The sequence below is a fragment of the Phytohabitans maris genome, assembly GCF_031085175.1.
GTDB lineage: Bacteria > Actinomycetota > Actinomycetes > Mycobacteriales > Micromonosporaceae > Phytohabitans > Phytohabitans maris.
This window is the reverse complement of record NZ_JAVHUY010000034.1, coordinates 56283-107874: the sequence shown is the minus strand read 5'-3', so window position 1 is coordinate 107874 and position 51592 is coordinate 56283. Positions and strand designations below refer to the sequence as shown.

Sequence of the window (51592 nt, the reverse complement as noted above, 5' to 3'; positions counted from 1 at the left end):
GGATCATGAGCGGCGGCGGAGTGCGGCCTTCAGCTCGGCGACCACGCCGTCGAGGTCGTCGCGGAGGCGTTTGGACGTGACGTGCAGGACGATCCAGTCGGCGCCGAGCAGCCGGTTGAGGCGTTGGCGGTCGTGGTGGATCTGGTCCTGGCCCGCGTGCCACAGCCCGTCGTACTCCACCGCGACCTTCTGCGCCGGCCAGGCCAGATCCACCCGGGCCAGGAACCGGCCATCGCGCTCGATCACGTACTGGGTGACCGGCACCGGCACATCGGCCAGCACCAGCCGCACCCGCAACCGGCTCTCCTGCGGCGACTCGGCACCCGGGTCGGCGAGCGTGGCCGCCCGCAGCAGCCGCCGCCAATCACGGGCGCCCCGGCGCCGGGCGGCGTACGCCCGCAGGTCGGCGACGGTCAACAGCCGGCCTCGCAGCAGCAGGTCGATGACGACCACGGCCTCGACGAGGTCGAGCCACTGGGCGAGGTCCCAGCAGGTACGCACCGGCGTGGTCACCCGAACTCCGTCGAGATCACGCACATCCCCGCCGAGGAGTACCGCCGTGTGCACGTCGAGCCCGCCGAACGGGCCGAAGCGGGCTTCGCGGGGGACCACGACCTCCACGGGTTCGTCGGCCTTCGCGGTGCCGGCGCCGTACAGGGCGGCCGCCGAGCGCCCGGCGACCGCGCCGTCGACCGGCAGGAGGTACCGCGACACCGCCAGGCACCGGTGCCGGTGGGTGATCGCCAGCGAGGCGTCCGCGTAGACCCCGCGAAACAGCGGCCGCCACGCCGCGCTGCGCAGGTCGCTCGGCGTCAACAGCTTCCGCGCCAGCGCGGTGCGGGCCAGGAAGATCTTGCCGGCGAGTACGTCCGGGCGCCGGGGAGGTCGGGGCATCCACTCAGGCTGGCCCGCCGGGCGGCTCCGCGCTGACCCGTGGCGGGTGCGGTCGGTGAGGTGGCTGTGACGTTGCGGAGTGGGGCGCGACACACTTCGCGCTGGTCAGGCGTGTCGTCGCTCACCTTTACACGTCCCCGGAATGCGGGCGAAACACGGATGCCTTTTCCTATACGTGGTCGCTCGACCACGAAAATCACGCACTGCCGCCACAGGCGCCGGCTGGCGTGCCTTCATGCCGCTTTTCGCCCCTTTGATGTAGCTAGGAGATGAGTGTGACCCTGCGGGTCGACCCCACCGACGGCGCCTACCGTCCCTCCCCGACAGTTCCCACCCTTCAGCAGGACCGGAACCATACCTTCCCGCAGACCCCGACCCACCGCGGTGGTGGCGCGCCCGACGGCCGCCGCCGCATCCTGATGCTCTCCTGGGAGTACCCGCCCGTCCTGGTGGGTGGCCTCGGGCGGCACGTGCACCACCTCTCGACCTCGCTGGCCGCCGCCGGGCACGAGGTCACCGTCGTCACCCGGCACGCGCCCGGCGCTCCCCTGGAGGAGTACGCCGAGGGCGTGCGGATCGTCCGCGCCCCCGAGGACCCGCCGGTCTTCCCGCTGGCCACGCCCTCGCTGCTGGCCTGGACGATGGCGTTCAACCACACGCTGACCCGGGCCGCCCTGCGCGCCGCCGAGTCCGGCGAGTACGACGTGATCCACGCCCACGACTGGCTGGTCACGCACACCGCGATCACCCTCAAGGAGCACCTGGACCTGCCGCTCGTGGCGACCATCCACGCCACCGAGGCCGGCCGCCACCAGGGCTGGCTCCCCGACGAGATGAACAAGGCCATCCACTCCGTCGAATGGTGGCTGGGCCAGGAGGCGGCCCGCGTCGTGGTCTGCTCGGAGTACATGAAGTGGGAGGTCAACCGCCTCTTCGACCTGCCGACCGAGCGCCTCGACGTGGTCGCGAACGGGGTGGAGACCGACCGCTGGCAGGTGCCGGCCGAGGCGGTCGCCAACGCCCGCCGGCGGTTCGCCGGTGACGGCCCGCTGCTCACGTTCGCCGGCCGCCTGGTGTACGAGAAGGGCGTGCAGGACCTGATCGCCAGCCTGCCGAAGCTGCGCGACCGGCACCCGGGCCTGCGCCTGGTGATCGCCGGCGACGGCCCGTACAAGTCGGAGCTCGAGGCGGACATCCACCGCCACGGGCTGGGCCAGACGGTGACGTTCCCGGGGTTCCTGGGCGGCACCGACCTGCCGGCCCTGATCGCCGCCTCGGACTGCTTCGCGGTGCCGAGCATCTACGAGCCGTTCGGCATGGTCGCGCTGGAAGGCGCGGCGGCCGGGGCGCCGCTCGCGGTCGCCTCGACCGGCGGGCTCGCGGAGTTCGTGCAGCCCGGGTTCAACGGCATGACGTTTCCGGCCAAGGACCCGGACGCGCTCGCCGACGCGGTCGGCGCGCTGCTGGCCGACGCCGAGCAGGCCCGCACGATGGCCGGCCGGGCCCGCGCGATGGTGCACGAGCGGTACGGCTGGGCCTCGATCGCGGCCCGTACGGCGGCCGTCTACTCCGCGGCGATCGCGCAGGCGCCGGCGTTCAACGCCGCGCAGGCCGAGGCCCGCATGGCCCAGGGTCGCCCGGCGATCAACATCCGCGAGGGCAACCTCCTGGCGGTGGCGTGAGCGTGCTGAGTACCCTCTCCCGGATCAGTGACTTCGATCTTTTCCTCATCGCCCAGGGCCGGCACGAGCGGCTCTGGGAGGTCCTCGGCGCGCACGTCGAGGGGACCGGCACGCGGTTCGCGGTCTGGGCCCCCAACGCCCGCGAGGTTCAGGTGGCCGGCGACTTCACCGGCTGGTCGGGAGTGCCGCTGGAGCGGCTCGGCTCGAGCGGGGTGTGGTCCGGGCACGTCGACGGCGCCGCGCCCGGCCACCGGTACAAGTACCGGATCCACGGCGCCGACGGCCGCTGGGTGGACAAGGCCGACCCGCTCGCCCGGGCGACCGAGGCGCCGCCCCGCACCGCGTCGGTGATCGACCGCTCGGAGTACCAGTGGGGCGACGGTGACTGGGTCGCCGCCCGCCGCACCGACCACCACGCCCGGCCGATGTCCGTGTACGAGGTGCACCTCGGCTCCTGGCGCCCCGGACTGTCCTACGTGGAGCTCGCCGACCAGCTCGTGGCGTACGTGAGCGACCTCGGCTTCACGCACGTCGAGCTGCTCCCGGTCGCCGAGCACCCGTACGGCGGCTCGTGGGGCTACCAGGTGACCGGCTACTACGCGCCGACGGCCCGGTTCGGGACGCCGGACGAGTTCCGCTACCTGGTCGACCGGCTGCACCAGGCCGGCGTCGGCGTACTGCTGGACTGGGTGCCGGCGCACTTCCCGAAGGACGAGTGGGCGCTGGCCCGGTTCGACGGCACCTGCCTCTACGAGCACCCGGACCCGCGGCGGGGCGAGCACCCCGACTGGGGCTCGCTGGTGTTCAACTACGGCCGGTGGGAGGTGCGCAACTTCCTGATCGCCAACGCGCTGTACTGGCTGGAGGAGTTCCACGTCGACGGCCTGCGGGTCGACGCGGTCGCCTCGATGCTCTACCTCGACTACTCGCGCGGCCACGGCCAGTGGGAGCCGAACGCGTACGGCGGGCGGGAGCACCTGGAGGCGATCGACCTGCTCCGCGAGCTGAACGCCACGGTGTACCGCAACCACCCGGGCGTGGTGATGATCGCCGAGGAGTCGACCGCGTGGCCCGGCGTCTCCCGGCCGGTCGACTGGGGCGGGCTCGGCTTCGGTCTCAAGTGGAACATGGGCTGGATGCACGACACCCTCGGCTACGTCGGCCGCGACCCGGTGCACCGCACGTTCCACCACGACGAGCTGACCTGGCCGACCGTGTACGCCTTCGACGAGCAGTTCCTGCTGCCGATCAGCCACGACGAGGTGGTGCACGGCAAGGGCTCGTTGATCGGCAAGATGCCCGGCGACCGGTGGCAGAAGCTGGCCGGGCTGCGCGGGTTCCTGGCGTACATGTGGGCGTTCCCCGGCAAGCAGCTGCTCTTCATGGGCTGCGAGCTGGCCGACGAGCGGGAGTGGAGCGAGGCCCGGGGGCTGGACTGGTCGCTGACCGGCGAGGGCACGCCCGGCCTGCTGCGCGACCTCAACCGGGTCTACCGGGAGTCGCCGTCCCTCTGGGCGAACGACACCAGCGGCGACGGCTTCGGCTGGATCCGCCACGACGACCGCGCCTCCAACGTCGTCACGTTCCTGCGCCGAGCCGGAGCGGCGGCGGCGCGCGCCGGAACGACTGCGGCGCACGCCGGAGCGGCAGCGGCGCACGACGGAGCGGCAGCGGCGCACGACGGGGGCGAGACCCTCGTCTGCGTGGTCAACTTCTCCGGGGTGCCGCGGATCGGGTACCGGGTCGGGCTGCCCGAGGGCGGGCGCTGGGACGAGGTCGTCAACACCGACGCCCACGCGTACGGCGGCTCCGGCGTCGGCAACTTCGGCGCGGTCGACGCGGAGGCCGTGCCGGCGGACGGCCACCAGCACTCGGCCGAGGTGCACGTCGGTCCCTACGCCGCGGTCTGGCTGCGTAAATCGGGATAAAAGACGCCCCCAACGGGCAGGATAGGGACCATGGCCGAGTTCGCCGTGTGGGCGCCGGAGCGGTCCCGGGTACGTGTGCGCCTGGACGGCGGGCGGGACCTCGACCTGACCCGGGGTGAAGACGGTTGGTGGCGGTCAACGGCGCCCGCCACCGACTACGCGTTCCTGCTGGACGACGGGGACGAGCCGCTGCCCGACCCGCGCTCACCCTGGCAGCCGTACGGGGTGCACGGCCCCAGCCGGGTCTACGACCACGCGGCGTTCCCCTGGACCGACGCCGGCTGGACCGGCCGCGCCCTGCCCGGCGGCGTGCTGTACGAGCTGCACGTCGGGACGTTCACCCCGGAGGGCACGTTCGACGCCGCGGCCGCCCGCCTCGACCACCTGGTCGACCTCGGCGTGACCGCGGTCGAGCTGCTCCCGGTGAACGCGTTCAACGGCATCCACAACTGGGGTTACGACGGGGTCTGCTGGTACGCGCCGCACGAGGGGTACGGCGGGCCGGACGGGCTCAAGCGACTGGTCGACGCCGCGCACGCCCGGGGCTTGGCGGTGATCGTCGACGCGGTCTACAACCACTTCGGCCCCTCCGGCGCGTACGCCCCGCGCTTCGCCCCCTACCTCGCGGAGAGCGCCAACACCTGGGGCCGCTCGCTCAACCTCGACGGCCCCCTCTCCGACGGCGTGCGCCGGTACGTGATCGACAGCGCGCTGATGTGGCTGCGCGACTACCACGCGGACGGGCTCCGGCTGGACGCGGTGCACGCGCTGGTCGACCACCGGGCGGTACACCTGCTGGAAGAGCTGGCCACCGAGGTGGACGCGCTCGCCGCGCACCTCGGCCGCCCCCTCACGCTGATCGCCGAGTCGGACCTGAACGACCCCCGCCTGGTCACGCCCCGCGAAGCCGGCGGCTACGGCCTGCACGCGCAGTGGGACGACGACGTGCACCACGCGCTGCACGCGCTGCTGACCGGGGAGCGGCAGGGCTACTACGCCGACTTCGGCTCGGTCGAAAGCGTCACGAAAGTCCTCACCCACGCCTTCTTCCACGACGGCACCTGGTCCAGCTTCCGCCGGCGCGCGCATGGCCGGCCGGTCGACCGGGCCCGGATCCCGGGGCACCGCTTCGTCGCCTATCTGCAAAACCACGACCAGGTCGGAAACCGGGCCACTGGTGACCGGATCAGCGACACGCTCAGCCCCGCCCTGCTGAAGGTCGGCGCGGTGCTGCTGTTCACGAGCCCGTTCACGCCGATGCTCTTCATGGGCGAGGAGTGGGGCGCGCGTACCCCGTGGCAGTTTTTCACCAGCCACCCCGAGCCGGAGCTGGCCGCGGCGGTGGCCGGCGGGCGGCGGGCCGAGTTCGCCGCGCACGGCTGGCTGAGCGACAGCCTTTCCGGCGCTGATGCCCGCTTCGCGGGCCCGCGAAGCGGGCATCAGCGCCCAGTGGATCGAGTACCCGACCCGCAGGACCCGATGACGTTCGCCCGCTCCCACCTCGACTGGGCCGAGCTGGACAAGCCCGCCCACCGCGAGCTCTACGACTTCCACCGCTCCCTGATCGCCCTGCGCCGCGACCGCGCCGACCTCACCGACCCCAACCTGGACCGGGTGACGGCCTGGCCCGGGGAGCGGTCGCTGGTGGTCCGCCGCGGCGCCACCGCCGTCGCCGCCAACCTCGCGCCGCACCCCCAGCGGCTCTCGCTCCCGGCCGCCGCCCACGCCACGCTGCTGGTCACCGACCCCGGCGTGGCGGTCGACGGCGAAGCGGTCGACCTGCCCGCAGAGTCCGCGGCGATCATGGCTGTCTAGATAGAAGACCGCGGCGTTTACAGAGGGGAGCGAGTCATCCGTCCGGCCCTCGGCACCGTTATTCTCCACGAGGCCTCGCGACCGCGAGGGGCGCCTCCCGGGGCAGCCACACGGAAGAAGGCGATGACCACACAGCAGACCGCGCTGCCGTCCGCGCCGGCCCCGCCGGAGCCGGACGGGGAGGGGCCGCCGCCCCGGCGCCGCTGGTGGCGACCTGACCTGCTCACCACGGTCGGGGTGCTGGCTTTCGTCCTCTTCGCGCTCGGCACGGTCGGTTCGCCGCTGTGGGGCGGTTCGGTGCTCGCCGCCACCGACGAGCTCCAGGTGCGCAGCCCGTACCAGGATGTCGGGTTGGTCGGCATCCCGGTGCAGAACAGCTACATGGACGACACGTTCAACGCCGTCATGCCCGACACGCTGCTCTTCGCCGGGCAGGTCAAGGTCGGGCACGTCGCGGCGTGGAACCCGTACGTCGTCGGCGGGGTCCCGCTCGGCGCGATCCCCACGCTCGGCCTGGCCAACCCGCTCACCCTGCCGTACTACCTGCTGCCCGACTCGCTCGCCCCCGGCTACGTGAAACTCCTGGAAACCGTCTTCTGCGGGGCGATGACCTTCCTGTTCCTGCGGCGGCTGCGGCTGGGACGGCCGGCGGCGGTGCTCGGCGGGCTCGTCTTCGCCAGCAGCGCGTTCATGGTCGTCTGGACCAACTGGCCGCACACCCGCACCGCGGCGTTCATCCCGGCGGTGTTCTGGGCGGTCGAGCGCTTCGTCCAGCGGCGGCGGGTGCGCGACGCGGCCCTGATCAGCCTCGCGGTCGGCGGCATGCTGGCCGGCGGCTTCCCGGCGGTCACCGCGTTCACCCTCTTCACCGCCGCGCCCTACCTCGTGGTCCGCGCCGTCGCCGCGTACCCGGGTCAGCTCCGCCGGGTCCTCGGCGTGCTCGCCGGCGCCGCCGCCGGGCTGGCCGGCGCGGCCGCGCTGCTCGCGTTCCAGCTGCTGCCGTTCGTCCGGGCGATGTCCGATTCGCTCATCGCCGGGCGGGAGCAGCAGCCTGGCGAGCACCTCGCCGCGGCCAGCCTGATCACCACGATCGCGCCGTGGGCGCTCGGCACGGTCACCCCCTCCGACCCACCCCAGTGGTACCTGCCGGTCAACCTCATCGAGTCGATGTCCTACGTCGGCGCGGCCGGGCTCGTGCTGGTCGTGGTCGCCCTGGCCGTGCCGTGGGCGGCCCGCGCCTTCCTGCCCCGCGGCACCTGGGCCTTCCTCGTCGCGGCGCTGGGGCTCTGGGTGGTCGTCATCTACACCGGGCCGGGGGCCGGCCTCGCCCACCACCTTCCGGTCTTCTCCACCAACTTCGTGGGGCGCGCGCGCAGCGTCGTGTGGCTGCTGATCGCCGCGCTCGCGGCCGTGGGCCTGGAGGTCGTCCTCCGCCGGCGAAAGGCCACCTCCGCCGGGGGCGAGCGCCGCTGGCACGCCTGGTACGCCGCCGGGGTGACCGTCGCGTCGGCGCTTTTCGGCGCGGTGGTCTTCTGGCAGGCGCGCCAGGCGACCCGGGCCGCGCCGGCCGACGCGCTGCAGCGGACCGAGCGGACCGGGCAGCTCGACGAGCAGGTGCTGATCGGTGCCATGTTCCTGGCGCTCACCGTCGCCGCGGTCGCCCTGGCCTGGTGGTCGGGTGGCCGGCGGGAGCCGCTGTGGGCCCGGGTGCGGCTGGGCGCGGCCGCCACGCTGCCGGTGCTCGCGGCGGTGCAGGCGCTCACCCTCACCGTGCCGTACCTGCCCCGGGTCGACAAGGACACCTTCTACCCGGTCACCGACACCCACCGGTACCTCATGGAGCACCTCGGCCACGACCGGTTCGCCGGCACCTGGACCGCGATGTACGCCGGCGCCGACTCCCAGCTCCAGCTCCGCGGCCTCAGCGGGCACCAGTTCGTCGACCAGCGCTTCGCCGAGCTGGTGCAGGGGCTGCCGACCCGGCAGTTCGACTCGCCGACCTGGCTCGACCTGCCGTCCCGGGCCGACGTGGCGACCAGCCCCGTCCTCGACCGGCTGGGCGTGCGCTACTTCGTCGCCAGCCCGTCCGACCGGGTCTTCGGCCGCCGCACGCCGGTGCCGACCGGTGGCTCGCCGATCACCGCCATACCGGGTACGCCCGGCGTGCCGCGGCTCACCGTCGAGGAGCCGCTGCGCGCGGTCGTCGTCACGCCGGTCGGGCCGCTGCCGCCGCGTACCGCCGACGCGGCGGTCGAGGCGGTGCTCAAGGACCCCGCCGGGCGGGAGGTGGCCCGGTCCCGGCGGCTGGCCAGCGGGCTGGCCGAGGGGAAGCCGTTCGACTTCCCGGTGGCCGCCGAGGACGTGCCGGCCGGCACCGAGCTGACCGTCGAGTTCACCGCCACCGGCCTCGGCGGGCCGCTGAGCGTGGCCGGCACCCTGGGGCGGGTCGCGCTCGGCACGGTCACCGGCGCCGGCGACGGGCTGCGGCTGGTCCGCTCCACGCCCGCGGTCGTCTACGAGCGGCTGGACGCGGCGCCCCGGATCCGCTGGGCCAGCGAGGCGTTCGTCGAGCCCGACGGGGCGGCCCGGGTCGACCGCGAGGCGAGCGGCACGCTCCGCCCCGACCAGGTCGTGCTCGACACCGCCGGGCCGCCCGCGGAGGGCGCGCCGGCCGACCTGCGCATCGACGAGGACGGCACGGATCGCATCGAAGTGTCGGTGTCCGCGCAGGGCGCCGGGTACCTGGTGATCGCCGACGCGATCCAGGGCCAGTTCAAAGCCACCGTGGACGGGAAGGCGGTCGACCTGGTGCCGGCCGACCACGGCCTCGCGGCCGTCGCCGTCCCCGCCGGGCAGCACGTGGTGCGCGTCCAATACGCCGCGCCATACGCTAATCTCGGCGGCTGGGTCTCTATGCTCATGGTCATCGCCCTCCTCACGGTGGTGGTGACCGGACGCGTCCGGGACCGCCGCCGTTCCGCTTCCGAGGGCATCGGCGCCGATCGCCGGGGCCAGATTGTGACGAGTCGATGATTATCGAGCAGACGGTACGGACCGCCGAGGGGCGCCCCACCATGGCACCAACGCCACCAGAGCCGACCACGCTCGACGTGACCATCGTCCTGCCCTGCTACAACGAGCAGACCCACGTCGTGGACGAGATCGAGCGGATCACGAAGGCGATGGACGCCAGCGAGTTCTCCTACGAGCTGCTCGTCATCGACGACAAGTCCACCGACAACACGCTCGCCGTGCTCCGCGAGGCCGAGCCCCGGTTTCCGCACATGCGGCTGATGGCGTTCCAGCGCAACGGCGGCTCCGGCACCGCCCGCCGCATCGGCTCCCAGGAGGCCAAGGGCGGCATCGTCGTCTGGACCGACGCCGACATGTCGTACCCGAACGAGCGGATCCCCGAGTTCGCCCGGTACCTGCGCGACAACGAGCACGTCGACCAGGTGGTCGGCGCGCGCACCACCGAGCAGGGCAGCCACAAGGCGCTGCGGGTGCCGGCCAAGTGGGCGATCCGCAAGTTCGCCGAGGTGCTCGCCGGCACGAAGATCCCCGACCTCAACTCCGGGCTGCGCGCGTTCCGCAAGCAGGTCTCCCTGCCGTACCTGCGGCTGCTGCCGCCCGGCTTCTCCTGCGTCACCACGATCACGCTGGCGTTCCTGTCCAACCAGCACCAGGTCGACTTCATGCCGATCGAGTACTCCAAGCGCTCCGGCAAGAGCAAGTTCCACTTCGTGCGGGACGCGTACCGGTACATCCTGCAGGTGCTGCGGATGGTCGTGTACTTCAACCCGATCAAGGTGCTGATGCCGCTCGCGCTGTTCCTGTTCGGGATCGGCGCGGTCAAGGCGATCGTCGACGTCATCCAGTACAACTTCCGCGTCACCACGAACGCGATGCTGCTCATCGTCACCGGGCTCATCATCGCGGCGGTGGCCCTCCTGGCCGACCTGATCGTCCGGTCGCGGGCCGACTGAGCGGGGCCCGCGTGCGCATAGCCATCGTGGGACCGGCGCATCCGTACAAGGGCGGCATCGCCCAGTACACGACGGCGCTGGCCCACGAGCTGACCGCCACGGGCCACGAGGTGCGGCTGGAGTCCTGGTCGCACCAGTACCCGAAACTGCTCTACCCCGGGCAGCTGACGGTCCGGGAGCCGGAGCTGCCGCCGTTCCCGGACACGGTGCGCCGCCTGTCGTGGCGGCGCCCGGACACGTGGCTCGCCTGCGGCCGCCGGCTGCGCGGCTACGACGTGGTGGTGCTGGTCGTCGCCACGCCGATCCAGCTGCCGGCGTACCGGGGGATCCTCGCCGGGCTCGGCCGCGACCGCAGCACGCGGGTGGTGGCCCAGTGCCACAACGTGCTGCCGCACGAGCGCCTCGCCTGGGACGTGCGGCTCACCCGCAGCGTGCTGTCCAGAGTGGACGAGGTGCTGGTGCACTCGGCCGAGCAGGCCAAGCTGGCCCGGACGCTCACCGACCGGCCGGTCGTGGTGGAGCACATGGCGCCGGTGGTGGTCGCCTGCGGCGCGCCGATCGTCCCCAGCGACCAGGTGTACCGGCGGCTGCTCTTCTTCGGCATCGTCCGGCCGTACAAGGGACTCGACGTGCTGCTGCGCGCGATGGCCACCGGGCCGCGGGACGTGTCGCTGCGGGTGGCGGGGGAGTTCTGGGGCGGCACCGAGGCGACCCGGCGGCTCGTCGGCCACCTCGGGCTCGGGTCCAGAGTGGAGCTTCGCCCCGGCTACGTGGCCGCCGGCGACGTACCCGGGCTCTTCACCGACGTCGACGCGCTCGTGCTGCCGTACCGGTCGGTGACCGCCTCGCTCAACCCGTTCCTGGCGTACGCGCACGGGCGCCCGGTGATCGCGACCCGGGTCGGCACGGTCGAGCAGGACGTCCGCGACGGCGTCGACGGGGTGCTCTGCGCGCCCGACAACGTCCCGGCGCTGGCCGAGGCGCTGCGCCGCTTCTACTCCGACGGCGAGCCGGAGCGGCTGCGCACGGGGGTCTGCCCGGCCGACGCGTCACCCGGCTGGCGGGCGTACTGCGCCGCGGTCCTCGCGACGGCCTCTTCGTGACCGCGCCCGCCCCGTCCGTGTCCGCTCCCGCGCCGCCCGTGCCGCGCCGCCCGCGCGGTCCGGGTATCTGGTTCAAGATCGGGTTTCTGGTCGTCGCGGCCGGCGCCGGCGTCTGGTACATCGCCGCCAACTGGGACGAGACCGGCCCGGCGCTCCGCCAGATCGGCTGGGGCCCGGCGCTCGCCTCGGTACCCCTCGTGGTCGGCGCCGGCATCGCCGGCATGCTCGCCTGGCGGCGCCTCCTCGCCGACCTCGGCCACCCGCTCCCCGTCGTACCGGCCGCCCGGGTCTTCTACACCAGCCAGCTCGGCAAGTACCTGCCCGGCTCGGTGTGGACGTTCGTCGCCCAGGTCGAGCTCGCCAAGCAGCTGAAGGTGCCGCGCGCGGTGTCGTTCGCGGTCAGCGTGCTGGCGGTGGTGCTGTCGCTCGCGGTCGGCCTCGGCATGGCGGTGGTCCTGCTGCCGTTCGGCGCGGGCGACGCGCTGCGCCGGTTCTGGTGGCTGTGGCTGGTCCTGCCGGTGCTCGTCGCGGCGATCCACCCGGCGGTCACCACGTGGGGCATCAACCTGCTGCTGCGGATCTTCCGCCGCCCGCCGATCGCGGTCCGCCCCACCGGCCGCGGCATGCTCGCCGCCACCGCCTGGCAGGTCCTGAGCTGGTGCCTGATGGGGCTGCACTGCTTCATCCTGGTCCGCGCGGCCGGCGCCGAGGGCTGGTCGGTGCTCCCGCTCGCGGTCGGCGGCTTCACGCTGGCGTACTGCGCGGGCCTGCTCTTCGTGCCGGCCCCCGCCGGCATCGGCGTCCGGGAGCTGGCCCTCGGCGCGGCCCTCGCCACCGCGATCTCCCCGCAGGCCGCGGCCGCCGTCGTGCTCGTCTCCCGCCTCGTGCTCGCCGCCGTCGACATGGGGATGGCGGCGCTGAGCATCCACCGCCACCACGAGGAGAGAACATGAGGGCGGCACCACCCGGGGGAGCGGCCACCGCACTGGCCAAGCGGCTGGCCGAGACCGCGCTCTGGACCCGGGTCCGGCTCCAGCGCGCGATCGCCGCGCCCGGCTCCCACCCGGCGCCCATGCCCCCGACCGGCGTGCTGGGCAGCCGGGCCGAGTGGGCGGCCGCGGTCGCCGAGTGCCGCCGGCTGCGCCTGCCGCCGCACCACGACCGGCCGAAGAACTGGGACGCGCTCGGCGCGGTGTCGCTGATCCTCGCCCGGCTGGGCACGGACGCGGCGGTGCTGGACGCCGGCAGCGCCCGGTACTCCCCGGTCCTGCCGTGGCTGCGCCTGTTCGGCCTCACCGACCTGGTCGGCAACAACCTGGAGTTCGGCGCCGACGTCCGCCGCGACGGCGTCCTGTTCCGGTACGGCGACATCACCGCCACCGACTTCCCGGACGCCCGCTTCGACGCGGTCACCTGCATGAGCGTGATCGAGCACGGGGTGCCGCTGGAGCCGTTCCTGGCCGAGTCCGCCCGGATCCTGCGCCCCGGCGGGCTGCTGATCGTCTCCACCGACTACGACCAGGACCCGCCGGACACCCGCGGCCGGACCGCGTACGGCCAGCCGGTGCACATCTTCTCCCCGGTGGAGATCAAGGAGCTCGTGGCGCTCGCCGAGCGGCACCGGCTGCGGCTGCTCGGCGACCTGGAGCTCGCGCACGCCGAGCGCCCGGTGCACTGGAAGCGGGTCGGTATCGACTACACGTTCATCCGGCTGGCCTTCGTACGCGACTGAAACCTGTGGTTTCGCATGGTGACGGCGACGGCTACGCGGAGGTCTGCCCCTCCAGGCGGGTCCGGTACGCTCTGCGGATGCGCTGGCTGGCTTTCGGCACGTTCGACGTGGAGCGCCACCCCAGGGTGGCCGTCCTCATCGAAGGGCTCCGGGCCAGCGGCGACGAGGTCGTCGAGGTCAACGCCCCGCTGCGGCTCTCCACCGCGGCCCGCGTGGCCATGCTCCGCCAGCCGTGGCGCGTCCCGCTGCTGGCCTGGCGGCTCGCCAGCTGCTGGACCCGCCTCGCGGTCGGCGCCCGGCGCGAGCGCCGCGGCGGCCAGCCCGACGCCGTGCTCGTCGGCTACCTCGGCCACTTCGACGTGCGGCTGGCCCGCCGCCTCTTCCGCTCCACCCCGATCGCGCTCGACCACCTCGTCTCCGCCGCCGGCACCGCCGAGGACCGGGCGCTCGCCGGCAGCGGCGGGGTCAAGCACAAGCTCATGCGCTGGATCGACCGCACCGCGCTGAGCCGCGCCGACGTGGTCGTGGTCGACACCGCCGAGCAGGGCGCGACGCTGCCGCCCGACGCCGCGCAGCGGGCCGTCGTGGTCCCGGTCGGCGCGGGCGACGTCTGGTTCGGCGCCGGCGACGCCGACACCGGCGACGACCCGGAGGCACCCCTTCGGGTGATCTTCGTGGGGCTCTTCACCCCGCTGCACGGCGCCGCCACGATCGGCGAGGCGGTGGCCGAGCTCGCCGATGACGACCGCATCGCGTTCACGATGGTCGGCACCGGGCAGGACTACCGGCGCTGCCGCGAGCTGGCCGCGGCCAACCCCCGGGTGACCTGGCTCGACTGGGTGCCCGGCGCCGAGCTGCCCGCCCTGGTCGCCAGGCACGACGTCAGCCTGGGCATCTTCGGCACCACCGACAAGGCGCTGCGGGTCGTGCCGACGAAGGTCTACCAGGGGCTCGCCGCCGGCTGCGTGGTCGTCACCTCCGACACCGCGCCGCAGCGCACCGCGCTCGACGGCACGGCCGTGCTGGTGCCCCCCGGTGACCCGGTCGCCCTGGCCGAGGCTCTACGCTCGCTGGCTGACGACCGGCACCGGCTGGCCAAGCTCAAGTCGAGCGGCCAGCTGTACGCCGCGGAGCGGTTCCGTCCCGCCGCCGTCGTCGCGCAGCTTCGTCGTTCCGTCGACCATCTGGAGTTTGGACACCGATGAGCCAGACCGCCACGCCTCCACTCGCCCCCCGCGCCGCCCTGCGCTGGGCCGTGGTCCGCAACGTCGTGCGGCGGGTCGCCCCGTCGACGATCCTCGAGCTGGGCTGCGGCCGCGGCGGCTTCGGGGCGCGGCTGGCCCGCATGGCGTCGTACACGGCGGTCGAGCCGGACGAGACGTCGTGGCAGGCGGCCCACGACTGGATCTCCCCGGTGGGCGGCACGGTGGTGCACGGCGACCACCTCAAGGCGCCCGACCCGGGGACGTACGACCTGGTCTGCGCGTTCGAGGTGCTCGAGCACCTGGCCGACGACGCCGCGGCGCTGGAGGAGTGGCTGCCCCTGGTCCGTCCCGGCGGGCACCTGCTGCTCTCCGTCCCGGCCGACCCGGAGCGGTTCGGGCCCTGGGACGAGCACGTGGGGCACTACCGGCGATACAGCTCCCCGCAGCTCGGCGAGCGGCTGGCCGCGGCCGGCGCCGTCGACATCGCGCTGCGGCACTACGCCTGGCCGCTCGGCTACGCGCTGGACAGCGTCCGGGACCGGCTGGCCGTGCGGCGCAGCGGCGAGGTCGCGGAGAGCACGGCCGAGGAGCGCACCGCCGGCTCCGGCCGGGTGCTGCAGCCCGGCGCGCGCCTCACCGGGCTGGCCGTCCGGGTGGGCATCACGCCCTTTACCGCGCTGCAGAGCTTCGCCCCGCGCAAGGGTCCGGGACTCGTCGCACTGGCCCGCCGCCCGGTCTGAATACCGCTGTCTACCCGTGTCGGTTTATCCCGCACGACAATCGGGTAACTCGGGTAGCACGAGCAGTTCCTAACGTATATGGTGCGGCGGTGCTCGTGAAAGTCCCGATTCGTTATCGGTGTTCAGGCCGACCTCGTGCATCGAAAATTCACCTGACGTCGCTTTCGTCGTCTTCCTCTCCGGTTGGTCGCGAGTGAGCGTGTCCACGGGGGAATTCTCGGTGCCCCGCACCGACGCCGGCGGTGAAGGCGGCAGTGCCGGCGCCACGCCCGAGCCGGCCCGCCGCGGCAAAAGGCTCTCGCTGGTCGGCTGGATGCGGCTGCTCGTGATCGGCGTCCTCGCCGGCGCGACGGTGCTGAAGTTCCTGTTCGCCGCCAATACGTTCGGCACCAACGACGTCCGCTACTGGATCATGTTCACCGAGGCCGTCCGGGACTACGGGCCGATCGGCGTCTACGGTCACGAGTTCAAGTGGGCGCTCTACAACCATCCGCCGCTGACCAGCTACCTGCTGCAGGTGATCAGCTGGCTGGAGTTCCACGGGGTCGGCGACGTCCCGTTCCTGATCCGGGTGCCGGCCACCCTCGCCGACGTGGTCACCACCCTCGTCGTCTTCGAGCTGGTGCGCCGCCGGCGCGGGATCGCCGAGGCGACGGCGGCCGGGGTGCTGGTCGCCTGCAGCCCGGTGCTCATCGTCATCTCCGGGTTTCACGGCAACACCGATCCGGTCTTCGTGATGTTCACCCTGCTGTCCGTGTACCTGCTGGTCGCGCACCGGTCGCTGGTCACGGGCGCGCTCGCCGGCGCGTCGTTCGCGGCGGCGGTCAGCGTCAAGCTCGTGCCGGTCGTGCTGCTGCCCGCGCTGCTGCTGGTCGCGGTCCGCTCCGGCTGGCGCCGCGCGCTCGGGTTCCTGGCCGCGTCCGGCGCGGTGATGGCGCTGCTCTGGGGGCCGGTCGTGCTCACCCACTGGAGCGACTTCAGCGAAAACGTGCTGGGCTACAACGGCATCGCCATCCGGGAGTGGGGCCTGGTCAGGTTCGCCGAGTGGTTCGAGCTGTCGCCGGCCGCCATCGACTTCCTCGTCGGCCCGGGCCGGTTCATCGGGCTCCTGCTCTGCGCCGGGCTGCCGCTGCTGCTGGTGTGGCGCCGGCCCACCGACCTGGGCGCCGCCGCCGGCCTGTCGCTCGGCCTGTTTCTGCTGGTCAGCCCGGCCTTCGGCTTCCAGTACCTGGTCTGGCCGCTGGCCGCCGCCTACCTGGTCAACTTCTGGCTGGCCACCGTTTACAACGCGATCGCGAGTTGGTTCGTGCTCCTGGTCTACGACCGGTGGAACAATGCCTACCCGTGGAACTGGGACGTCGGCACGGCGATCTCCTTCCAGTCGTCACGACCGTACGTCTTGGCCGTGCTGACCTGGCAGGCGCTCGCCGCCGTGGTCGTGGCCGGCATGTTGCTCCTGCGCCGCCCGCGCCGTGGTGATCCGATCGACCCGGCCGAAGAGTCCCGAACCGTCCTCAGCTAGGAGAAGCTGGTGCCGAACACTTCCTCGGGGTACCCACGCATCGGCATCCTCGTGGTTGCCTACAACGCCTCCACCACGCTGGCGAAGACGCTGGACCGCATCCCGGTCGACTTCCGCGACAAGATCGCCGAGGTGCTCGTCCTCGACGACGCCAGTCACGACGACACCCACCTCGAAGGGCAGAGCTGGGCCGAGCGAAACCATCTGATCAAGACGATCGTCGTGCGGCACCCGAAAAACCTGGGGTACGGCGGCAACCAGAAGGCCGGCTACCGGATGGCCGCGGAGCGCGGGCTGGACATCGTCGTACTGCTGCACGGCGACGGCCAGTACGCGCCGGAGATGCTGCCGGAGATGGTCGCGCCGCTGGTGCGCGGTGAGGCGGACGCGGTCTTCGGCTCCCGGATGATGGAGAAGGGCGCGGCCCGGAAGGGCGGCATGCCGCTGTACAAGCTGGTCGGCAACCGGATCCTCACCAAGGTCGAGAATCGCATGCTCGGCACCAGCCTGACCGAGTTCCATTCCGGCTACCGCGCCTACAGCGTGCGGGCGCTCAGCGAGATCCCGCTCCAGAACAACACGGACGACTTCGACTTCGACACGCAGATCATCATCCAGCTCGTGCACGCCGGAAAGCGGATCGTCGAGATCCCGATCCCCACCTATTACGGCGACGAGATCTGCTACGTCAACGGGATGCGCTACGCCAAAGACGTCGTCAAGGACGTCGTGGAGTACCGGTTCGCCAGCAAGGGCTTCGGCACCTCCACCTGGGTGGCCTCGCCGGACGAGTACGCGTTCAAGGACGGCGACGGCACCTCGCACGCCCAGATCCTCGACATGCTCGCGAGCGCCCCGCCGTCCCGGGTGCTCGACGTGGGCTGCTCCGGCGGGCGGCTCGCCGAGTTCGTGCGGGCGGCCGGGCACCACGTCACCGGGATCGACTACATCGAGGTGCCGTCCGTGCGCGAGCGGACCGACGCCTTCCACCAGGTCGACCTCCAGTACGGCATCCCGGAGGAGGTGGGCACCGGCTTCGACGTGGTGATCGCGGGCGACATCATCGAGCACGTGGCCCGCCCCGGCGCCGCGCTCCGCGAGATGCGGCGGGTGCTCCGCCCCGGCGGCCAGATCCTGCTGTCGGTGCCGAACTTCGGCCACTGGTACCCGCGGACCCGCACCACGCTGGGCATGTTCGGCTACGACCGGCGCGGCATCCTCGACGACACCCACCTGCGCTTCTTCACCCGGTCGACGCTGCGCCGGCTGGTGCGGCAGTCCGGGCTCGACATCCTGGAGGAGCGCACCACCGGCCTGCCGCTCGGCGTCGTGTCCGAGATGGACGGTCGCCGGCTGCGGCTGCTGCGCCGCGTCGACCGGGGACTGGTCAAGCTGCGCCCGACCTTCTTCGGCTACCAGTTCATCATGCGCCTGACGCCGCACGCCGAGGAGGCACAGGTTGTCCACGGTTGAGGACCAGCCCGCGCCCGTCGCCGACCCGCCCAGCCCCGCCAGGAGGCGTAAATTGACCGCCGCGAGCCTGTCCCTGCTGCTCTTCGCGGTGGCCACCGCCGCCACCGGCCAGGTCCTGCTCAAGCACGGCATGAAGCTGGCGACCGAGCGGGCCACGGCGGGCAAGGGCGGGCTGGTGGTCAACGCGGCCACCTCGCCCTGGGTGCTGCTCGGCCTCACCGTCTTCGCGGTCTCCGCGCTGGCCTGGCTCACCACGCTCAGCCGCCTGCCACTGAGCATCGCCTATCCGTTCAACGCGCTCGGCTACCTGGCGATCCTGACCGCCAGCGTGGTGCTGCTCGACGAGCGGGCCAACATCTGGACCTGGGTCGGCACCCTCTGCGTCGTGCTCGGCCTGGTCCTCGTGGTCGTCACCAAACCCTCCTGACGCCCGCCCACCCGCGGTCCTGACGCCCGTGGGCTCACACGGCGCGGCCAGGTCCCGGGCAGGCCCCCCGCGAGCGGGAAGGCCGCAGGCGGCCAGGCCGCGAGCAGGACCCGCCGCGAGCAGGACGAGGCCCGCGGGGCGAGACGAGACCCTGGCGGAACGAGACCGCGGGCGGGGCGAGAGGGTCAGACGCTGGCGCGGGCGGGTGACCCGGCGCGGCGGCGGATCTGGATCGTGGCGAGCAGCAGGTCGACCACGGTGATGATCATGCGGGCGACCAGGGCCACGACGAGTGCCTGCGGCGCGGAGAGGACCGCCGCCAGCGCCGCCGCCAGGGCCAGGTCGCGCACCCCGGCACCGGCCGGCAGCCCCACGGCGAGCAGCCCCACGCAGTGGGCGAGCGCGTAGCCGCCGATCGCCGCGGGCAGGGCCGCGCCGGGCGAGCCGCCGAGCCCGACCACGAGCACCCAGGCGCTCATCCCGAACATCAGCCAGACCACCACCTGCAGCCCCGCCGTGCGCAGCAGCCCGCGCCAGGACGGCGGGTGGTCGAGCGGCGGCCGGCGGACCACCCGCAGCGCCAGGTTTACCAGCCGGGTGAGCAGCTTCGGGTGCAGCACGACCAGAAACAACGGCGCGACCAGCGCGATCCACCAGTACCGCTCGGCGGCGCTGGGTGCGGCGAACGGCAGCGTCACGATCGCCAGCGGCAGGCCGACCCCCTCCGCGATGACGATCGTGAGCACGCCGACCGTGAGCGTGGTGCGGCGCGGCACGTGCAGGTCACGGGCGAGCTCGGCCTGGCTGATCATCGACCAGATGGAGCCGGGGATGTACTTGCCGAGCTGGCTCAGGTAGAAGATCCGGGCCGCGTCGCCGACCCGGAGCGGGGCGCCGAAGTCGGTCATCAGCGACCGCCAGGTGAACAGGCTGACCACCATCGCGCCGAGCGAGAACGGGCTCGCCGCGACCACCGCCCACGGGGAGAGCTCGCGCAGCGCGTCGACCAGCTCGCCCCAGTTGCGCGCGATGGCCGCGGCGGCGGCGAGCAGCACGACCACCAGCACCGCAACGCGCAGCCGGGAGCGCCATGAGCTCGCCGGCCTGGGCTGGACGGGCCCGGCTTCGGATGCTTCGTCGCTGACGGTCATCGGCTCGGCTCAACTCACAGACGGTAGGGACCCGGGACCCGATGAGCGTAGTGCGCGCCGGCGACGGTCCCGCACGGCACCCGCCACCAGCACGCCGGCGACGGCGAGGGCGGCCGCCAGGCTGAGCCAACCACCGGCGCGGCCGGCGGTACTGGAGTAGGTGAACCGCACGGTGTGGGCGCCGTCCGGAATGGCCACCGCGACGAACGCGTGGTCGGCCTTGAGCAGCGTGGCCGGCCTGCCGTCGACGGTGGCGGTCCAGCCGGACTGGATCGGGTCGGCCAGCACCAGGTAGCCGGAGCCGCGCGCGGTCACCGACACCTCGGTCGCGTCGGTGCCGTCCGCCGTGATCCGGACGTCGGCGGAGCCGCCCCCGGCCGACGTGGGCCGCTGCTCCAGCACCACCTGGTCGCCGGTGAGCGTGCCGCTCCGGAGCAGGTCCAGCCGGCGGGCGCCGTCCGGCTCCACGACGGCCGTGCCGGCCCACCGGACGCGGGGGAGGGCCCGGGTCCGCTCGAAGATCGCGGCCGTTCCCACGAACGCCAGCTTGAGCCCGTCCTGCGCCGTACCGACCGCGCCGACCGCGGCACCGTCGCCGGCCGCGTGCAGCTGGAGGCCCTGGCCGGCGTGGACGGTGATCCGGACGGAGAGCCGCGCGCCCGCCGCGACGTCCTCGGCCGCGAGCGGGATGTACAGCGGCTGGTTGGCGGCGGTGCGCCCGATCCGCCGGTCGGTCTGGGCCACCGGCCGCCCGGTCTCGTCGAGCAGGACCGCCTCGATCCGGTCGGTCGGCTCCCAGCGGCGGGTCTCCACCGGGGTCAGCACCACCGCCCGGATCGGACCGGTACCCGGCACCGGCCGGGTCACCGGCGTATCGGGCGCCAGCGTGGTGAGGCCGGTGGTGGTGGGCGCCGGTCGCGGCGTACCGGGCACCGGGCCGGCGAGGGACGACACGCCGTACCGCACGGACATGCGGTCGAGCGTCGGGCTCGCGATGGCGCTCAGCCCACCGCCGACGGCGACGTGGGTGGAGGCGAAGTTCGCCCCGCCGCTGGGCGAGCGGATCAGCTCGCCGTACCGCCGGTCGACGAACGCGTGACCGGTCGCCGAGCGCAGCTCGAGCGCCGACTCCGCACTGCGGGTCATCGCCTCGTACATGCCGGCGAAGCGGTCCGGCCCCAGGTGCTCCCGGAGGTACTCGTGCGCGTCGGTCACCGGGTAGAACGTGCTCTTGTCCGAGCGCGGCCAGTAGGGCACCACGAAGGAGAGCGCCTGCCCGGCGACCAGCAGCGGCAGCAGGACGGCCGCGACCAGGCGCAGCTTGCCGCCCCGCCCGCCCTGCCACCAGAGCGCGGCGGCGCAGGCCAGGGCGAGCAGCAGGAGCACGATGCCGACCGCGAGCTCGCGGGTGACCTCGCCGGTCCGCAGCGAGCCGCCGGTGGGGCGGTCGGCCAGGTACGCCGCGTGCCGGGCGTCCCGCAGCGCGACGACGCCGGCCACCGCCACCGCGCCGCAGACCAGCGTGACCCAGGCCAGCGCCCACGGCCGCCGCTTTCCCGCCGGGGACGGGGCCGGCGCGGGTGACGCGGCGCGGCGGCGCAGCAACAGCTCCAGCCCCAGCGCGGCCAGCACCGCCAGGAGGAAGCCCAGCACGCAGCGGGCCCGGCCGACGAAGTTGTCCGAGAACAGGTACGGCAGGCTCTGCGCCACCTTCAGCGGGAAGCCGCCGCCGTAGATCAGTACCAGCCAGACGACCGTCGACGCGACGAAGAAGACCCAGGCGCCCTGGGGCAGCGCGGCCCGCCCCCGCCGGGCCATCGCGACCGCGGTCACCACGAGCACCAGCGCCGCCGCCCCCAGGTACGACATCGACTCGACCAGGTTGACCGGCAGGTACCAGTACACCGAGCCGTACGGGTTGGTGGAGCCCAGCGCCCACGGCGCGATCACCGTCACCAGGCTCGCCATGGACAGGTGCGCGTCCGGCTCCTGACCACGTCCCTCCACGTACGCCGTGCTCATGAACGCCACCCACGGCAGCAGCTGCACAGCGGTGAGCACCACGCCGCCGGCCACCCCGCCGGCCGCCAGGGCCAGCCCGCCCAGCGACCGGCGCCACCGCCGTCCGTGCGTGGCCAGCAGCCGGACCACCAGGTAGACCGCGCCGGTGGCGACCGTGTACCCGGTGACCGCCGGGAAGCCCCCGAAGATCATGGCGGCCAGCGCCAGCGCCAGGACCGCCGCGTCCCGCGGGCGAGCGCGCTGCACGATCAGCTCGACCGCCCAGAAGACCGCCGGGATGAACGCCGCCACCCGGGTCTGCGGCCACCCCGTCCACACCACCATGAACGCGCTGCTCGCGAAGACCAGCCCGCCCAGCAGCGCCGGCGCCGCGCCGATCCGCAGGCGGCGCAGGAACAGGTACATGCCGCCGACCGCGACGATGATCTCCAGCAGCTTGACGATCCCCGGCGCGAACCACCCCGGCAGCGCGTAGAACGGCAGCGTCAGCGGCGAACCCAGCGCGTAGTTGGGCGTCGCGCCGAGCGGCACCCCACCGGCCGAGTACGGGTTCCAGGCCGCGATGTGCCCCTCGCGCAGCTCGTCGGCGAAGACGATCGTGTTGGGCAGCGCCGAGTCCCACGTGTCGTCGAGGTAGTTGTTGGTCGGGCGGACCGAGGCGAACTCCGGCACCTCGCTGTACGGCGCCGAGCCCACCATCTCGTCCGTCGCCGCGAACGTCGACTGGCCCAGCAGCGGCGACCCGATCCCGAGCAGCGCGAACCCGGCGATCGCCAGGAGCACCACGGCGGGGAGGATGCGGTCCAGCCGGCGGGACGCCGGGGTGCGCTCGCGCGCCGGCGGCGCGGGCTCTGGCGTGTCCGGATCGGCTGGCGGCGTCAGTGCGCGCGACAAGACCATCGAGCTTCCTAGGCCATAGGGTTACGGACGGAGAACCGGGTACAGAACGTAAACCCGGATAGCCTACGACCTTCGGCCCATCGGTGGAGCCCGGGAGGCGGCGTGCCGGGCCGGGTTCAGCGGATCGCGTCGATGCGGGCCATCTCCTCGTCGCTCAGCGTGAAACCGGACACCTCGAAGTTGGACCGGATCCGCTCCGGCGTCGCCGACTTCGGGATGACCACGATCCCGTGCTGGATGTGCCACCGCAGGATCACGTGGGTCGGCGCCACCCCGTGCGCGGCCGCCACCTCGGCCAGGACCGGCTCGCGCAGGTCACTGCGGCGGAACGGGCTGTAACCCTCCAGCACCACCCCGCGCTCCCGGTGCTCGGCCACCAGCTTGGGGTCGTGCAGCGCCGGGCTGTACGGGATCTGGTTGACCGCCGGCGTCACCGCGGTCGCGTGGGTCAGCTCGTCGATCTGGCCGATGCTGTAGTTGCTCACCCCGATCGCGCGAGTCAGCCCCTCATCCCGCGCCGCTACGAACTCCCGCCACGTCCCCGGCCGCGCCGACCCGGCCGGCGGCCAGTGCACCAGCCACAGGTCGAGCCGGTCCACACCGAGCGCCTTCAGGCTCGCCTCGATCGTCTCCCGCTCCCGCCCGGCCCGCTCGGCCGGCAGCTTCGTGGTGAGGAACACCTCGCCGCGCGGCACGCCACTGTCGCGCAGCGCCCGCCCCACCTCGCTCTCGTTGCGGTACATGGTGGCGGTGTCCAGGTGCCGGTAGCCGGTCTCCAGCGCCACCCGCACCGGCTCGTACGCCTGCCGGCCCGGCAGCTGCCACGTGCCGAAGCCGAGCAGCGGCATCTCGACCCGGTCAGCGACGCTCACGGTGGGTTGTGTCATGGCCCCCAACCTACCCAGTTGCCGCCGCGCCGCTCCGTCTGCTCACCGCATCGGGCTGGCAGACTTGTGCGGTGCTGGTCGTACACGGTCTGTGGCTGCCCACCGGCCACCTCGGCCTCTGGGCCGAGGACCCGACCGTCCGCACCCGCCGGACGCGCCGGCACCCCTTCGCCGCCCCGCCCGAGGCGATCGCCGCCGCGCTGGGCGAGGCCGCCGCCAAGGGCAGCGCCGGCATCGCCACCCTCCAGCTGCCGACCGCGGGCGGCCGCCCGCTCGACTCGCCCGAGCTCGTGCGCACCGACCCGCCGCCCCGGCGCAGCGCCGAGGTGGCTCTCGCCCCATGGCTCGTACCCACGCTGGAGCTGGAGCCCGACGCGGCGCTGGCGCTGCTGCGCGGCCCGGACGACCGCGTGGCTCACGGCTCTTCGCTGCGGCACGCGGCGCAGGTGGCCGCCTTCGCCGCAGACCTGGTGCGGCGCGGGCGCGTCCTGCCCGTGGTGGCCGAGGGGGCGGCCGCGTGGCGGCCGCTGCTGACCGGCGCCGACGCCGCCTGGGCCCGCGCGCTCGCCGCCGCGCTGCCACCCTCCGGCCGGGCGGCCGGAGGAAACCCCGGGACGCTCGTCGGGGGCGCGCTCGACGCGTTGGTCGACGCCGCCGCCCGGACAGCATTGGCGGGGGTACGCCTGGCGGGCGGGCGCGGCACGGTCTCCGGCTCGTGGCTCGGCGCGCTCTCCGGGCGCGAGCGGCGCGTCGACGCCGCCCCGGCCGAGCTCGCCGCGCTCGCGGACGCGGTGGCGCAGTGGCAGCGGGACGCGGCCGGCGGTGCCGTACGGGCCTGCTTCCGGCTGGTCGAGCCGGACGAGGAGCAGACCCAGGACTGGCGCGTCGACTTCTCGCTGCAGGCCGCCGACGAGCCCAGCCTGGTGGTCGACGCGGAAAAGGTGTGGCGCTCCCGCGGCGCCCTCCGCGCCCTCGCCCGCCACCTCGACGCTCCACAAGAGACACTCCTCACCGAGCTGGGGCGCGCCAGCCGCCTCTGGCCCGAGCTCGACGACGCCCTGCGCACCGCCAAACCCTCCACATTGGCCCTCGACGTGACCGGCGCGCACCGCTTCCTGCGCGAGGGGGCGCCGCTGTTGCACGCGGCCGGGTTCGGCGTGCTGCTGCCCACCTGGTGGGGGCGTCCCGGCGCGCGGCTCGGCGCCAAGCTCCGCGCCCGTGGCGGCCGCACCGCACCCGGCACCGTCGCCACGGCCAGCGCGGTCGGCATGCGCTCCCTTGTGGACTACGAGTGGGAGGTGGCGCTCGGCGACGAGCCACTGTCCGAAAAGGAGCTGCGCGAGCTGGCCAAGCTCAAGACCCCGCTGGTGCGCCTGCGCGGCCGCTGGGTCGAGCTGGACGCCAAGCACCTGGCCGCCGGCCTCAAGCTCCTCAAGTCCGGCGGCGAGATGAGCGTGGGCGAGCTGCTCCACCTCGGACTGTCCATGGAGGACGACCCGGGCGCCCTCCCCATCCAGGCGGTCACCGCCGACGGCCCGCTGGGCGACCTGCTCGCCGGCGAGGCCGAACGCCACCTCGCCCCGGTCGACCCGCCCGCGGCGTTCGCCGGCACGCTGCGCCCGTACCAGAAGCGCGGCCTGGCCTGGCTCACGTTCCTCCAGTCCCTGGGCCTGGGCGGCATATTGGCGGACGACATGGGACTCGGCAAGACAATTCAGCTCATTGCGCTGATGGCGGGCGACGGGCCGGAGGTGGGGCCGACGTTGCTGGTCTGCCCCATGTCGCTGGTGGGGAACTGGGAGCGGGAGGCGGCGAAGTTCGCGCCCGGGCTGCGGGTGCACGTCCACCACGGGGCGGAGCGGGCGCGCGGCGCGGAGTTCGCGGCGGCGGTGCGGGATGCGGACGTCGTCGTCACCACGTACTCGGTGGCGGCCCGGGACGCCGAGGCGCTCGGCGAGATCGCGTGGCACCGGGTGGTCGTGGACGAGGCGCAGGCCATCAAGAACGCCGCCACCCGCCAGGCGGCCGCGGTCCGGGCACTGCCCGCGCGGCACCGGGTCGCGGTCACCGGTACGCCGGTGGAGAACCGCCTCGCCGACCTCTGGTCCATCATGGACTTCGCCAACCCGGGACTGCTCGGCGCGGCGGCCGCGTTCAAGAAGAGGTACGCCGAGCCGGTGGAGCGGCACGGCGACGAGGAGGCGGCGGCGCGGCTGCGGCGGATCACCGGGCCGTTCGTGCTGCGGCGGCTCAAGACCGACAAGACGATCATCTCCGACCTGCCCGACAAGCTGGAGATGGAGGTGCTCTGCAACCTGACGGGCGAGCAGGCCTCCCTGTACCAGGCGGTCGTGGACGACATGATCGCGAAGATCGAGCGGAGCGACGGCATCGAGCGGCGCGGCCTGGTCCTCGCCACGATGAGCAAGCTCAAGCAGGTGTGCAACCATCCCGCCCAGTTCCTGCACGACGACACGCGGCTGGCCGGGCGCTCGGGCAAGCTCGCCCGGCTGGAGGAGATCCTCGAGGAGGTGCTGGCGGCGGGGGAGCGGGCGCTGCTGTTCACCCAGTACGCGGAGTTCGGCGGCATGCTCCGCGCCCACCTCTCCGCCCGCTACGGACGCGAGGTGCTCTTCCTCCACGGTGGAGTGTCCAAGAAGGACCGGGACGCGATGGTGGCCCGTTTCCAGGGGAGGCCTGCCGACCCTGGACAGGACGGCTCGGGTCAGGGTCCGGGCGGGCCGCCGCTGTTCGTACTCTCGCTCAAGGCGGGCGGCACCGGCCTCACGCTCACCGCGGCCAACCACGTCGTCCACGTCGACCGGTGGTGGAACCCGGCCGTCGAGGACCAGGCGACCGACCGGGCGTTCCGGATCGGGCAGCGGCGGGCGGTGCAGGTGCGCAAGTTCGTCTGCGCGGGCACCGTCGAGGAGAAGATCGCCGGCATGATCCGCGACAAGCGGGGCCTGGCCGCGAAGATCGTGGGTACCGGCGAGCAGTGGCTCACCTCGCTCTCGACGGCGCAGCTGCGCGACCTGTTCGCGCTGGAGGCCGGGGCGGTGGTCGAATGACGCACCCCAACTTCCCGCAGTACGGCCGCACCCGCCAGGTGGAGGGCGGGCTCAAGGCGCGCAGCACCCGCGGCGCGATCGGCGAGTCGTGGTGGTCCCGCCGCTTCCTGGCGGTGCTGGAGTCCCTGGCCATCGGCAGCCGCCTGACCCGCGGCCGGGCGTACGCCCGCAAGGGCCAGGTGCTCTCGCTCACCGTGGCGCCCGGCGAGGTGACCGCGTCGGTGCAGGGCTCGCGCGAGACGCCGTACCAGGTGGCGATCGGCCTGGACCGCTTCACGGCGGCGGTGTGGGCGCGCGCCGAGGAGGCCCTGGCCGGCCAGGCCATCTACAGCGCCCGCCTGCTGGCCGGCGACGTACCGCCGGACCTGGAGCAGCTCTTCGCCGGCCTGGACGCGCCCCTGTTTCCCCAGGCGGTCGCCGACCTGCGGATGCGCTGTACCTGCCCGGACCACGCGGTGCCCTGCAAGCACCTGGCGGCGGCGTTCTACCTGCTGGCCGAGGAGTTCGACGCGGACCCGTTCCAGATCCTGCACTGGCGCGGCCGTTCCCGCGACGACCTGCTGTCCCGCCTGCGCCTCCTCCGCGGCGGCGGCCTCACCGGCGCGGCCGGCGCCGGCCTTGCGGACGCTGCCCTTGCGGGTGGCTTCGCTGCCGCGGGCGGCGGTGTTGTCGGTGGTGGTGGCGTTGCGGGTGCTGGCGGCGGTGCTGCCGCGGGTGGCACTGCTGGCGTCGGTGGCGTTGCGGATGCGGGCGGTGGCCTTGGGGACGACCTCGCTGCCGCGGGCGGCGGCGCTGCGGGTGGTGGCGGCGGCATTGCTGGCCGCGGTGGCGTTGCGGGCGCTGGCGGCGGTGCTGCTGGCGGTGGCGCTGCGGGTGGTGGTGGCGTTGCGGGTGCGCGCGGCGGTGCTGCTGCGGGTGGTGGCGGCGTTGCTGGCGGTGGTGCTGCCGCGGGTGGCGTTGCTGGCGGTGGCGCTGCGGGTGGTGGTGGCGTTGCGGGCGCGCGCGGCGGTGCTGCCGTGGGTGGCGTTGCCGGTGGCGTTGTGGGCGCTGCTGGCGGTGGCCGTGCGGGTGCGGCTCGCCGTGCGGAGGGTGCGGCTGGCCCGGGGCGCCGGCAGGCCCGGCCGCAGCCGCCCGCGCCGGTGGGTGCCGCCGCCGCGCTGGCCGATGTCGTGGAGACGCCGCTGGCGGAGTCGGTGGACCGCTTCTGGCTCCCGCCCCAGCCCCTGCCCGCGCGCCCGGCCACCCTCGACACCGAACCGGACCTGCTGCTGCGCCAGCTCCCGACGCCCGGCCCGCTACTGGGTGGCGCCGGCCTGGTGGCCCGGCTCCGCCCCGCCTACGAGGCCTTCGCCGAGTCGCCACCGCCGTAGCCCCTGCGAGCCAGAATTGGTGCTCTTGTCCCAAGATGCGCTGCCGCCTAGCGTCGCACCCGCAACTGGAGAGGGGTCGTCCCGGTGGAGAGTACCCGCCGGGACGGGAGCGGGATCCCCGGCGCGGGTTCTGTCGGGAGGCGAAGCGCCGGGGATCCCCCGCCCCGCCCCGAAACCCACACCCGGATGCCGGCGGTCCCGCTCGCTCTAGTCGCGGGACGACTGAGCCGTGATCGTTCAGCCACTCCTATGTAGATCTAGAACGCTTAGGGCGGATATAGAGCCCTAAACGTTCTAGATCTACATTCACGGCGCAGATGATCGACGAACCGTGGTCGTCTGCGGGATCGGGGTCTCGGGGCGGAGCGATACAGCGGTGGCCAGCGCGCTAGCGGTCAGGGCGTCGGCGGCCTCGACCACGACCGCCCGCCCGGTCTGCGGCGCGGGTAGGCCGGTCAGCGGCTCGACCAGCGCGGACCGCGACGTACCCAGCGCGCGCCCCGCCGGCAGCACCGCGGGCGAACCCCCACACCCCGCCGGCCGTCCCCTCACGGCCGCCGGCCGTCCCCTCACGGCTGCCGGCCACGCGCGCACAGCTGCGGGCCAGCCTCTCACGGCTGCCGGCCATCCCCTCGCGGCCGCTGCGCGCATGGCCGCGGGCCAGCCACCCGCGGCGGTGGGCGAGGCGCCGGTGGTGGCGAGCCAGCCACCCGTGGCGGGCCAGCCACTCGCGGCCGTGGGCCAGCCACTCGCGGCCGTGGGCCAGCCACTCGCGGCCGTGGGCCAGCCACTCGCGGCCGTGGGCCAGCCACTCGCGGCCGTGGGCCAGCCACTCGCGGCCGTGGGCCAGCCACCCGTGGCGGTGGGCGCGGTGCCGGCGGTGGCGGGCGAGCCACGCGTGGCGGTGGGCGAGGTGCCGGCGGTGGCGGGCGAGGCGCTGGCGGGCAGGGGCCAGCCGTCGGGGTGCGGCGAAGGCCGGGTTGGGCCGGCCGTGGCGACGTCACCGCCGACAGCGACCATGGCGCCCACGCCGTAGCGGGCGGCGACAAGTGCGGCGCAGCGGTCGGCGGTGCGGGCGGGGGCGGTGGCGTTCAGGTCGAGCACCACGTCGTGCGGGAGGGTGAGCCATCCGGCGTCAAGCTGGACGTCGCGCCAGGTGTGCCGCCGGGTTTCCAGCACGCCGACCGCCGACCCGCACGCCGGCAACCAAGCCGAGTCGCGCGCCGCCGGCCGCGCCGAGCCGCGCGGCGGCTGCCAGGCTGAGCGGCGCGGCGGCTGCGAGGCTGGGCCGCGCGCCGGTGGCCGAGCGCCGGACCTCAGCAGCGCGGTGCCCACCGTCGGGTCGACCGCGCCGTCCGTGAGCGCGGCCGCGTCCAGGGCGGCGCGGACCAGGTCGGCCAGGACGGGGCTCAGGTGCACCGGGCGGCCGGCGGCCAGGGTGACGCGGGGGAGCTCGCGGGTCAGGGCGGTGTTCGCGGCGGCGACCTCGCGGGACACCAACCGCCGGGCACGGCGGGCCACGGCCGGATCGGTCACCGCGACCACCACGGCCGGCAGCGGCGAGAAAGGCGGCCGCGGCGACGAGGGGAGGCACGGCGACGAGGAAGGGCGCGGCCACGGGAGGAGGCCCGGCCATGCGAGGAGGCGCGGCGACGAGGGGAGGCGCGGCGACGGGAGGAGGCGCGGCCGTGAAGGAGGGGGCGGCGACGAGCGAAGGCGCGGCCACCAGGGAAGGCGCGGCCGCGCGGGAAGGCGGGGCGACGGGAGCGAGCGCGCGGAAAGGCGGGGCGACGCGAGGAGGCGGGGCCGTGGGAGGAGGTGGGGGGACGGTGGCCGGCGGGCCGCGAAGGGCGGCAGGGGTGGGAGTGAGCGGGACACGAGGGTGAGCGTGGCGGTGGGGGCTGTGGAGCGGTTCGGGCGCGGCTGTGGGTGAGCTGTGACATTCTCACAGTCGGCGCACAGAAACGGCCCAGGCCGGGCACAGGCGCGCTCGCCAGCATAGGAGCGTGATCAGCGTGAACGCGAGGACGGCCGGGCCTGAGCTGCGCCGGCCGGACGGGGAGCCGGTGCGGGTGCTCGTCGTCGACGACGAGGCTACGCTCACCGACCTGCTGTCGATGGCCCTGCGCTACGAGGGGTGGCAGGTGCGCAGCGCCGGCAACGGCGTGACGGCGGTGCGGGTGGCGCGGGAGTTCGAGCCCGACGCCGTCGTACTCGACATCATGTTGCCCGACCTCGACGGCCTGGAGGTGCTGCGGCGGCTGCGTGGGGTGCGGCCCGACGTGCCTGTGCTGTTTCTGACCGCGCGGGACGCGGTCGAGGACCGGGTCGCCGGGCTGACCGCGGGCGGCGACGACTACGTGACCAAGCCGTTCAGCCTGGAGGAGGTGGTGGCCCGCCTGCGCGCGCTGATGCGCCGGGCCGGTGTGGGCACCACCCGGGACGACGCCGTGCTCGTGGTCGGCGACCTCAGCCTCGACGAGGACAGCCACGAGGTCCGGCGGGGCGGTGACCCGGTGTCGCTGACCGCGACCGAGTTCGAGCTGCTGCGGTACCTGATGCGCAACCCCCGCCGGGTGCTGAGCAAGGCGCAGATCCTCGACCGGGTGTGGAACTACGACTTCGGCGGGCAGGCGAACGTGGTCGAGCTGTACATCTCGTACCTGCGCAAGAAGATCGACGCTGGGCGCCCGCCGATGATCCATACCTTGCGCGGCGCCGGATATGTCCTCAAGCCAGCCGAATAGCCGGCCGAGCACCGAGCCGAGCACCCAGTCGAGCAGCCAGCTAGGCAGCCGGCCGAGCACCGAGCCGAAGAGCGGGCCGAACAGCCGGCTGGGTAGCTGGTCGCTGCGGGCGCGCCTGCTCGCCGCGGTCATCGCGCTGCTGGCCGTCGTCGGGCTGTTGATCGGCGCGGCGACCACGTTCGCGGTCCGCGCCTACCTCATCCAGCAGGTCGACGCCCAGGTACAGGAGGAGGCGCAGCACGACGCGTTCGCGCGGCAGGGGCCCGGGCCCAACGAACCGGGTGCCGTGCGACCCGGCCTGCCGCGCGGCACCGTCCGGGCCCTGGTCGGGCCGGGCGGCGACGTCGAGGGGGAGCGGGCCGACCCGTACGCGGACCGGGGTCGCAGCGTCCTCACCGCCGAGCAGGAGCGGGCGGTCGCCGAGGTACCGGTCGACGGCACGATCCGCACGACCGAGCTGCCCGGCCTGGGCGACTACCGGGCGGTCGCGGTCCAGACGCCCGAAGGCGCCTCGATCACCGCGTTCCCGCTGGACACCGTCAACGCCACCGTCCTGCGCCTGGTCGGCATCGAGGCGGCGGTGGTCGGCGCGGGCGTGCTCATCGCGGGCGGGGTCGGCGCGCTCATCATCGGCGGCGCGCTGCGGCCGCTGCGCCGGGTCGCGGCCACCGCCGGGCGGGTCGCCGAGCTGCCGCTGGACCGGGGTGAGGTGGCGCTCTCCGTGCGCGTTCCCGAGGCGGACACCGACCCGCGCACCGAGGTCGGCCAGGTGGGGGCGGCGCTCAACCGCATGCTGGGGCACGTCGCCGCCGCGCTCGCCGCGCGGCAGGCCAGCGAGACGCGGGTACGGCAGTTCGTCGCCGACGCCAGCCACGAGCTGCGTACGCCCCTGGCGGCGATCCGGGGCTACGCGGAGGTGACCCGCCGGGGCCGCGAGGAGGTACCGCCGGACGTGGCGCACGCGCTGCGCCGGGTGGAGTCGGAGTCGTCGCGGATGACCACGCTCGTCGACGACCTGCTGCTGCTCGCCCGCCTCGACTCCGGCCGTCCACTGGAGACGGAGCCGGTCGACCTGTCCCGGCTCCTCGTCGACGCGGTCGGCGACGCCCATGTCGCCGGTCCGGAGCACCGGTGGCGGCTCGACCTGCCCGAGGAGGCGGTCACCGTGCCGGGGGACGCGGCCCGGCTGCACCAGGTGTTCGCCAACCTGCTCGCCAACGCCCGTACCCACACGCCGCCGGGCACCGAGGTGACGGTGACGCTGCGCCCGGCGGCCGGCGGTGGCGCGGAGGTCGGCGTCCTGGACACCGGGCCGGGGATCGCGCCGGAGCTCCAGGCGGACGTCTTCGAACGGTTCGCGCGCGGCGACAGCTCCCGCTCCCGCGCCGCCGGCAGCACCGGCCTGGGGCTGGCGATCGTGGCGGCCGTGGTGGAGGCGCACCACGGGACGGTCGAGGTCTCCAGCGAGCCCGGCCGCACCGAGTTCACCGTCCGACTGCCCGGCCCGTAGCCGCGAAGCCAAGCACGCGACAAAAGCACACGCGACAAAAGCGAGAGCGGGCACGCGGCGAAAGCGCGAAGGCGGCCACGGCGGGAGAGGTTCACAGGGACGCCACAGGCACCGCAAAGGCCCACCGCACCCGGGTCGTCCACCGTGGACGTATGACAGTCACCGAGAAGAAAACAACATCGTGGCGGCGCCGGGTCGCCGCGGCATCCGTCGCGGCCGCCCTCTGCGTCGCGGGCGGTACCGGCGGCGGGATCCTCGCCACCCAGGTGTCCAGCGCGGCGCCGGTGACGACCACGACCGCGGTCGCCGCGCAGGCGGCCAGCACGGGGGCGACGCTCACCGCGGCCCAGGTCGCCGCGAACGTCACGCCCAGCGTGGTCACCGTCCTGGCCAGCACAGCCGGCGGCGGCGTGGAGGGCTCGGGTGTCGTGCTCTCCGCCGACGGCCTGATCCTCACCAACAACCACGTCGTCGAGTCGGCCAGTGGCGTGCGGGTGACGCTGTCGGACGGCCGTACCCTCGATGCCACCGTCGTCGGCACGGACGCCACCGCGGACCTGGCCGTGCTGCGGGCCTCCGGCACCGCGGACCTGACCCCGGCGACGCTCGGCTCCAGCGCGGACCTGCGGGTCGGCGACACGGTCCTCGCGTTCGGCAGCCCGCTCGGCCTGGAGGGCACGGTGACCGCCGGCATCGTGTCCGCTGTGGACAGAACCATCCAGGATGGAGACACCAACCTGAGCGGCCTCATCCAGACCGACGCGCCGGTCAACTCCGGCAGTTCCGGCGGCCCGCTGGTCGACTCCAGCGGCCGGGTGGTCGGCATCACGGTGGCGATCGCCACGACCGGTCAGGACAGCGGCAACATCGGCGTCGGCTTCGCGATCCCGGTGGACACGGCCGCGACCGTCGCCGCCCGGCTGGCGGCGTGACCGGCCCGGCTCAGATGGCGTCCACTGTGGAGAGAGCGAGGGCGCGGCGGCGGGCGGCCGGCACGACCAGCGGGCTGCCCGCCTCCGGGTCGGGGATGACCCGGCAGTCCAGGCCGAACACCTCGCGCACCAGCGCCGCGTCCACGATGTCGCCGGGCGCGCCCTCGGCGACGATGCGGCCGCCGCGCATGGCGATCAGGTGAGTGGCGTACCGGCAGGCCTGGTTGAGGTCGTGCAGCACCGCGACCAGCGTGCGCCCGCCGGTCTCCTGCAGGTCGGCGCAGAGGTCGAGCACCTCGACCTGGTGGGTGATGTCGAGGAACGTGGTGGGCTCGTCCAGCAGCAGGATGCCGGTCTCCTGGGCGAGCGCCATCGCCAGCCAGACCCGCTGCCGCTGGCCGCCGGAGAGCTCGTCGACCAGCCGGTCGGCGAGGTCGGTGACGCCGGTGGCGGCCATCGACTCGCGCACGACCCGCTCGTCCTCGCGCGACCACTGGCGCAGCAGCCGCTGGTGCGGGAAGCGGCCGCGGGCCACCAGGTCGGAGACCGTGATGCCGTCCGGCGCGATCGACGTCTGGGGGAGCAGGCCGAGGCGGCGGGCGACCTCTTTGGACGGGTACGACGTGATGGCCTTGCCGTCGAGGTGGACCGCGCCGGTGCGGGGGCGGAGCATGCGGGAGAGGGCGCGCAGGAGGGTCGACTTGCCGCACGCGTTGGGACCGACGATCACCGTGAACGAGTTGTCCGGGATCGTCACGCTCAGTCCCTCGGCGACGACCCGCTGGTCGTACGCGAGCGTGAGCCCCTCGCCGGCCAGTCGCGTCGGCACGAATACCACCCCCGGGTCCCACCAAGTTTGGTGAGCCTAACATAATCTCCGACCTGCCCTGTCGCGCACTGGACGCACCCCTTTGGGGGGTACGCCCCACGTTGCTAACGTCTCCGTCGGAGAGCGTGGGCTTGGGGGACGTGGGCGGTGAACGGCGGAGCGGTAAGCCTGAAAGCGCGGGCTCTCATCCTGGGCGGTGCCGACTTCTTCGGACTGCACCTGGCGCGACGGTTGGTGACCGAGGGTTACCACGTGGTGGTCGTCGACACCCTGACCCGCGGCCGCGACCGGGCGGAGGTGACGGCGCTCGGCGCCACGCCCGGCGTCGAGCTGATCGGCGGCGACCTCACCGACCCCGCCACCTGGGCGGCGCTGCGCCGCGGCTGGGCGCAGATCTACCTGCTGCCGCCCGCGCCGCTGCCGAAGGCGGTCGAGTCCGACCCGGTCCGGGCGGTACGCGGCCACGCCCTCGCCGCCCTCCACCTCATCGACTGGGCCGCCCCCGGCGACAAGGTCTTCTTCGCCTCCTCCGGCGAGGTGTACGCGGACGGGGTCGAGGACGGCGTCGTCCAGGTGCCCACCGAGGAGGCCGAGCCGGTGGTGGTCGGCGACCTGGCCCAACCGCGCTCGGCGTACGCCGCCAGCCGCCTCTTCGCCGAGGCCGCGCTGGTGCACGCCGCCCGCGCCGGCCGCAGCCGGGTCGTGGTCGGGCGCTTCTACGACCTGTACGGGCCGCGGATGGGCACCGACCAGCTGATCCCGCAGATGTGCGTGCGCGCCATCCGCGGCGAGGACCCGTTCCTGGTCAAGGGGCCGCACCGCAAGCGCGCGTTCTGCTACGTCGACGACGCGGTCGAGGCGACGCTGCGGCTGATGGAGGCGCCGGCCGCGGTCGGCGAGATCGTCCACATCGGAAACGACGAGGCCCAGACCGCGATCGGCGACCTGGCCCGCCGGGTGCTGCGGATCGCCGGCGTGGAGCCGCGGGTGGTGGCCGAGCCGGCCCCGCCCGGCTCGCCCGCCCGCCGCGCGCCCGACCTGGCCAAGCTGCGCCGGCTCACCGGGTTCGAGCCGTCGGTCGAGCTCGCCGACGGGCTGCGCCGCACGTTCTACTGGTACCGCCGGACCTGGGCCTCCTGACCGCGAGCGGGAGTGTCACGCGGGTGGTGGCCGTAAGGTTGGCGGTGTCGCGCACCTACCGCACATCGCGCTCCTAGGATTGTCCCCATGGACGCCGCGGAGCGGGTGCGGGCGCTGGTGGCGGCGCATATGCCTGGCTGTGAAGTGGTGTCGCTGACCCGGCTGGGCGCCGGCCTGGACAACGTGGCGTACGAGGTGAACGGCGACTTCATCGTCCGCTTCGGCAGCGGCGCGGACGCCGACCGGGAGGCGCGGCTGCTCACCGTCCTTGGCAACATCTCGCCCCTGCCCGTACCGGTGCCGCGCTTCACGGACGCCGGCTGCCTCGCGTACCGGAAGCTGCCGGGCGTCCCCCTCCTCGACGCCGCCGGTGTCGACGGCGTCCCGGTGGCGGCGGCCCTGGGTGGCCTGCTGGCCGCGCTGCACGCCGCGCCGGTCGACCGGATGGCGAAGCTGGTGGCGACCGACGACCTGCCGATGGACGAGTGGCGGCGCGAGGCCCGCGAGACGTACGCGTCGGTCTCCGCGCACATCCCGTCGGCGTACCGGCGGCGGGTCGAGGGGTTCCTGGAGACGCCGGCGCCCGAAGACCCCGACGTGCTCGCCTTCTCCCACAACGACCTGGGCATCGAGCACGTCCTCGTCGACCCGGCGACCGGCGCGGTCACCGGCGTCATCGACTGGTCCGACGCCGCGATCGTCGACCCGGCGTTCGACTTCGGCCTCATCCACCGCGACCTGGGGCCGGCCGCGCTGGACGCGGCGCTGGCCGGGTACGGCGCGGTGCCGGACGGCCTCCGCGCGCGGGCGGTCTTCTACGCCCGCTGCAACGTCTTCGAAGACCTGGCCTACGGCTTGGAGACCAGCCGCGAACGCTACGTCGCGAAGTCGCTGCGCGCGCTGGAGTGGCTGTTCGCCTAGCTCGCACGGGCGGGCGAGGGGGATCACAGCGAGGCCGCGCCGTTGGGGTCCTAGGCTTGGGCGCCATGCGGTTGGTACTCATCCGTCACGGTGAATCGGAGCACGGCCGGCGCGGGCTGGTCGCCGGGCCGCGCGGCTGCCCCGGGCTCACGCAGCGCGGCCGGGAGCAGGCGCGGGCGCTGCGGCGGCGGTTCGCGGACGAGGAGCTCACGGCCGACGTGCTGCTCTCCAGCGGTACGCCGCGGGCGCAGGAGACCGCGCGCATCCTCGCCCCGGCCGTGTACGCGCAGGAGGTCCTGGTCGACTGCGACCTGTGCGAACTGCACCCCGGCGACGGCGACGGGCTGCCGATCGCGGAGTTCGCGGCGCGGTACGGGTCGTTCGACGTGCAGGCCGAGCCCAACCGGGTCGTCGCGCCCGGCGGCGAGTGCTGGAACGACTTCGTCACCCGGGTCCGGCGCACCACCGACGCCCTGCCCCGGCGGTTTCCGGGGCGGCGGGTGGTGGCGGTGACCCACGGCGGGTTCATCTCGTGGGCGTTCCTGACCCGCTTCGACGTGCCGCGACCCGGGACCGGGGCGTACATCAACCCGTCGTACACGTCGATCACCGAGTGGGACTACACCGAGCCGAACGGCCCGTGGGTCCTCATGCGCTACAACGACGTCGCCCACCTGGAGTAGCTAGAACAGCGCTACCCCGTGCGTCGGGCACTCGGCGATGCTCGGCGCGGTCTGCGGCACGCAGTACGCGGGGAGCCCGACCAGCAGGTCCTTGCCGTACACGAGCACGACCGCGCCGGCGAACTCGTGCCGCTGCGCCGGCGCCCCGAACTGGGCGAGCGCCACCGCCTCCGACCGCGTACCCGGCGTCCGGGTGTCCAGCACCAGGAACGTGGCGTCGTGCGCCGCCGGGTCGTACCAGTCCACCTTGGACTCCCACCGGTACGCGGCCACCCGGTCGCCGGCCACCACCGGCCGCACCGCCACCCGGCCGCTGGTGAGCAGCGTGATGTTGTTGGCGTTCCAGTACTCGCCGAGCCCGTACCGCAGGCCGCGCGCGTCCAGCCACGCCGCGACGTCCTCGGCGTGCCCCGGGGTGCGGCGGGCGGCCGCGTGCCCGACCAGCTCCGCGACCAGGAGCAGGGCGACCACCGCGGCGACCGGGAGCGCGCGGGGGAGGGTGGCCAGGCGCGGGCCCCAGACCCGGCCGGCGAGCACCGCGCCGAGCGGCAGCACCGCCACCACCTGGCGGGCGGAGAGCAGGTCGGCCGGGAGGGCGGAGACCACGAACGCGCCGAGGTTGACCAGCACGCCGACCGCGACGAGCTCGGCCAGCCGGTCGCCGGGGCCGCGCCGGTCGCGCTCGCTGGGCGCCCCCGGCGGAAGGAGGGAGCCGGCCGCCCCCGGGCGCAGCGCCCGCGCGACGACCACGACCAGCGCGGCGGCCGCGGCGAGCAGCCCCACCAGGTGTACCGCGGACATCGCCGTGTCGAGCGGGCCGACACGGTCCGGCGGGTACGCCCCGTAGTTGACGGCCACCACCCGCACGCCCAGCCAGAGGTGCCCGCCCAGGCTGGAGAGCTCGGCCAGCTTCGCCTCGGCGGCGTGCGCCCCGAACCCGCCGGCCGCGCGCAGCAGCGTCAGCGCCACCTGGGCCAGCACGACCGAGCCCACGCCGGCCAGCACGAGTCGGGCGTCGAGGCCGCGCCACGAGCGTTCCCGCCAGGCCCGCCAGCCGCCCACCAGGATCAGCGGGAGCACGCCGATGTACATGACCAGGGGGTCGGCGATCTGCGCCCAGGCGAGCATCGCCGCGACCAGCACGGGCAGCCCGCGCCCCGGCCGGAACCGCTCCAGCACCAGCCACGTCGCCAGCAGCGGGATCGCGGTGCCGGTGTGGTCGGGGGAGGTGAGCAGCGTGATCGCGGCGTGGCCGAGCGGCGGTACCGCGACGATCGCGACCGCCACCGCGACCCGCGCCGCCGCCTCCCGCCCGGTGGCCCGCCCCTTCGCCGCCGCGGCGACCAGGAGCACCACCAGCGTGAACACCAGCGCGGCCGTGGCGTGCGTCGTGTCGCCGTGGAAGCCGTACACGAGCTCGACGAGCATGAACAGCAGCAGCTCGTTGGTGTAGAACGACACGTCGGTGACCGTCCACCCGCGCAGCAGCGGGTTGCCGTCGAGCATCTCGCGGGCCTGGAGGGCGTTGCTCGCACCGTCCGAGTTGACCCCGAGCTGGCGGGAGATCAGCAGGTAGGCCACGAAGAGCAGCGGTGCCGCCACCACGGCGAGCAGCCACGGCGAGCGATGTCGCGCTTGGACACTTTTCTGCGGTACGTCCACCCCTGCCCGTTCCACTGGAGGCACCGTACCGTACGGCGCGAATGAACCCTGCGGCGGAACCGTCCGTACCACTGGGTACTCGTCACCTGTGTGAGGGAGCCGTGCGTGAACGAGCCGACGGACCGCCACCAGCCCCGGCACGTCGACCGGCGTGACCAGGGCATGAGACGGCAGCGCCTGGTCACCCAGGCGGCGGCGGGCGGAGCCACCGCCCTCGCGCTGCTCTTCGGCTGGGCCTTCGCCCAGCCGACCCCGGCCCCGGCGGCGGAGCAGCCCGCCGCGCCCGCCAAGCAGCCGCCGGCGACGAAGAAGCCACCCGCGGCGAAGAAGCCGGCGGCCAAGCAACCGGCGGCGGAGACCGAAGACGAACCCGAGCTGAAGGCTCCGGAGGAGCCCCCGGTGGAGGAGCCACCCCAGGAGGAGGCGGCACCGCCGCCGGACACGCGGTCGGGCGGATCATGACATCGGTACGGGCGGCGCCACATCGCGCCGCCTTTCCCGCGCTCGGGACCACGGCGGTCCTGCTCGTCACCGACGGCACCGCGCTCGCCGAGGGGGAGCGGCTGCTGCGCGACTGGCTGGCCGAGGTCGACGCGGCGTACAGCCGGTTCCGGGACGACTCGGAGATCGTGCGGCTCGGCGTGTACGCGGGGCGGGCCGCACCGGTCAGCCCCCTGCTCGCCGGAGCGCTCCACGCCGCCCTGTGCGCCGCCGCGGCCACCGACGGCCTGGTCGACCCCACGGTCGGCCAAGCCATGGTCGACCTCGGGTACGACCGGGACTTCGATCTCCTCGCCCCGGACGGCGCGGCGCCCGCGCCCCGCCCGGCACCCGGCTACTGGAAGGTCCGGCTCGACGCCGAGGCGCGCCAGGTCGTCGTGCCCCGCGGCATCCGCCTCGACCTCGGCTCGACCGGCAAGGCGTACGCGGCGGACCGCGCGGCCGCCCAGGTCGCCGCGCTCGGCTGCGGGGCGCTCGTGTCGCTCGGCGGCGACCTCGCCACCGCCGGCCCGGCCCCGGAGGGCGGCTGGCTGGTCGGGATCGGCGACGACCACCGCGCGCCGGCGGCCGGCGACCCGGTCGTGACGGTCCGCTCCGGCGCGCTCGCCACCTCCAGCGTCACCCAGCGGGCGTGGCGGCGGGGCGGCCGGGCGGTGCACCACATCGTCGACCCGCGTACCGGAGACCTGCCGGCGCCCGTGTGGCGTACCGTCTCGGTCGCCGCGCGGACCTGTGTGGACGCGAACGCCGCGGCCACCGCGGCGATCGTCCGCGGCGAGGGCGCGGACGCCTGGCTCGACGGGGCCGGCCTGCCGGCCCGGCTGGTGGGTCACGACGGGCGGGTCGTGACCGTCGGGGGGTGGAGGTCTCATGCCTGACGTGTCGCTCTGGCACGTGGCGCGGGCCAGCGGCTTCGTGGCCACGCTGCTGTTCACCGCGACGGTGCTGCTCGGCATCCTCGGCCCGATGCGGGTCGGCACGCCGAGCTGGCCCCGCTTCACGCTCGCCGGGCTGCACCGCAACCTCTCGCTGCTGTCGCTGGCGCTGCTCGGGATCCACCTGGTCAGCGTCGCCGTCGACTCGTACGTGCCGATCACCTGGGCCGACCTGTTCGTCCCGTTCGTCTCCGCCTACCACCCGTTCTGGCTGGGGCTCGGCACGGTCTCGTTCGACATCTTCCTGGCGCTGCTGGCCACCAGCCTCCTGCGGCCCCGGATCAACCCGCGGATGTGGCGGCTGCTGCACTGGTCGGCGTACCTGTGCTGGCCGCTCGCGCTGGTGCACGGACTGGGGATCGGCACCGACGCCCTGTCGAGCTGGCCGCTCGGCCTGTCGGTGCTCTGCACCCTCGCCGTGCTGGCCGGCGTGGCCTGGCGGATCGCCGCCACCCTCGCGCGGCGGCGGGCACCGGACGCCGCGGCGCGCAAGACGACCACCATGGCGAGGCTCTCATGACGATCATGCTGGAACGCGGTGCCCGGCAGGGCGGCCAGGGCCGGCAGGGTGCGCTGCCCCGCCTGCTGGCCGGCGGCCGCAAGCTCGGCGAGCACCGGGCCACGTACGGGCAGATCCCGCTGCGCCGCTTCTCCGGCGAGGACGGGCGGCGCATGCTCGTCCGGGCGATCACCGACGCCGGGCTCCGCGGCCGCGGCGGCGCCGGCTTCCCGACCGGCCGCAAGATGGCGAACGTGGCCGCCGGCGCCAAGCGCCCGGTCGTCATCGCGAACGGCTGCGAGTCCGAACCGGCCAGCCGCAAGGACAAGATGCTGATGGCCTGCGCGCCGCACCTGGTGCTGGACGGCGCGGTGCTCGCCGCGCACGCCGTCGGCGCCGACCGGGTGTACCTCTGCGTCGAGCGCGGCACCAGCATCGCCGACCGGCTGGAGCGCGAGCTCGCCCAGCGCGACGACCCGGTGAAGTGGAAGCTGGTCCGCGTCCCCCGGCGGTACGTCTCCAGCGAGGAGTCGGCCCTCGTCCACCTCATCAACGACGGCGACGGCCGGCCGCTCGCCGCGCCGCCGCGCCCGTTCGAGAAGGGGGTCGGCGGCCGCCCCACCCTGGTCGACAACGTGGAGACGCTCGCCCACGTGGCGCTGATCGCCGCGTACGGGCCGGGCTGGTTCCGCGAGGTCGGCACCAGGAACGACCCGGGGTCCACATTGGTCACCGTCGGCGGCGCGGTGGCCCGCCCGAACGTGTACGAGATCGCGCCCGGCATGCGCCTCGGCGAGGTCCTCGACGCGGCCGGCGGCGCGGTGGAGCCGATCGGCGCGGTGCTCGTCGGCGGCTACTTCGGCACCTGGGTACCGATGCCGGACGGCTGGGGCCTCCCGCTCACCCACGACCGCACCGGCCCGCTCGGCACCAGCCTCGGCGCCGGTGGCATCGTCGCGCTGCCGGCCGAGTCGTGCGGCCTGGCCGAGACCGCGCGGGTGGTCCGCTACCTGGCCGAGGAGTCCGCGCAGCAGTGTGGCCCGTGCATGTTCGGCCTCCCGGCGATCGCCACCGACCTGGCCGCCGTCGCGTACGGCCGCTGCGACCCGGCCACCCGCCAGCGCCTCAGCCGCCGGATCGCACAGGTCACCCGCCGCGGCGCCTGCCGCCACCCGGACGGCGCGACCCGGCTCGCGACCAGCGCGCTCGCCGCCTTCGCCGGCGACCTGGAGACCCACATGGACGGCTGGACGTGTACCGGCGTCAGCCGCGACCCGATCCTCCCGCTGCCCGACCGCCGCCACCGCGACCGGGGCTGGAAATGAGCGCCCCCAACCCGGAGGGCCTCCGCCTCCAGGTCGACATGATCAAGTGCGTGGGGCACGCCTCCTGCCTCGAACTCCTGCCCGAACGCGTCTCCCTCGACGAGTGGGGCTACCCCGTCATCGAGACCGACCCGCTCCCGCAGCACCTGGTCGCCCACGCCCGCCGCGCGGTCGCCGCCTGCCCCACCCTCGCCCTGCGCCTCGACGGCAAGCTCGCCCGCGTCCGCTAGGGCCCGTCGCGCGGGGCCGGCGGCCCGGCTGCGCCCGCCAAGGTCCGGGCGGCCGTTCGTCAGTCGAGGGGCCACTCGTGCACGGGGGTGTTTTCGTGCATGAGCGGGATGTACCGCTGGAGCACCGCGCGGAGCGCGTCCGGGCGGGCCAGGTGGCGTTCGTCCTCCAGGGCGTGCAGGGTCTCGGCCTGCCAGGTCGCGCCGTTGCGGCCGGTCAGGCAGCGCCCCTCGACGATGGCCAGCAGGCGGTCGCGCTCGGCCGGGTCGACCTCCCACGCGTCCAGGCCCTCGCGGGCCAGGGGCAGCAGCCGCCGCAGCACGAGCTCGGTCACCGGCAGGTAGCCCAGCCCCGGCCAGAAGACGGTGGCCGTGATGCCGTGGCGGGCGCAGGCGTGGAAGTTCTCCTCGGCGGCGCTGAAGCTCATCTGCGACCACAGTGGACGGTCGGAGTCGGCCAGGGCGCGGACGAGCCCGAAGTAGAAGGCGCCGTTGGCCACCGTGTCGGCGACGGTCGGGCCGGCGGGGAGGACGCGGTTTTCCACGCGCAGGTGCGGGCGGCCGCGGACCACGTCGTACACCGGGCGGTTCCAGCGGTAGACCGTGCCGTTGTGCAGCCGCAGCTCGGTCAGCCGCGGGATGTCGCCGCGGGCCAGGACCTGCGCGGGATCGTCGTCGTCGCAGATCGGCAGGAGGGCGGGAAAGTACCGGACGTTCTCCTCGAAGAGGTCGAAGACCGAGGTGATCCACCGCTCGCCGAACCACACCCGCGGGCGTACCCCCTGGGCTCTTATCTCCTCCGGCCGGGTGTCGGTGGCCTGCTCGAACAGGGGGATGCGGGTCTCCCGCCACAGCTCCTTGCCGAACAGGAACGGCGAGTTGGCGCCGAGCGCGACCTGGACGCCGGCGACGCACTGTGCGGCGTTCCAGTACGCGGCGAACTGCCCCGGGCTCACCTGGAGGTGGAACTGGGTGCTGGTGCACGCCGCCTCCGGCGCCACGGTGTCGGCGGTGACGGCGAGCCGGTCGACGCCGTCGATGCGGATGTCGAGGTCTTCACCGCGGGCGGCGAAGATCTGCTCGTTGAGCAGCGCGTAGCGGGGGTTGGCGGAGAGCGACTCGATCGTGAGGTGCTCGCGGTCGAGCGTGGGCAGGATGCCGATCATCACCATGTGCGCGCCGACCGTGCGGGCCCGCTCCTCGGCGGCGTTGAGGCTGTCGCGGACCCGCCGCTCGAACGCGGCGGTGCCGTCGCCGGCCAGGCGGCGCGGTGCCACGTTGATCTCGACGTTGAACTGGCCGAGCTCGGTCTGGAAGTCGGGGTCGGCGATCGCGGCGAGCGCCTCGGCGTTGCGCATCGCCGGCTCGGCCCGGTCGTCGACGAGGTTGAGCTCGATCTCCAGGCCGGCCGTCGGCCGCTCGAACTCGAACCGGGACTCGCGCAGCATCTCCGCGAAGACGTCCAGGCACTGCCGCACCTTGCGCCGGTGCCGGGCCCGGTCCTCGCGGCTGAACTCGTGCCGCCCCACCTCCGTCCCCATCCGTCAACGGTGGCACGCGCGGCCGCCCCGGCGGAAGGGTACGGCCCGGTCACGACCCGGCGGTCAGGACCGCCTCGTCGACCGGGGTGATGAGGGTCGCACCCTCCGGGGCGGTCGGGGTGAGCCGGACGGAGCGGCCGCGGGCCAGGTCGTCCGGGGTACAGATGTAGCGCTCGGTCACCATGAACTCCCACCACGGGTCGCGCGCGCACACCCGCGGCCCCATCCGGTCGCCGTGCACCACCAGCGCGGTGAACGCCGGCCACGTCTCCTGCGTCACGTCCACGACCGCGGGGCGGCCGGCCGTGTACCGGTCCAGGGTGGCCATCACCTCGGGCATGTCCGGCACGTGCTCGGGGAGCTTGCGCAGGGCGGGGGCGCCGCTGCCCACGCCGAGCGCCCCGATCACCACGGCCGTGACCAGCCACTGCGCGGGTCGCCGGCCGAGCGAGGAGAGGAACGCACCGGGGCGCAGGGCGGCCGCTGCCACGCAGACCAGCGACAGCAGCAGCGGTATCGCCCGGGTGAACTGCCCGACGTAGGTGAAGCGGAGGTCGTCGACGGCGCGCGCGACGTACCCGGTGAACAGGATCGTGGCCAGCGCGGCGGCGCAGACGGCCGCGGTGAGGAAGCGGCGCGGCGGTCCGGCCGGAAGGCGGCGGGTGAGGAACGCGGCGCTGCCGAGGAACGCGGCCGCGGCCAGCGCACCCAGCGGGGGTGAGGACGCGTAGTAGCGCAGCACGTAGCGGGCGACGTCGGCGGCGGCCGGCGTGGCGCGCGCACCGTCGTACTCGAAGTACCGCAGCAGGTCGCCCGGCCAGTGCAGCAGCAGGTTGAGCGCGATCGGCAGCGCGAAGACGGCGAGCACCGCGACCGCCCCGGCCACCGCGACACCGGACTCCCGCCACGCCGGGCGGCCGGTCCAGAGCGAGGCGACCACCGCCGCGCCGGACAGGACCGGGGCGAAGAGCAGGAAGCTGACGTGGCCGTGGATCAGCAGCCCGGCGGCGAGGGCGAGCAGCGGCAGGTGGGCGACCCGGCCGGCGGCTACCGAGGCGGCGGCGGTGAGCAGGAGCAGGAAGGGCGCCACGTACAGGTTGGGCATCCACGCCGACGCGAGGATCGCGGGCTGCGTCGCGAAGTACAGGATCATGGCGGCGCCGCAGAGGGCGGTCGCGGCCCGCGACGCGGTCCAGCTGTGGACGACGCTCAGGACCAGCGCCAGGAGTACGGAGTTGAGGGCGAGCAGCGCGACCCACTGCCCGTTCCACGGGGTGGGTACGGCGCCGAGCAGGTCGTAGAGGAGCCACTCGCCGAAGGCCTGCACGTAGAAGAAGGCCGGCCCGGGGTGGTGGAAGCCGAGCCGCGAGTAGTTGCCGACCAGCAGGTCGAAGTGCTTGGCGTCGGCCGTGATGACCGAGTTGGCGGCGAAGTCGCCACGCTCGTAGACGACGCGGCCGAAGGTGACCGGGTTGCGCAGGAGCAGCAGCCCGAAGAGCGTGCCGGCCGCGACCGCGAACACGGCGGGATCGAGGCTGACCCGCCGTGTCGCGATGCGCTGCTCTGTCACGTATCCGCCCCGTCGTCTGATAGACCGGAGCGGATCGTACCGTGCGCTACCTCTGGTCGATGGGAACGTAGCTCCGCTCGGCGGCGCCGGTGTAGACCTGCCGGGGGCGGCCGATCTTGTTGGCCGGGTCGGCCATCATCTCGCGCCACTGGGCGATCCAGCCGGGCAGCCGGCCGAGCGCGAAGAGCACCGTGAACATCTTCGGCGGGAAGCCCATCGCCTTGTAGATGAGGCCGGTGTAGAAGTCGACGTTCGGGTAGAGCTTGCGGGAGACGAAGTAGTCGTCGGCGAGCGCGATCTCCTCCAGCTGCATCGCCAGGTCGAGCAGCTCGTCCGGCTGGTGCATGCGGTCGAGCACGTCGCGGGCGGCCTGCTTGACGATCGCGGCCCGCGGGTCGTAGTTCTTGTACACCCGGTGGCCGAAGCCCATCAGCTTGACGCCCGGCTCCTTGTCCTTGACCCGGCGCACGAACGACTTGACGTCGCTCCCGTCCGCCTTGATCCGGTCGAGCATCTCCAGCACGGCCTGGTTGGCCCCGCCGTGCAGCGGGCCGGAGAGCGCGTGCACGCCGGCGGAGACGGAGGCGAAGAGGTTGGCCTGGGCGGAGCCGACCAGCCGGACCGTGGAGGTGGAGCAGTTCTGCTCGTGGTCGGCGTGCAGGACGAAGAGCATGTCGAGCACCTTGGCGACGACCGGGTCCACCTCGTACGCCGTGGCCGGCACGGCGAACGTCATGCGCAGGAAGTTTTCCACGTAGCCGAGGGCGTTGTCCGGGTACATGAACGGCTGGCCGATCGACTTCTTGTACGCGTACGAGGCGATGGTCGGCACCTTGGCCAGCAGCCGGATCGTGGAGATCTCCACCTGGTCGGCGTCGAACGGGTCGAGGCTGTCCTGGTAGAACGTGGAGAGCGCGCTCACCGCCGAGGAGAGCACCGGCATCGGGTGGGCGTCGCGGGGGAAGCCGTCGAAGAAGCGCCGCAGGTCTTCGTGCAGCAACGTGTGCAGCCGTACCTTGTCGCTGAACGCGTCCAGCTGCTGCTTGGTCGGCAGCTCGCCGTAGATCAGCAGGTAGGACGTCTCCAGGAACGACGCGCGGTGGGCCAGCTCCTCGATCGGGTATCCCCGGTAGCGGAGGATGCCCGCGTCGCCATCGATGTAGGTAATAGCCGAGGTGGTGGAGGCGGTGTTGACGAAGCCCGGGTCGAATGTGACGTACCCGGTCTCCTTGAGGAGCTTGCCGACATCGATACCGGAGGCGCCCTCGACCGCCTCGTGCACCGGCATCGGCAGCTGTCCGCCGTGGTGCTCCAGCTTCACAACCGTCATGGGGTGCCTCGCTTCGCCCGCAGATTCTTCGTGAACGGCTTTACTCAACCGTAATCCCTCCGGGGTTGATAGACCTGATCGCAACTGGCGCTGAGGAATGCGTCACTAAGGCTTGTCCGATTCCTTCAAGACCCCTACCCAGCGGCCTCCTAGCGTGGTGGCCATGGCACCTCGAGTAGACGCGATCGGCCTGGTAGTGGCCGACATGAGCCGTTCCCTGTCCTTCTACCGCCGCCTCGGTATCCACTTTCCCGAGGGAGCCGAGTCCGAACCTCACGTGGAGGCCGCGCTGCCGGGCGGGCTGCGGCTGCTGCTGGACACGGAGCGGACGGTCCGTTCGTTCGATCCCGATTGGCAAGCGCCGGAGGGCGGCGGGCCGCGGGCCGCGCTCGCCTTCGCCTGCGACAGCCCGGCCGAGGTCGACAAGGTGTACGCCGACCTGGTGGCCGCCGGGTTCGAGGGGCACAAGGAGCCGTGGGACGCGTTCTGGGGCCAGCGGTACGCGATGGTCCACGACCCGGACGGGAACGGGGTGGACCTCTTCGCGAGGTTGTAGCCTCGCCGTGTGTACCAGGAGCGGCCCTCGCGGCTGCCCGGCGCTTTCGTCTGGCGGCGCACCGCCGAGCGGGAGCCGCGCGCCGGGCGGGTGCTGCCGGACGGCTGCATGGACCTGCTCTGGTGGCGCGGCGACCTGGTGGTGGCCGGCCCGGACACGGTGGCGTACGAGTCGCGGCTGGAGCCGGGCGAGACGATCGTCGGGCTCCGCTTCGCGCCCGGCGTGGCACCGGCCGCCCTCGGGGTACCCGCCGACGAGCTTCGGGACAGCCGGGTGCGGCTGGCCGCGCTCTGGCCCGCCCGCGCGGTCCGCGAGGCCGTCGACCGCGTCGCCGCCGCTCGCGGGCGCGTTCCCTCCGGCGCGGTCCTCGGGGACGCCGCCACCGCCCGCGCGGTTCGGGCGGGCGTCGCCGCCGCACCCGGGCGGGCGCTGGAGGAGATCGCCGCCGGGCGGCTGGCCGAGGTGGGCGGCCCCGACCGCGCGGTCACGGCGGTCGTACCGCTGCTGCGCGCCGGCGCCTCCGTGGCCGCCGTCGCCGGCGAGGTGGGGCTGAGCGAGCGGCAGCTGCACCGGCGGTCGCTGTCCGCGTTCGGGTACGGGCCGAAGACGCTCGCCCGCATCCTCCGGCTGGAACGCGCGCTGGCGCTGGCCCGTGCCGGCGCGCCGCTCGCCGCGGTGGCCGCGGAGTCCGGCTACGCCGACCAGGCGCACCTGTCCCGCGACGCCCGCGCGCTGGGTGGCGCGCCGGTGGGCACGCTGATCCGTCCCTGAGCGGCGACTCAGCGGGGTACGAGCCGGAGCGTCGCCCCGCGGGCCGTCGGCGTGACCATCGGGTCGACGTACTGCGGGCCGTAGCGGTGGTACTTGCCGCGGTACGCGTCGTCGAGCCGGGCGTTCACCCCCGGGTCGGCCTCGTCGACGAAGGTGACGTCCCGGTCGACGCCGCCGGCCTGGATGTGCCCCTCGTGGCGGGCGCGGGTGCCGCGGTACCAGTGCGAGCCGGCGCCCCGGAAGGACCGGACGTACAGGTCGTCGCCGTCCCGGACCACCCAGATGGTGGTCGGGGCGCGCAGCGTGCCGTCCCGGCGCCGGGGCGCGACGCGCAGCTCGTCCGCCTCCTCGATCGCGCTCAGCTCGTCGGTGTTCCAGCCGTTCATCGCGATGCTCCTTCCTCGTGTCTGCGCCGCGCGGGCGCGGCAGCACCTCGATCGCGGTGCGGTCGTACGCTCGATACCCGTCCGCGACCCGTTCCAGCGGCGCTCGGCCCGAAAACCGCGCCCGGCCCGCTGGACGAGAGCCCGGTGATGGGCCGTGATCGAAGCTCCCGTCAACTCGCTAGAACGACTTGACGGGAGCTTCGATCACGAGCGTGGGGAGGCCCGCTACACGAGGGCGGGCTGGCGCTTCGGGGTGGTGCCGGGGTCGGAGGGTGCCCGGGGGTCGAGCGGCTCGGGCTGGGCGAGCACGACCACGCCCCAGGAGGCGAGCAGGGCGGCGGCGAGGGCGGCCAGCGCGCCGGGGGTGCCGCCGACGAAGCGCTCGCCGAGCAGCACCATCCCGATGACCGCGGAGGCGATCGGGTTGGACAGGGTGACGGTGGCGAGCGGGGCGCCGAGGCCGGAGTTGCGGTAGGCCATCTGGGACAGGAGCAGGCCGCCGACCGCCATCACGCCGAGCACCAGCGCGATCGGGCTGAACATCGCGGTCGGGCCGGTTTCGCTGGTGCGCAGGGCGACGGTCTGGGTCAGGGCGGAGGCCACCGCGAACGCCACGCCGGACGCGACCGCGTTGAGCAGGCTGCGGACCACCAGCGGGCGGGAGAGGCGGGCGGCCGCCATCAGGACGGCGACCGTCGCGGTGGCGGCGATGGCCAGCGCCGTGGCGTCGCGCCCGTCCAGCGCCTCGGCGCCGGTCGCGGGGCTGATCAGCAGCAGGAGCACGACGAGGCCGGCGACCGTGTACCCGGCGCCGCGCCAGGCCCGGCCGGAGACCCGGCGGCGGGCGAGCGCCGCGCCCATCGGCAGCGCCAGCACGAGCGTGAGCACGCCGAGCGGCTGCACCAGCGAGAGCGGGCCGAAGGCGAGCGCGGCGACGTGCAGCGCCCCACCGGCCCCGTTGAGAGCCACCGCGAACCACCACCGCCCCCGGCGCAGCAGCGCCAGGACGGTAATGCGCACAGCGTCGGCGGCCAGTCGCTCCTGCACCACTGCCCCCGCCGCGTACGCCGCTGCTGACGCGATCGCGAAGATCACCGCCAGCGCCCACGCACCCATACCAACGATGATCGCTCGGAAAGCGTCGTCCGGCGTCCACCACCAGTTGGTTTGTGCGCTACGTCATGCGCGGTAGGGCGGGCGTCCCGCCTCCTCCTCAAGAGGGATGCGCGGCCCCGAAAACCCCAAGCGGCCCGAGCCCCAACCGGCCCGAACCCTCAGGCGGCGCGGTCTTCCATCTCCCAGACGTGGTCGAGCACGTGCCAGACGATCCGGCGGACCGCGTACCGGTCGGGCCACTTCGACTCCGCGCCGGCCCTGGTCGGCCTCCCCAGCCGCGCCAGCAGATCCGCCCGGAGGGCGCCCACCGCCGCCCCGTCGTCGAACGGCGGCTGCTTGTGCTTGATGCCGACCTGCCGCGCGTACGCCACCTCGGCGCCCACCACGTGGTCGAGCATCTTGTCCCGGTCGCGGCCGCCGCCGCGCGGACCCTTGCGCAGCTCGGCCGGGGACTTCGCGGCGACCTCGGCGAGCAGCTCCCAGGCCGCGGTCATCAGCTTGGCGGCGCGGGTCGCCTCGGCCGCCTTGACCGGCTCGCGGTCGCCCGCGGAGACCTTGCCGGGAACGCCGAACTCGGTGCCGCCGTCGCCGGGCAGCCGCTCCCGGACCTCGAACGTGTCGCCGATCGTCGCCGGGAAGCTCAGCCCCGCCTTCTGCGCCACCACCGCGTAGCGCGGGACGTAGTCGGCGAGGGCGGCGAGCGCCTGCTCCTCGGTGCGGGCCGAGCGGCACCACCCGGGCCAGTCGACCGCCCAGGCGAAGACCTTCTTCTGCCCGACCTCCACGTCGACGACCGTGGGTTTCCTCGCCATACACCTGAGCCTAGTGTGTCCCGCATGGAGCTGCTGCCCGCGCTGAGCGGCCATTTCGGAGATCCACCCGACGCGGTGCGGGTGGGTGAGCGGGCCATGTCCTGGGGCGACCTGGCCGGTGCCGCCGGCGCGTTCGCGGCGCGGATCGCGGGTGCTCCGGCCGTCGCGGTCACCGCCACCGCCTCGCTGGAGACCGTCGTGGCCGTGCTGGGCGGTCTGGTCGCCGGCGTCCCGGTCGTCCCCGTCCCGCCCGACTCGGGGCCGATGGAGCGTTCGCACATCCTCGGCGACGCGGGGGCCGAGCTGCTCGACGGCGTCGACCTGGACGCGCGCGGGTCGTACGCCGCCGAGGTGCCCGGCGACGCCACCGCGCTGATCCTCTACACCAGCGGGACGACGGGCGCGCCCAAGGGCGTACTGCTCAGCCGGGACGCCATCGCCGCCGGCCTGGACGGGCTCGCCGACGCCTGGGCCTGGACCGCCGGCGACACGCTGGTGCACGGCCTCCCGCTGTACCACGTGCACGGCCTCGTCCTCGGCGTGCTCGGCGCCCTGCGTACCGGTTCGCGGCTGGTGCACACGGTCCGGCCCCGCCCCGAGGCGTACGCGGCGGCCGGCGGCACGCTCTACTTCGGGGTGCCCACCGTCTGGCACCGCGTCGCCTCCGCACCCGCGGCGGCCCGCGCGCTCGCCCCGGCCCGGCTGCTCGTCTCCGGCAGCGCGGCGCTTCCGGTACCGGTCTTCGCGGCGCTGCGCGAGCTGACCGGGCACGAGCCGGTCGAGCGGTACGGCATGACCGAGACCCTGATCACCGTCGCCGCCCGCGCCGACGGGGAGCGGCGGCCGGGCGCGGTGGGGCGTCCGGTGGCCGGCGTGGAGACCCGCCTGGTCGGCGAGGACGGCGCGCCGGCGCCGCACGACGGCGAGACCGTGGGCGAGCTGCGGGTCCGCGGGAGCACGCTCTTCAGCGGGTACCTGAACCGGCCCGAGGCCACCGCCGCCGCGTACGCGGGGGACGGGTGGTTTCGCACCGGTGACGTGGCCACGATCGGCCCGGACGGCTGGCACCGCATCGTCGGCCGCTCCTCCACCGACCTGATCAAGAGCGGCGGGTACCGGATCGGGGCCGGCGAGGTCGAAAACGCGCTGCTCGCCCACCCCGCCGTACGGGAGGCCGCCGTGGTCGGGGCGCCCCACGACGACCTGGGGCAGGAGATCGTCGCGTACGTGGTGGCGGAGGGCGTCGGGGCGGACGAGCTGATCGGCTTCGTGGCCACCCAGCTCTCCGCGCACAAGCGCCCGCGCCAGGTCCGCTTCCTGCCCGAGCTGCCCCGCAACGGCATGGGCAAGGTGCAGAAGCAGCAGCTCCGCTAACCCTCGCGGCGGGTGCCCTCGTCGGCGTAGCGGAGCACCGCCCCCACGCCGTGCCGCAGGTCGGCGTCGTCCGGGCCGACCAGGACCAGGTCCGCCCCGCTGCCGGCGACCGCGCGGACCAGGGCGGCGTCGGCGCGCACCCGGACCGGCTCCTCGACGCCCATCTCCCGCAGCTGGGCCGGGTCCATGGCGAGCTGCGCCGCCTCCGGCCCGATCCAGAGCGCGTCGGTGGAGGACGGGTCGTCCACGATCAGCATGGCCTCGACCTGCTCCCGCTGCAGGGCGGTGACGACGGCGGCGAGCCCGTTGCCGAGCCC

At 74.1% G+C, this 51592-nt stretch carries 42 protein-coding genes and 1 pseudogene (1 of these 43 running past the window's edge); 29 read left to right on the top strand and 14 right to left on the bottom strand.

Annotation, left to right across the window (positions count from 1 at the left end; genetic code table 11):
• Positions 1-3: 3 nt before the first annotated feature.
• Positions 4-894, bottom strand: a complete 891-nt coding sequence (locus RB614_RS30455; RefSeq protein ID WP_308716130.1) for an endonuclease domain-containing protein — start codon at positions 892-894, stop codon at positions 4-6.
• A 269-nt stretch (positions 895-1163) separates the two neighbouring features.
• Here RB614_RS30455 and RB614_RS30450 point away from each other — a divergent pair, with 269 nt between their 5' ends.
• From RB614_RS30450 to RB614_RS30390, 13 genes are all read left to right on the top strand, one after another.
• Positions 1164-2576 carry a glycosyltransferase family 4 protein gene (locus RB614_RS30450; protein ID WP_428983139.1) on the top strand — a complete coding sequence of 471 codons (1413 nt, stop codon included), beginning with the start codon at positions 1164-1166 and terminating at the stop codon, positions 2574-2576.
• Positions 2573-4504: a 1,4-alpha-glucan branching protein GlgB gene (gene glgB, locus RB614_RS30445; RefSeq protein ID WP_308716129.1), complete on the top strand. Its 1932-nt coding sequence runs from the start codon at positions 2573-2575 to the stop codon at positions 4502-4504. Before RB614_RS30450 ends, glgB begins: the two co-directional genes overlap by 4 nt.
• 30 nt (positions 4505-4534) lie before the next feature.
• Positions 4535-6319: a malto-oligosyltrehalose trehalohydrolase gene (gene treZ, locus RB614_RS30440; protein ID WP_308716128.1), complete on the top strand. Its 1785-nt coding sequence runs from the start codon at positions 4535-4537 to the stop codon at positions 6317-6319.
• A 123-nt stretch (positions 6320-6442) separates the two neighbouring features.
• Positions 6443-9352, top strand: coding sequence for a hypothetical protein (locus RB614_RS30435; RefSeq protein WP_308716127.1), 2910 nt, complete (start codon positions 6443-6445; stop codon positions 9350-9352).
• Complete coding sequence (locus RB614_RS30430; RefSeq protein ID WP_308716126.1) at positions 9349-10305, top strand: glycosyltransferase family 2 protein; 957 nt, start codon at positions 9349-9351, stop codon at positions 10303-10305. Before RB614_RS30435 ends, RB614_RS30430 begins: the two co-directional genes overlap by 4 nt.
• A gap of 26 nt (positions 10306-10331) precedes the next feature.
• Positions 10332-11408 (top strand): glycosyltransferase, encoded by a 1077-nt coding sequence (locus RB614_RS30425; RefSeq protein WP_308716125.1) that lies wholly within the window; start codon positions 10332-10334, stop codon positions 11406-11408.
• On the top strand, positions 11405-12361 hold the full coding sequence (locus RB614_RS30420) for a lysylphosphatidylglycerol synthase domain-containing protein (RefSeq protein ID WP_308716124.1): 957 nt from the start codon (positions 11405-11407) through the stop codon (positions 12359-12361). The genes RB614_RS30425 and RB614_RS30420 overlap by 4 nt, the downstream gene beginning before the upstream one ends.
• Entirely contained in the window at positions 12358-13140 is a 783-nt protein-coding gene (locus RB614_RS30415; RefSeq protein WP_308716123.1) for a class I SAM-dependent methyltransferase, read from the top strand. Before RB614_RS30420 ends, RB614_RS30415 begins: the two co-directional genes overlap by 4 nt.
• Before the next feature lie 77 nt (positions 13141-13217).
• Positions 13218-14345: a glycosyltransferase gene (locus tag RB614_RS30410; RefSeq protein WP_308716122.1), complete on the top strand. Its 1128-nt coding sequence runs from the start codon at positions 13218-13220 to the stop codon at positions 14343-14345.
• On the top strand, positions 14342-15085 hold the full coding sequence (locus RB614_RS30405; RefSeq protein WP_308716121.1) for a class I SAM-dependent methyltransferase: 744 nt from the start codon (positions 14342-14344) through the stop codon (positions 15083-15085). Before RB614_RS30410 ends, RB614_RS30405 begins: the two co-directional genes overlap by 4 nt.
• Positions 15086-15305: 220 nt before the next feature.
• On the top strand, positions 15306-16607 hold the full coding sequence (locus RB614_RS30400) for a glycosyltransferase family 39 protein (RefSeq protein ID WP_308716120.1): 1302 nt from the start codon (positions 15306-15308) through the stop codon (positions 16605-16607).
• Between the two features lie 9 nt (positions 16608-16616).
• Entirely contained in the window at positions 16617-18080 is a 1464-nt protein-coding gene (locus RB614_RS30395) for a methyltransferase domain-containing protein (protein ID WP_308716119.1), read from the top strand.
• A complete protein-coding gene (locus RB614_RS30390; protein WP_308716118.1) occupies positions 18067-18507 on the top strand; it encodes a DMT family transporter in 441 nt (146 codons plus the stop codon). The genes RB614_RS30395 and RB614_RS30390 overlap by 14 nt, the downstream gene beginning before the upstream one ends.
• A gap of 185 nt (positions 18508-18692) precedes the next feature.
• Here the strand turns inward: RB614_RS30390 and RB614_RS30385 are convergent, their stop codons facing one another.
• From RB614_RS30385 to RB614_RS30375, 3 genes are all read right to left on the bottom strand, one after another.
• A complete protein-coding gene (locus RB614_RS30385) occupies positions 18693-19658 on the bottom strand; it encodes a lysylphosphatidylglycerol synthase domain-containing protein (RefSeq protein WP_308716117.1) in 966 nt (321 codons plus the stop codon).
• A gap of 9 nt (positions 19659-19667) precedes the next feature.
• On the bottom strand, positions 19668-22580 hold the full coding sequence (locus tag RB614_RS30380; RefSeq protein WP_308716116.1) for a YfhO family protein: 2913 nt from the start codon (positions 22578-22580) through the stop codon (positions 19668-19670).
• A gap of 116 nt (positions 22581-22696) precedes the next feature.
• Positions 22697-23467 carry an aldo/keto reductase gene (locus RB614_RS30375; RefSeq protein WP_308716115.1) on the bottom strand — a complete coding sequence of 257 codons (771 nt, stop codon included), beginning with the start codon at positions 23465-23467 and terminating at the stop codon, positions 22697-22699.
• Positions 23468-23562: 95 nt separating this feature from the next.
• Here RB614_RS30375 and RB614_RS30370 point away from each other — a divergent pair, with 95 nt between their 5' ends.
• Entirely contained in the window at positions 23563-26538 is a 2976-nt protein-coding gene (locus tag RB614_RS30370; RefSeq protein ID WP_428983140.1) for a DEAD/DEAH box helicase, read from the top strand.
• Positions 26535-27194, top strand: a pseudogene (locus RB614_RS30365) (SWIM zinc finger family protein); the annotation flags it as partial. The gene RB614_RS30370 and the pseudogene RB614_RS30365, both read left to right, overlap by 4 nt.
• A 1020-nt stretch (positions 27195-28214) precedes the next feature.
• Here the strand turns inward: RB614_RS30365 and RB614_RS30360 are convergent.
• Positions 28215-29444 carry an FAD:protein FMN transferase gene (locus tag RB614_RS30360; protein WP_308716113.1) on the bottom strand — a complete coding sequence of 410 codons (1230 nt, stop codon included), beginning with the start codon at positions 29442-29444 and terminating at the stop codon, positions 28215-28217.
• A 479-nt stretch (positions 29445-29923) separates the two neighbouring features.
• Between RB614_RS30360 and RB614_RS30355 the strand changes: the two genes are divergently transcribed.
• From RB614_RS30355 to RB614_RS30345, 3 genes are all read left to right on the top strand, one after another.
• Positions 29924-30655 (top strand): response regulator transcription factor, encoded by a 732-nt coding sequence (locus tag RB614_RS30355; RefSeq protein WP_428983138.1) that lies wholly within the window; start codon positions 29924-29926, stop codon positions 30653-30655.
• 88 nt (positions 30656-30743) lie between these two features.
• Positions 30744-32165: a sensor histidine kinase gene (locus RB614_RS30350; RefSeq protein ID WP_308716131.1), complete on the top strand. Its 1422-nt coding sequence runs from the start codon at positions 30744-30746 to the stop codon at positions 32163-32165.
• 152 nt (positions 32166-32317) lie between these two features.
• The gene (locus tag RB614_RS30345) at positions 32318-33097 is read left to right on the top strand and encodes a S1C family serine protease (RefSeq protein WP_308716111.1); all 780 of its coding nucleotides are present in this window, start codon (positions 32318-32320) and stop codon (positions 33095-33097) included.
• Positions 33098-33107: 10 nt separating this feature from the next.
• Here RB614_RS30345 and RB614_RS30340 read toward each other — a convergent pair whose 3' ends face one another.
• A complete protein-coding gene (locus RB614_RS30340) occupies positions 33108-33926 on the bottom strand; it encodes an ABC transporter ATP-binding protein (protein ID WP_308716110.1) in 819 nt (272 codons plus the stop codon).
• Between the two features lie 147 nt (positions 33927-34073).
• Between RB614_RS30340 and RB614_RS30335 the strand changes: the two genes are divergently transcribed.
• From RB614_RS30335 to RB614_RS30325, 3 genes are all read left to right on the top strand, one after another.
• Positions 34074-35066, top strand: a complete 993-nt coding sequence (locus RB614_RS30335; protein WP_308716109.1) for an NAD-dependent epimerase/dehydratase family protein — start codon at positions 34074-34076, stop codon at positions 35064-35066.
• A gap of 87 nt (positions 35067-35153) precedes the next feature.
• A complete protein-coding gene (locus RB614_RS30330) occupies positions 35154-35987 on the top strand; it encodes a phosphotransferase family protein (RefSeq protein WP_308716108.1) in 834 nt (277 codons plus the stop codon).
• 65 nt (positions 35988-36052) lie between these two features.
• A complete protein-coding gene (locus tag RB614_RS30325; protein ID WP_308716107.1) occupies positions 36053-36670 on the top strand; it encodes a histidine phosphatase family protein in 618 nt (205 codons plus the stop codon).
• Here the strand turns inward: RB614_RS30325 and RB614_RS30320 are convergent, their stop codons facing one another.
• A complete protein-coding gene (locus RB614_RS30320) occupies positions 36671-38347 on the bottom strand; it encodes a hypothetical protein (protein WP_308716106.1) in 1677 nt (558 codons plus the stop codon). It lies immediately after the preceding gene.
• Positions 38348-38437: 90 nt separating this feature from the next.
• Between RB614_RS30320 and RB614_RS30315 the strand changes: the two genes are divergently transcribed.
• Genes RB614_RS30315 through RB614_RS30295 form a run of 5 tightly spaced genes read left to right on the top strand, consistent with a single transcriptional unit; the run spans position 38438 to position 41822 of the window.
• Positions 38438-38794 (top strand): hypothetical protein, encoded by a 357-nt coding sequence (locus RB614_RS30315; protein WP_308716105.1) that lies wholly within the window; start codon positions 38438-38440, stop codon positions 38792-38794.
• A complete protein-coding gene (locus RB614_RS30310) occupies positions 38791-39711 on the top strand; it encodes an FAD:protein FMN transferase (RefSeq protein ID WP_308716104.1) in 921 nt (306 codons plus the stop codon). Before RB614_RS30315 ends, RB614_RS30310 begins: the two co-directional genes overlap by 4 nt.
• Entirely contained in the window at positions 39704-40288 is a 585-nt protein-coding gene (locus RB614_RS30305; protein WP_308716103.1) for a ferric reductase-like transmembrane domain-containing protein, read from the top strand. The genes RB614_RS30310 and RB614_RS30305 overlap by 8 nt, the downstream gene beginning before the upstream one ends.
• Positions 40285-41592 (top strand): NADH-ubiquinone oxidoreductase-F iron-sulfur binding region domain-containing protein, encoded by a 1308-nt coding sequence (locus tag RB614_RS30300; protein ID WP_308716102.1) that lies wholly within the window; start codon positions 40285-40287, stop codon positions 41590-41592. The genes RB614_RS30305 and RB614_RS30300 overlap by 4 nt, the downstream gene beginning before the upstream one ends.
• Positions 41589-41822, top strand: a complete 234-nt coding sequence (locus RB614_RS30295; protein WP_308716101.1) for a ferredoxin — start codon at positions 41589-41591, stop codon at positions 41820-41822. The genes RB614_RS30300 and RB614_RS30295 overlap by 4 nt, the downstream gene beginning before the upstream one ends.
• A gap of 59 nt (positions 41823-41881) precedes the next feature.
• Here RB614_RS30295 and RB614_RS30290 read toward each other — a convergent pair whose 3' ends face one another.
• From RB614_RS30290 to RB614_RS30280, 3 genes are read right to left on the bottom strand one after another with little or no spacing between them, the layout of a single operon-like run.
• Entirely contained in the window at positions 41882-43360 is a 1479-nt protein-coding gene (locus RB614_RS30290) for a glutamate-cysteine ligase family protein (RefSeq protein WP_308716100.1), read from the bottom strand.
• A gap of 49 nt (positions 43361-43409) precedes the next feature.
• The gene (locus RB614_RS30285) at positions 43410-44930 is read right to left on the bottom strand and encodes a hypothetical protein (protein ID WP_308716099.1); all 1521 of its coding nucleotides are present in this window, start codon (positions 44928-44930) and stop codon (positions 43410-43412) included.
• Between the two features lie 46 nt (positions 44931-44976).
• On the bottom strand, positions 44977-46260 hold the full coding sequence (locus tag RB614_RS30280; RefSeq protein ID WP_308716098.1) for a citrate synthase: 1284 nt from the start codon (positions 46258-46260) through the stop codon (positions 44977-44979).
• 163 nt (positions 46261-46423) lie between these two features.
• Here RB614_RS30280 and RB614_RS30275 point away from each other — a divergent pair, with 163 nt between their 5' ends.
• Both RB614_RS30275 and RB614_RS30270 read left to right on the top strand, forming a co-directional pair.
• Positions 46424-46816, top strand: a complete 393-nt coding sequence (locus RB614_RS30275; RefSeq protein ID WP_308716097.1) for a VOC family protein — start codon at positions 46424-46426, stop codon at positions 46814-46816.
• A 9-nt stretch (positions 46817-46825) separates the two neighbouring features.
• Entirely contained in the window at positions 46826-47587 is a 762-nt protein-coding gene (locus RB614_RS30270; RefSeq protein ID WP_308716096.1) for a helix-turn-helix domain-containing protein, read from the top strand.
• An 8-nt stretch (positions 47588-47595) separates the two neighbouring features.
• Here RB614_RS30270 and RB614_RS30265 read toward each other — a convergent pair whose 3' ends face one another.
• The 3 genes from RB614_RS30265 to RB614_RS30255 form a co-directional block, all read right to left on the bottom strand.
• Complete coding sequence (locus RB614_RS30265) at positions 47596-47973, bottom strand: DUF2255 family protein (protein ID WP_308716095.1); 378 nt, start codon at positions 47971-47973, stop codon at positions 47596-47598.
• A gap of 225 nt (positions 47974-48198) precedes the next feature.
• Positions 48199-49089: a DMT family transporter gene (locus RB614_RS30260; protein ID WP_308716094.1), complete on the bottom strand. Its 891-nt coding sequence runs from the start codon at positions 49087-49089 to the stop codon at positions 48199-48201.
• Positions 49090-49247: 158 nt separating this feature from the next.
• A complete protein-coding gene (locus RB614_RS30255) occupies positions 49248-49901 on the bottom strand; it encodes a hypothetical protein (protein ID WP_308716093.1) in 654 nt (217 codons plus the stop codon).
• Between the two features lie 24 nt (positions 49902-49925).
• Between RB614_RS30255 and RB614_RS30250 the strand changes: the two genes are divergently transcribed.
• A complete protein-coding gene (locus RB614_RS30250; RefSeq protein WP_308716092.1) occupies positions 49926-51275 on the top strand; it encodes an acyl-CoA synthetase in 1350 nt (449 codons plus the stop codon).
• Here the strand turns inward: RB614_RS30250 and RB614_RS30245 are convergent.
• On the bottom strand, positions 51272-51592 hold the end of the coding sequence (locus RB614_RS30245) for a baeRF2 domain-containing protein (protein WP_308716091.1). Its footprint extends 801 nt past the window's final position; 321 of the gene's 1122 nt are visible here — the last part of the coding sequence; its start codon lies off the right edge, out of view — the gene reads right to left on this strand; the stop codon is at positions 51272-51274. The genes RB614_RS30250 and RB614_RS30245 overlap by 4 nt on opposite strands.

What these genes read in the sequence shown, in the direction of transcription:
- RB614_RS30430 (WP_308716126.1), top strand. Translation starts at nt 9,349, where the DNA reads ATGATTATCGAGCAGACGGTACGGACCGCCGAGGGGCGCCCCACCATG.
- RB614_RS30455 (WP_308716130.1), bottom strand. Translation starts at nt 894, where the DNA reads ATGCCCCGACCTCCCCGGCGCCCGGACGTACTCGCCGGCAAGATCTTC.
- RB614_RS30330 (WP_308716108.1), top strand. Translation starts at nt 35,154, where the DNA reads ATGGACGCCGCGGAGCGGGTGCGGGCGCTGGTGGCGGCGCATATGCCT.
- RB614_RS30305 (WP_308716103.1), top strand. Translation starts at nt 39,704, where the DNA reads ATGCCTGACGTGTCGCTCTGGCACGTGGCGCGGGCCAGCGGCTTCGTG.
- RB614_RS30250 (WP_308716092.1), top strand. Translation starts at nt 49,926, where the DNA reads ATGGAGCTGCTGCCCGCGCTGAGCGGCCATTTCGGAGATCCACCCGAC.
- RB614_RS30415 (WP_308716123.1), top strand. Translation starts at nt 12,358, where the DNA reads ATGAGGGCGGCACCACCCGGGGGAGCGGCCACCGCACTGGCCAAGCGG.
- treZ (WP_308716128.1), top strand. Translation starts at nt 4,535, where the DNA reads ATGGCCGAGTTCGCCGTGTGGGCGCCGGAGCGGTCCCGGGTACGTGTG.
- RB614_RS30325 (WP_308716107.1), top strand. Translation starts at nt 36,053, where the DNA reads ATGCGGTTGGTACTCATCCGTCACGGTGAATCGGAGCACGGCCGGCGC.
- RB614_RS30255 (WP_308716093.1), bottom strand. Translation starts at nt 49,901, where the DNA reads ATGGCGAGGAAACCCACGGTCGTCGACGTGGAGGTCGGGCAGAAGAAG.
- RB614_RS30385 (WP_308716117.1), bottom strand. Translation starts at nt 19,658, where the DNA reads ATGACCGTCAGCGACGAAGCATCCGAAGCCGGGCCCGTCCAGCCCAGG.
- RB614_RS30435 (WP_308716127.1), top strand. Translation starts at nt 6,443, where the DNA reads ATGACCACACAGCAGACCGCGCTGCCGTCCGCGCCGGCCCCGCCGGAG.
- RB614_RS30375 (WP_308716115.1), bottom strand. Translation starts at nt 23,467, where the DNA reads ATGACACAACCCACCGTGAGCGTCGCTGACCGGGTCGAGATGCCGCTG.
- RB614_RS30280 (WP_308716098.1), bottom strand. Translation starts at nt 46,260, where the DNA reads ATGACGGTTGTGAAGCTGGAGCACCACGGCGGACAGCTGCCGATGCCG.
- RB614_RS30290 (WP_308716100.1), bottom strand. Translation starts at nt 43,360, where the DNA reads ATGGGGACGGAGGTGGGGCGGCACGAGTTCAGCCGCGAGGACCGGGCC.
- RB614_RS30405 (WP_308716121.1), top strand. Translation starts at nt 14,342, where the DNA reads ATGAGCCAGACCGCCACGCCTCCACTCGCCCCCCGCGCCGCCCTGCGC.
- RB614_RS30275 (WP_308716097.1), top strand. Translation starts at nt 46,424, where the DNA reads ATGGCACCTCGAGTAGACGCGATCGGCCTGGTAGTGGCCGACATGAGC.
- RB614_RS30265 (WP_308716095.1), bottom strand. Translation starts at nt 47,973, where the DNA reads ATGAACGGCTGGAACACCGACGAGCTGAGCGCGATCGAGGAGGCGGAC.
- RB614_RS30260 (WP_308716094.1), bottom strand. Translation starts at nt 49,089, where the DNA reads ATGGGTGCGTGGGCGCTGGCGGTGATCTTCGCGATCGCGTCAGCAGCG.
- RB614_RS30310 (WP_308716104.1), top strand. Translation starts at nt 38,791, where the DNA reads ATGACATCGGTACGGGCGGCGCCACATCGCGCCGCCTTTCCCGCGCTC.
- RB614_RS30450 (WP_428983139.1), top strand. Translation starts at nt 1,164, where the DNA reads ATGAGTGTGACCCTGCGGGTCGACCCCACCGACGGCGCCTACCGTCCC.
- RB614_RS30410 (WP_308716122.1), top strand. Translation starts at nt 13,218, where the DNA reads ATGCGCTGGCTGGCTTTCGGCACGTTCGACGTGGAGCGCCACCCCAGG.
- RB614_RS30380 (WP_308716116.1), bottom strand. Translation starts at nt 22,580, where the DNA reads ATGGTCTTGTCGCGCGCACTGACGCCGCCAGCCGATCCGGACACGCCA.
- RB614_RS30300 (WP_308716102.1), top strand. Translation starts at nt 40,285, where the DNA reads ATGACGATCATGCTGGAACGCGGTGCCCGGCAGGGCGGCCAGGGCCGG.
- RB614_RS30345 (WP_308716111.1), top strand. Translation starts at nt 32,318, where the DNA reads ATGACAGTCACCGAGAAGAAAACAACATCGTGGCGGCGCCGGGTCGCC.
- RB614_RS30295 (WP_308716101.1), top strand. Translation starts at nt 41,589, where the DNA reads ATGAGCGCCCCCAACCCGGAGGGCCTCCGCCTCCAGGTCGACATGATC.